This window comes from Acinetobacter sp. 251-1 (assembly GCF_030329305.1).
Lineage (GTDB): Bacteria > Pseudomonadota > Gammaproteobacteria > Pseudomonadales > Moraxellaceae > Acinetobacter > Acinetobacter piscicola_A.
Window position 1 is genome coordinate 1 of sequence record NZ_JACANS010000022.1, and the last position, 46,945, is coordinate 46,945.

Annotated in this window: 37 protein-coding genes; 15 read left to right on the plus strand and 22 right to left on the minus strand. The window is 38.6% G+C overall.

All coding sequences use genetic code 11. From position 1 onward, the window contains the following. Positions 1 to 504: 504 nt before the first annotated feature. The gene (locus HX129_RS15455; RefSeq protein WP_286435201.1) at positions 505 to 1,857 is read left to right on the plus strand and encodes an MFS transporter; all 1,353 of its coding nucleotides are present in this window, start codon (positions 505 to 507) and stop codon (positions 1,855 to 1,857) included. A 56-nt stretch (positions 1,858 to 1,913) separates the two neighbouring features. On the opposite strand, the gene HX129_RS15460 is transcribed toward HX129_RS15455, so the two are convergent. The 6 genes from HX129_RS15460 to ribF all read right to left on the minus strand — a co-directional run bounded on the left by HX129_RS15460 (position 1,914) and on the right by ribF (position 8,423). Continuing rightward, the gene (locus HX129_RS15460; protein WP_130075246.1) at positions 1,914 to 2,414 is read right to left on the minus strand and encodes a lytic transglycosylase domain-containing protein; all 501 of its coding nucleotides are present in this window, start codon (positions 2,412 to 2,414) and stop codon (positions 1,914 to 1,916) included. 416 nt (positions 2,415 to 2,830) lie between these two features. Continuing rightward, positions 2,831 to 3,373 carry an NADPH-dependent FMN reductase gene (locus HX129_RS15465; protein WP_180047363.1) on the minus strand — a complete coding sequence of 181 codons (543 nt, stop codon included), beginning with the start codon at positions 3,371 to 3,373 and terminating at the stop codon, positions 2,831 to 2,833. Positions 3,374 to 3,503: 130 nt separating this feature from the next. Then, positions 3,504 to 3,989 (minus strand): FKBP-type peptidyl-prolyl cis-trans isomerase, encoded by a 486-nt coding sequence (locus tag HX129_RS15470; RefSeq protein ID WP_130075244.1) that lies wholly within the window; start codon positions 3,987 to 3,989, stop codon positions 3,504 to 3,506. After that, complete coding sequence (gene lspA, locus HX129_RS15475; RefSeq protein WP_130075243.1) at positions 3,986 to 4,522, minus strand: signal peptidase II; 537 nt, start codon at positions 4,520 to 4,522, stop codon at positions 3,986 to 3,988. Before lspA ends, HX129_RS15470 begins: the two co-directional genes overlap by 4 nt. Next, the gene (ileS, locus tag HX129_RS15480; RefSeq protein ID WP_286435200.1) at positions 4,515 to 7,358 is read right to left on the minus strand and encodes an isoleucine--tRNA ligase; all 2,844 of its coding nucleotides are present in this window, start codon (positions 7,356 to 7,358) and stop codon (positions 4,515 to 4,517) included. The genes lspA and ileS overlap by 8 nt, the downstream gene beginning before the upstream one ends. A 63-nt stretch (positions 7,359 to 7,421) precedes the next feature. Next, positions 7,422 to 8,423 (minus strand): riboflavin biosynthesis protein RibF, encoded by a 1,002-nt coding sequence (gene ribF / locus HX129_RS15485; protein ID WP_286435198.1) that lies wholly within the window; start codon positions 8,421 to 8,423, stop codon positions 7,422 to 7,424. Positions 8,424 to 8,630: 207 nt separating this feature from the next. Between ribF and HX129_RS15490 the strand changes: the two genes are divergently transcribed. Together HX129_RS15490 and HX129_RS15495 are read left to right on the plus strand one after the other, a co-directional pair. Next, positions 8,631 to 9,767, plus strand: coding sequence for a TDT family transporter (locus HX129_RS15490; RefSeq protein ID WP_286435197.1), 1,137 nt, complete (start codon positions 8,631 to 8,633; stop codon positions 9,765 to 9,767). 210 nt (positions 9,768 to 9,977) lie between these two features. Further along, positions 9,978 to 10,628: a hypothetical protein gene (locus HX129_RS15495; protein ID WP_286435196.1), complete on the plus strand. Its 651-nt coding sequence runs from the start codon at positions 9,978 to 9,980 to the stop codon at positions 10,626 to 10,628. A gap of 207 nt (positions 10,629 to 10,835) precedes the next feature. Here the strand turns inward: HX129_RS15495 and HX129_RS15500 are convergent, their stop codons facing one another. The 3 genes from HX129_RS15500 to HX129_RS15510 all read right to left on the minus strand — a co-directional run bounded on the left by HX129_RS15500 (position 10,836) and on the right by HX129_RS15510 (position 15,942). After that, positions 10,836 to 12,140 (minus strand): solute carrier family 23 protein, encoded by a 1,305-nt coding sequence (locus HX129_RS15500; RefSeq protein ID WP_174494036.1) that lies wholly within the window; start codon positions 12,138 to 12,140, stop codon positions 10,836 to 10,838. Positions 12,141 to 12,464: 324 nt separating this feature from the next. Beyond that, positions 12,465 to 15,155: a phosphoenolpyruvate carboxylase gene (gene ppc / locus HX129_RS15505; protein ID WP_286435195.1), complete on the minus strand. Its 2,691-nt coding sequence runs from the start codon at positions 15,153 to 15,155 to the stop codon at positions 12,465 to 12,467. 166 nt (positions 15,156 to 15,321) lie between these two features. Next, positions 15,322 to 15,942 (minus strand): TetR/AcrR family transcriptional regulator, encoded by a 621-nt coding sequence (locus tag HX129_RS15510; protein WP_174494034.1) that lies wholly within the window; start codon positions 15,940 to 15,942, stop codon positions 15,322 to 15,324. A 207-nt stretch (positions 15,943 to 16,149) separates the two neighbouring features. On the opposite strand from HX129_RS15510, the gene HX129_RS15515 reads away from it, so the two are divergent. From HX129_RS15515 to HX129_RS15535, 5 genes are all read left to right on the plus strand, one after another. Continuing rightward, entirely contained in the window at positions 16,150 to 17,250 is a 1,101-nt protein-coding gene (locus HX129_RS15515; RefSeq protein WP_286436330.1) for an efflux RND transporter periplasmic adaptor subunit, read from the plus strand. A gap of 2 nt (positions 17,251 to 17,252) precedes the next feature. Then, the gene (locus HX129_RS15520) at positions 17,253 to 20,399 is read left to right on the plus strand and encodes an efflux RND transporter permease subunit (RefSeq protein WP_286435193.1); all 3,147 of its coding nucleotides are present in this window, start codon (positions 17,253 to 17,255) and stop codon (positions 20,397 to 20,399) included. Positions 20,400 to 20,536: 137 nt separating this feature from the next. Further along, complete coding sequence (locus HX129_RS15525) at positions 20,537 to 20,914, plus strand: hypothetical protein (protein WP_286435192.1); 378 nt, start codon at positions 20,537 to 20,539, stop codon at positions 20,912 to 20,914. A gap of 91 nt (positions 20,915 to 21,005) precedes the next feature. Beyond that, positions 21,006 to 22,121, plus strand: coding sequence for a molecular chaperone DnaJ (gene dnaJ / locus HX129_RS15530; protein ID WP_130075233.1), 1,116 nt, complete (start codon positions 21,006 to 21,008; stop codon positions 22,119 to 22,121). Positions 22,122 to 22,217: 96 nt separating this feature from the next. Then, entirely contained in the window at positions 22,218 to 22,781 is a 564-nt protein-coding gene (locus tag HX129_RS15535) for a 5'-methylthioadenosine/S-adenosylhomocysteine nucleosidase family protein (RefSeq protein ID WP_130075232.1), read from the plus strand. 70 nt (positions 22,782 to 22,851) lie between these two features. Here the strand turns inward: HX129_RS15535 and HX129_RS15540 are convergent, their stop codons facing one another. The 12 genes from HX129_RS15540 to dapA form a co-directional block, all read right to left on the minus strand. After that, positions 22,852 to 23,463, minus strand: coding sequence for a TetR/AcrR family transcriptional regulator (locus tag HX129_RS15540; protein ID WP_174494030.1), 612 nt, complete (start codon positions 23,461 to 23,463; stop codon positions 22,852 to 22,854). Between the two features lie 331 nt (positions 23,464 to 23,794). Beyond that, positions 23,795 to 24,589, minus strand: a complete 795-nt coding sequence (locus HX129_RS15545; protein WP_286436331.1) for an ATP-binding cassette domain-containing protein — start codon at positions 24,587 to 24,589, stop codon at positions 23,795 to 23,797. A gap of 11 nt (positions 24,590 to 24,600) precedes the next feature. Beyond that, complete coding sequence (gene ssuC / locus HX129_RS15550) at positions 24,601 to 25,410, minus strand: aliphatic sulfonate ABC transporter permease SsuC (RefSeq protein ID WP_286435190.1); 810 nt, start codon at positions 25,408 to 25,410, stop codon at positions 24,601 to 24,603. Beyond that, positions 25,407 to 26,582 carry an FMNH2-dependent alkanesulfonate monooxygenase gene (gene ssuD, locus HX129_RS15555; RefSeq protein ID WP_286435189.1) on the minus strand — a complete coding sequence of 392 codons (1,176 nt, stop codon included), beginning with the start codon at positions 26,580 to 26,582 and terminating at the stop codon, positions 25,407 to 25,409. Before ssuD ends, ssuC begins: the two co-directional genes overlap by 4 nt. A gap of 18 nt (positions 26,583 to 26,600) precedes the next feature. Then, positions 26,601 to 27,533, minus strand: a complete 933-nt coding sequence (locus tag HX129_RS15560; RefSeq protein WP_286435202.1) for a sulfonate ABC transporter substrate-binding protein — start codon at positions 27,531 to 27,533, stop codon at positions 26,601 to 26,603. Between the two features lie 95 nt (positions 27,534 to 27,628). Next, positions 27,629 to 28,588, minus strand: coding sequence for a sulfonate ABC transporter substrate-binding protein (locus tag HX129_RS15565; protein ID WP_286435188.1), 960 nt, complete (start codon positions 28,586 to 28,588; stop codon positions 27,629 to 27,631). Positions 28,589 to 28,920: 332 nt separating this feature from the next. Next, the gene (gene argA, locus HX129_RS15570; RefSeq protein WP_180047076.1) at positions 28,921 to 30,273 is read right to left on the minus strand and encodes an amino-acid N-acetyltransferase; all 1,353 of its coding nucleotides are present in this window, start codon (positions 30,271 to 30,273) and stop codon (positions 28,921 to 28,923) included. Between the two features lie 333 nt (positions 30,274 to 30,606). Beyond that, on the minus strand, positions 30,607 to 30,969 hold the full coding sequence (locus HX129_RS15575; RefSeq protein WP_130075225.1) for an RcnB family protein: 363 nt from the start codon (positions 30,967 to 30,969) through the stop codon (positions 30,607 to 30,609). 312 nt (positions 30,970 to 31,281) lie between these two features. After that, entirely contained in the window at positions 31,282 to 31,674 is a 393-nt protein-coding gene (locus HX129_RS15580; protein WP_180047074.1) for an RcnB family protein, read from the minus strand. Positions 31,675 to 32,093: 419 nt separating this feature from the next. After that, a complete protein-coding gene (gene purC / locus HX129_RS15585; protein WP_130075223.1) occupies positions 32,094 to 32,813 on the minus strand; it encodes a phosphoribosylaminoimidazolesuccinocarboxamide synthase in 720 nt (239 codons plus the stop codon). A gap of 37 nt (positions 32,814 to 32,850) precedes the next feature. Then, a complete protein-coding gene (locus tag HX129_RS15590) occupies positions 32,851 to 33,459 on the minus strand; it encodes a lipoprotein-34 precursor (NlpB) (RefSeq protein ID WP_286435187.1) in 609 nt (202 codons plus the stop codon). 12 nt (positions 33,460 to 33,471) lie between these two features. Then, complete coding sequence (gene dapA / locus HX129_RS15595) at positions 33,472 to 34,368, minus strand: 4-hydroxy-tetrahydrodipicolinate synthase (protein WP_130075221.1); 897 nt, start codon at positions 34,366 to 34,368, stop codon at positions 33,472 to 33,474. Positions 34,369 to 35,061: 693 nt separating this feature from the next. On the opposite strand from dapA, the gene mhpT reads away from it, so the two are divergent. The 3 genes from mhpT (at position 35,062) to HX129_RS15610 (ending at position 38,151) form a co-directional block, all read left to right on the plus strand. Further along, positions 35,062 to 36,273 carry a 3-(3-hydroxy-phenyl)propionate transporter MhpT gene (gene mhpT, locus HX129_RS15600; RefSeq protein ID WP_130075220.1) on the plus strand — a complete coding sequence of 404 codons (1,212 nt, stop codon included), beginning with the start codon at positions 35,062 to 35,064 and terminating at the stop codon, positions 36,271 to 36,273. A 154-nt stretch (positions 36,274 to 36,427) separates the two neighbouring features. Further along, positions 36,428 to 37,063 carry a bifunctional nicotinamidase/pyrazinamidase gene (gene pncA, locus HX129_RS15605; protein ID WP_286435186.1) on the plus strand — a complete coding sequence of 212 codons (636 nt, stop codon included), beginning with the start codon at positions 36,428 to 36,430 and terminating at the stop codon, positions 37,061 to 37,063. A gap of 128 nt (positions 37,064 to 37,191) precedes the next feature. Beyond that, positions 37,192 to 38,151 carry a bile acid:sodium symporter family protein gene (locus HX129_RS15610; RefSeq protein ID WP_174494022.1) on the plus strand — a complete coding sequence of 320 codons (960 nt, stop codon included), beginning with the start codon at positions 37,192 to 37,194 and terminating at the stop codon, positions 38,149 to 38,151. A 65-nt stretch (positions 38,152 to 38,216) separates the two neighbouring features. Here HX129_RS15610 and HX129_RS15615 read toward each other — a convergent pair whose 3' ends face one another. Further along, positions 38,217 to 38,684 carry a 2-thiouracil desulfurase family protein gene (locus HX129_RS15615; RefSeq protein ID WP_130075217.1) on the minus strand — a complete coding sequence of 156 codons (468 nt, stop codon included), beginning with the start codon at positions 38,682 to 38,684 and terminating at the stop codon, positions 38,217 to 38,219. Positions 38,685 to 39,290: 606 nt separating this feature from the next. Here HX129_RS15615 and HX129_RS15620 point away from each other — a divergent pair. The 4 genes from HX129_RS15620 to HX129_RS15635 all read left to right on the plus strand — a co-directional run. Then, positions 39,291 to 40,817 carry a TolC family protein gene (locus HX129_RS15620; protein ID WP_286435185.1) on the plus strand — a complete coding sequence of 509 codons (1,527 nt, stop codon included), beginning with the start codon at positions 39,291 to 39,293 and terminating at the stop codon, positions 40,815 to 40,817. Beyond that, a complete protein-coding gene (locus HX129_RS15625; RefSeq protein ID WP_174494019.1) occupies positions 40,814 to 42,943 on the plus strand; it encodes a type I secretion system permease/ATPase in 2,130 nt (709 codons plus the stop codon). The genes HX129_RS15620 and HX129_RS15625 overlap by 4 nt, the downstream gene beginning before the upstream one ends. Further along, positions 42,940 to 44,175, plus strand: coding sequence for an HlyD family type I secretion periplasmic adaptor subunit (locus HX129_RS15630; protein ID WP_130075214.1), 1,236 nt, complete (start codon positions 42,940 to 42,942; stop codon positions 44,173 to 44,175). Before HX129_RS15625 ends, HX129_RS15630 begins: the two co-directional genes overlap by 4 nt. Positions 44,176 to 44,680: 505 nt before the next feature. Next, on the plus strand, positions 44,681 to 46,945 hold a 2,265-nt coding region (locus tag HX129_RS15635), incomplete at its 3' end, for an Ig-like domain-containing protein (protein WP_286435183.1).

Sequence of the window (46,945 nt, forward strand, 5' to 3'; positions counted from 1 at the left end):
TTAGCGCTGATGGTAGTGTGGGATTACCCATGTGAGAGTAAGTCATCGCCAGCTTTTAAATTTAAACACCCCCAACCTTATGGTTGGGGGTGTTTTTTATGGCGGGTGGGAAAATAGTATTTATAAATAAGGAATAATTGGGAAATTTTTACACCATTATTGTGATAAGTTCAAATAAATAAGACATAGTATTTGTCACATTAGACTAAAGATTAATCAATTATTTCTCTGTTGTTATGTTTGCAAGCTAACTAAAGTCTAATATCTGTAGTGTTTTTAATTAAGTTTTTGTTTATTCAGGATTTAATTTTTTTCTTTGTTACACTTTTTATATAATTTATCCATTTTATTGATCTTTTGTGTCAGCTGTAGGTGGCATTTTATACCAAAAAATAATTTTTATACTGAGAAGGTATAATTTTATGCTTATAAGGTTTTAGACAAAAAATGAACAGCCATTCATTGTAGTTTGAAATATAAGTCTCACAATTGGAGGTGAGTAAAATGACAGCGCAAACAATGAATGTAAATGCTGTAGTGGACCATGCGAAGTTTAAATCATTCCATGTCAATATTATTCTTTGGTGTTTATTTATCGTCTTATTTGATGGTTATGATTTAGCAATCAATGGCGTAGTTTTGCCATTATTGATGAAAGAGTGGGGGATGACTGCTGTACAAGCAGGTATGCTCGCCAGTACTGCATTGGCAGGCATGATGTTTGGTGCGATGTCCTTTGGTATGCTTGCAGATAAAATTGGTCGTAAAAAAGTCATTTTAATCTGTGTTTCTTTATTTAGTTTTTTTACTTTTTTGGGTGGCTTTGCTTCAAATCCAACTGAATTTGCAATTTTACGTTTTATTGCAGGTCTAGGAATTGGGGGCGTTTTACCTAATCTTGTTGCTTTAACAGCAGAATATGCACCACAACGCTTAAAAAGTACTTTAGTAACCACAATGTTTAGTGGTTATGCTGTTGGCGGTATTATGGCAGCATTATGTGGTACATGGTTTGCAGCTGATTTTGGTTGGCAAATCATGTTTTATATCGCAGGAATCCCACTATTATTTGTTCCATTCTTTTGGAAGTTTTTACCTGAGTCTTTAACCTTTTTGGTAAAAGCACAGAAAATGGATGAAGCACGTTATTTTTTAAAGAAAATAGAACCTACGGCGCAAGTGTCATCTGAAACTCAATTAGTTTTATCATCAGATGATCAAACACAAACAGCTTCAGTCAAAGCATTATTTTCTGAAAATCGTGCAGTCGGGACATTATTATTTTGGATTGCATTTTTCATGTGTTTATTAATGCTTTATGCATTGGGAAGTTGGTTACCAAAATTAATGATGGCAGCAGGCTATTCATTAGGTAGTAGTTTAATGTTCTTAATGGCACTGAATATTGGTGCTGTGATTGGTACGATTGGTGGTGGTGTTTTAGCAGATCGTTTTAACTTTAAACCTGTATTAATTGGTATGCTCATAGTAGGTGTTTGCTCACTGGTCGGACTAGGCTTTAACTCACCACAACCAGTGATTTATTTATTGGTTAGTTTGGCAGGTGCATCTTCGATTGGTTGTAGTATCTTACTTTATAGCTATGTTGCACACTTTTATCCTGTTGCAGTACGTTCTACAGGAATTGGTTGGGCTTCTGCAATTGGACGTACAGGTGCGATTGTAGGGCCGATTTTGATTGGTTATTTATTAGGGTTAGAGCTGCCTCATAAATGGAATTTTATTGCGGTAGCGATTCCCGGTATTATTGGTGCGATCGCAATCTCATGTATTCGAATTAAAAAAGCTGAGAGTAAAATAGAAGTGAAAGCAAACGCTGCAATTTCTGCAAACTAAGCAAGATAGAATGATAAAAAAACCTTGGTTTGTGCCAAGGTTTTTTTATCAAAGCGTTATAAGGCATCTTTTAAAAGATGTTGGTGTTGTTTCACTTCTCGTGCATATTTTTTACCTTGGCGTTTCATTTTCCAACTAGATTGATAGCCTGTAGGCCCAACATTATAATATGCTAATGCTTTTTTCCAGCTCCCTGCAGATTGGTTATATTTGGCTAAAATATAAGTACCACATTGGATATTGATCTGCTCATTAAATAAGTCACCTTGACAAGTTTGTTGCCAATAACGTGGAATCACTTGGGTAAGTCCAACAGCACCTGCAGGTGAAACAATATCACTTCGATAACTTGATTCTTGGCGAATCATTGCAGCGATCAATACGGGATCTACTTCATATTGTTCAGCATTTTGTATAATTATTGGTGCAATGCGTGCAGCAGTATTAGGTTCTACTGAATATGCTTTTTGAATGCCTTGTGCTAATTTAGCTGAGCGTTTTTCAATAGAACCTCCACCTAGCGTAGAGCAACCTGTAATCACAAGCGTAGTAGACAAAAGTGCCAAATTTATAAAATTTGAATGTACTTTTAAAAAGTGTTTATAGCATTTAGAAAAATAGGTAGAAATCAACAAAATATAACCAACACTCACAATCTTTAGGCAAAATCTTAAGTAGCGTTGTTCGGAGAGTCAAGGCTGAATGCTTTAACATTTGCAAAGGAATGTGAGTAGAATTTGAATAGAAAAAAGCCCAATCATCCTGATTGGGCTTTTTCGTATCGGTTACTTAGGTATAACTCCTGTCGTACCTCACATCCTGATGCTAAAACTTATGATTATTGTTTTTCGTTTTGGAAACTTCCTGTTCCCTATAACAATAGAATATAAAATTTTAAGATCACTGCATAGCTGCAAATGACCGCAGTGTATGTAAGCTTAAACTTACATTACTTTTGATCATCTTTAAAATTTTATATATTACTATACTGAATTAGTTTATTGATCACTGATGCAACGGCTTTGTTATCAAATTCGTTACCTTCAAAATGCTCAGTTTTGTTACGATTGAAAATATCTCGCAGCTGAATGACGGCATTTGAGTCGATCATATCGAGGGCAGTGCACACTTGTTTGAGTTGCTCGACCGATGAAGTACCATTGTTACCACCATAACTGACAATACCAAAAGGTTTGCTTTTCCATTCTTTGCCAAGGTAATCAATGGCATTTTTAAGCACTGCACTGTAGCCGTGATTGTATTCTGGTGAAATAAAAATAAAAGCATCCGCTTGGGCAATATGATCTGCCCATTCTTGTTGTCGAGGTTGGTCGTAAATACCTGAGGCTGGAGGATGTGCACCGGCAAAAAGAGGTAAGTTCCATTCTTTCAAATCAACTATGCGTGTATTTAATGTATGAAAGTCGAGTTGGTTAATTTCTTTAGATAACCATTCTGCAACTTTAATGGCAGTACGTCCTTGACGAATGCTGCCCACAATAATAAATATATTCATGTATTTCCTGCGTTTATCGTATTGTGGTTTTAAATTAGTCTGAAAAATTTATTTTTGATAGTCATAAATTGTATTTATTGAGTTTTATATGTAAAAAAAGCTCCCGAAAGAGCTTTTTATATTTTGATGCTTACATCAATTTCACACCTTGTTGACCTGCAGGTGTGACCTTGAAAATTTCTACTTCAAAAGTAATGTTTTTCCCTGCTAAAGGATGGTTAAAATCGACTTCGGTAATATCTTCACCAACTGTTTTAACTACACCAAATAGGCTTTGTTTAGCTTTGTCTTCAAACTCGATCATGTGACCTTCAACAGGACGTTGTTCAAACTTCACGGTATCGAATTTTTGTACATTTTCAGGGTTCCAAGGACCGAAAGCATCTTCAGGAAGAAGGCTAACCGTACGACGGTCACCTGCACGTAGACCAAATAATGCTTTTTCAAAACCCGGTAATAAACTACCATCGCCCATCACTAGACTGACAGGTTGTTCACGGCTACGGGTATTGTCAATTTCCACACCATTTTCAATGGCAACAGAAAAATGCAGCTCTACTTTCGAGCCATCCGCAATGCGGGTTTCTTCATTGGGATTAATAATTTCTTCAGTCATTTTGCGCTTTCCGCATTTTGAATACGTTTCTTTTCTAAAAAGAAGGTATCAATTAACAATAAAATAGTGCCCAAAGTAATGGCGCTGTCTGCTAGATTAAAAATTGGGAAATGGCTATTGTTATAATATACATGTATAAAATCGACAACATAACCTAATGAAACTCGGTCAATTAGATTGCCAACCGCCCCACCTAAAATGAGAGCAATAGCCGCAGGCAGGATGATCATTTTTTTGGGCATACGCATCAGCCAAAAAATAAAGATAATCGAAACAACGCCTGCTAAGCCTGTAAAGAAATATTTTTGCCATCCACCAGCATCGGACAAGAAACTAAAGGCTGCGCCATAGTTATGTGCCAATGTCCAATTTAAAAAGGGCAGTACAGGATTTTGTTCACCATATTTTAAATGGCTAACTGCAATCCATTTGGTCCATTGATCCAATACAATGGCAAGGACTGAAAGTCCAAGCCAAAGTAAATTGTGAGGATAAAACTGCAATAAGCCCTTTTTATTTTGTGGATTAGGCATATTTTCTCTCTTCGCCTTGACCTGTAGGAAGGTTAATAATACAACGAGAACAAAGACCTGGATGTTCGTGGTGTGTATTTACATCAGGAAGCACATGCCAGCAACGCGCACATTTTTCACCTTCAGCCGCAGACACTTTAACACGTAGACCTTCTAGATCCGTGACTTCACCTTGTGTTTCATCAAATGTATGAACAATCACTTGAGAGGTGATCAAGACAAAACGAAGCTCATCACCCAATTGGTCTAAAACATTTTTGAGTTCTGCATTTGCCCAAAGTTCAACTTTTGCTGATAAGTTTGAACCAATCAGTTTGGCATTACGTGCCGCTTCAATTTGCTTGTTCACCGCAGATTTTACAGTGATTAATGTTTGCCAATCTGCTTCTGAAATCAAGTTTGCAGTTGATGCAACTGGAATGTCATACCATTCAGCTGTAAAGACATATTTTTCAGACTGTTCAGGAATCAGCGGCCAAGCCTCTTGTGCTGTAAAACTCAAGATAGGTGACATCCAACGTACGAATGCTTGTACCAAGTGATACAAAGCAGTTTGCGCAGAATGACGTGCTGCTGAATCCGCTTTAGTCGTATATTGACGGTCTTTGATGATGTCTAAATAGAAACCACCCAAGTCATTAATACAGAAGTTAGTCAAAGCATTGGTGACGATATGGAAGTTCATATCTTCATAAGCTTGTTGAATGGTTTTTTGTACATCTGCGGCACGTTGTAAGATGTATTGATCAAGCGCGATCAATTGATCGATAGGCAGTGCATCAGTTGAAGGTTTGAAACCATTCAAGTTCGCCAACAAGAAACGTAAAGTATTACGGATACGACGATAACCATCAGACGCACGACTGAAGATCTCTTTACCTGCTGTCATTTCATAACGGTAGTCGGCAGATGCAATCCAGAAACGTAAACCATCTGCACCCATATCTTTAATGATGTCTTGAGGGGTAATGATATTCCCAATTGACTTCGACATCTTACGACCTTTCTCATCCACGACAAAACCGTGAGTAAGCAAGCCTTTATATGGCGCACGTTTGTTGATGGCAATTGAGGTCAACAATGAAGATTGGAACCAACCACGATGTTGGTCTGAACCTTCAAGATACAAGTCAGCAGGGTCTTGTAGTTCTTCACGTTGGCGAAGCACTGCATAATGGGTTGTACCAGAGTCGAACCAAACATCCAAAGTGTCACGAACTGCATTGTATTGCTCTGCATCTGCACCGATAAACTCAGACGCATCACGGTTGTACCAACCATCAATGCCTTCTTTTTCGATCAGTTTCGCAACTTCTTCAATGAGTTCAGGTGTGCGAGGGTGTAATTCGTTGGTGTCTTTATGTACGAAGAATGGAATTGGCACACCCCATGTACGTTGACGTGAGATACACCAGTCTGGACGACCTTCGATCATGGATTGGATACGGTTTTTACCCCAATCAGGGACAAAGCCAATGTCATTTTCAATGGCATTTAAGGCATCTTGACGTAAGCCTTTATTGTCCATGCTGATGAACCATTGTGGTGTAGCACGGAAAATAATTGGAGTTTTATGACGCCAGCAATGTGGATAGCTATGTACGATTGGTACATGTGCCCAAAGCTTGCCTGCTTCGGTTAAAGCAGCAATGATTTGCGGATTGGCTTTATAAATGTGCTCACCTGCAAAAATCGGTGCAGTAGGTAAGTACACCCCATTACCGCCAACAGGATTGTCCACTTTTAGATTGTACTGTAAGCCAACTTTATAATCGTCCACACCATGACCAGGTGCAGTATGTACAGCACCCGTACCACTGGTTGCAATGACGTGTTCACCTAAGATCACAGGAACTTGACGTTCTGTAATTAAAGGATGTTGTAATTTTAAACCTTCAAGTTTTGCACCAACAAAGTCAGCCAATACTTTCGGGTCTTCGAGTTTATAACGTTCACATGCAGACTCAACCAAATCTTTCGCCAAGATTAAGTTTTGTGTACCACGCTCAGATTGTACTTCAACCAATTGATATTCAATTTCAGCATGTAGCGCAACAGCTTGGTTAGCAGGTAGCGTCCAAGGCGTGGTTGTCCAGATTACGATATCTGTAGGATTTGCAACAGTCACACCGATTTTTGCTGAAAGATCAGCAAGGTCAACCACGCCAAAACCAACATCAATCGCGTCAGATTTTTTATCTTTATAGTCAACTTCAGCTTCAGCAAGTGAAGAACCACAATCCAGACACCAATTGACTGGTTTAAGACCCGGTTCAATATGACCCGCTTTGGCAATTTCACCCAATGAACGTACGATGTCGGCTTCTTGTTTGAAGTTCATCGTTAAGTAAGGATTATCCCAATCGCCAAACACACCCATACGCACGAAATCTTTTTTCTGAAGTTCGATCTGGGTATATGCATATTCACGGCAGGCTTTACGGAAAGTTGGAGCATCAACTTTTTGACCTACTTTACCGACTTTTTCTTCAACTTTGAGTTCGATCGGCAGACCGTGACAGTCCCAACCAGGTACATAAGGCGCATCAAAACCGTCCATGACACGGCTTTTAATGATGATGTCTTTGAGAACTTTGTTTACAGCATGTCCTAAATGGATTTGACCATTGGCATATGGAGGTCCGTCATGAAGCACATATTTTTTCTTGCCAATACGCGATGCACGAATCTGCTGATAAATGTTGTCGGCATACCACTCTTCCAACCATTTCGCTTCACGTACTGCGAGATTTGCTTTCATTGCAAATTCAGTACCTGGTAGATTCAGCGTAGATTTATAATCCACAGCATTTTCAGGAGTTTGCTTATCGCTCATGCAAGTTGTCATCCAATATTATCAGCCTGATTGCTGACGCGTTTTACAATAAAAAATTTGGGTTTAGAACGGAAAATGGGGTGTATTTTTGCGAAATTCAAGTAATCGCTCAACATCATCGTCAATTCCTGCCTGAAGTGCTTCAAGCGAAGGATAATTTAACTCGCCATGTAAATAGTCGAGAAAAGTCACCCGCATTAACAAGCCATACAGATTAGCAGAAACATCAGGGAAATGTACTTCTAATCGCCATTCAGGATGATCCTGTTTGATGGCTGGGCGAGTACCGACATGACCCGCACCATATAAGGCATTCGTTTGGTAGCCTAAAATGCCTGTTTTATCTGGATTTTCATTTTTGACTTTTTCAGTTAAAGATGTGGTTTCACATACCACTTCAACCCCATAAATACCATTTAAACATGGTCGATGGCGCCCCATACGAACATTGATGGTCGGGAAATTGATGGTACGTCCAATCTGGTCGCCATATTGAACTCGTCCAATCATGCTATAAGGACGTCCCAATAATTTGGCCGCCAAAGCCAAATCGCCCGCTTGCAGCACCTGACGAATACGCGTTGAACTGACACGCTCACCATCAAATTCGATAGTGGTCAGATTGGTGACATCAAAACCATATTTTTTTAAAAATTCGCTGTTGCCCTGACGGTCTTTACCAAAGTGAAAGTCATCACCCAAAATCAGGCTTTGTGCATTGAGTTTATCTTTTAAAACATCAGCAAAATTTTCAGCGCTCAGACTACGGAATGCATTATCAAATTTCGCAATCGCAATGTAGTCCACACCCAATTCAGTCAAATATTCTACTTTTTCTCTGAGTGAGGTGATGCGTGGTGGTGCATCATAAGCTTTAAAAAATTCCAATGGTTGTGGCTCAAAAATCATCACCAATGTTTTCAGATTTTTGGCTTGAGCAACGTCTTGAAGCTGAGAAACCATGGCTTGATGTCCCAAATGGACACCATCAAAATTGCCAATCGTCACTGCGGTTTGGGGCAATTGTAAATTCGGTGCTAAGGCATTTAGACGTAACAGCTGCATGATTTCAAAATAAACTTAAAATTTGAAAGGATATATATTGCCATATTCTCACAGTTTCGTCTTTGTTGTTGTGTTTTTATCCAGAAATTTTTAATGTGAATATACATTTATATCAATAAAATTGATTTATTTTATAGAAACAAATCAATTTTATTTATTAATAAGGCCTTTTATAATCAATTTATCTGCTGAAATGAGGAAAAAGCCATGAAAAAGCCATTTTATCAACTGAAACAAAGCCGTGATGTGATTCGGCAGTTTACCCCGAACTGGTTCACCATGACCATGGGCACAGGTGTGGTGGCATTGATTTTACCCGAATTTCCATTTGCACAAGAGATTTTATGGCAAGGGGCAACAGCATTATGGCAATTCAACGCGTTTGTATTCATCGTATTTAGCTTAGTTTATGCATTACGTTGGTTGATTTATCCTCAGGAAGCAAAGCAGATTTTTTCCCACCCAAGCATGGCATTGTTTTTAGGTGCGATTCCGATGGGTTTAGCGACAGTACTCAATGGCTTTTTAAAATATGGCGTTGCATTGTATGGTGATGTCGCGATTCAGATCGCACAAGTCCTGTGGTTCGTGGATGCGATTTTAGCAGTGGGCATCGGGGTATTGGTTCCATTTTGTATGTTCTATAAGCAAGAGCATCAGTTACATAGCATGACTGCAATGTGGTTACTGCCAATCGTGGCGTGTGAAGTCACAGCAACTTCTGGTGGTTTATTGTTGGCGCATTTGGCAGCAGGGCAACAGGCAGTCGGTATTTTATTTGCAAGTTATATACTATGGGGTATGTCTGTATTGCCTGCTTTTGCAATCTTGACCATTTTAATGTTACGTCTGGCATTGCATAAACTGCCTGGCAAAGAATTGGCAATCAGTGGTTGGCTGGCTTTGGGACCGATTGGTACAGGGGCATTGGCATTGTTGGTTTTAGGTGCTCAAGCACCACAAGTCTTGGCTTATATTCAGTTAGAACAATTGAGTGTGTTCTTTAAAAATGCAGGCATCGTAGCGAGTTTTATCCTGCTTGGCTTTGGGGTGTGGTGGTTTGCCATAGCCGTGTTGACTACATTGAAACATGCAGCCACAGACTTACCGTTTAACCTCGGTTGGTGGGGACTGACATTTCCATTGGGTGTATTTACTTTGGCGGTATTAAATCTAGGGCATCAGTTGCATGTGAGTTTTATTGTGAATACAGGTTTGGCATTTGCAGCAATTTTGATGATGCTTTGGGTCATGGTGATGGCGAAAACTTTAAAAGGCATGTACCAAGGTCATTTATTCTTTTCTCCTTGCTTAAAGGCGTTATTAGACAGCCAACAACGTTAATGTTTCAACGATAGAAATAAAAAGCCCTTAACCGAGTTGAGTTAAGGGCTTTTTATTTCTATACATGGAGACAAGAGCATGAGATGAAAATAATCATTAGATGTTAGTTAATCTTTTCACTTCAGAGAGATCAAAAAAATATAATAGTTAATGCTATCATAGTGTTAAATTATACTAACTAATTGAATAATGAAGAAAATAAGGAATGATATGAAACCTCTAAAATTATTTGGATTAGCATTATCAATTATTTCTGCTAATTGTGTAGCAGATCAAAATATACAAACTAACATGAATTCACCTGATGATAGGCTTCTAGGTATCAAAATAGATGCTTCTAAGATAGATCAACTAACACCTGAAAAATTATTAATAGAATTAAATAGGAATGAAAAAATACAACTTAATAAAAATGATATGGATATAACTGTTTTTAAGGACAGTAAAGATGGAATTAATAAAATTAAAGCATTAATTGGATTTGATCTGTATTTTAAAAATGATCTTCGATCTAACCATAATTATTTATATGCACAATGTCCTATTACAGAGACAAAAAGTGTTGATGAGAGACCAACTACCTTTACACAAATTACGAATGGTAAACCATCTATTTTCACTGCTTACCCATCAAAAACTCTATCTAAAAAAGTTATTGATCGTGGTTTTTATTCCTTTAGCTTTGAACCCGATGTAAAGAATCCAATAGAAGTTAAGCCTAATACTATTCCAATTGAAAAAGAGTTGATTGCCTTAGATATTAGTATCTTATGTTCAATTATTGGCATTGGTGTGAATGAAAATTTATTAAAGCAGCAAGGTAAAGAGTTTTATATTAAACAGTTTGCAAAATATGAATGATTGAACATATTACATATTAGAACACTATTAATTTTTCAACGATAGAAATAAAAAGCCCTTAACCGAGTTGAGTTAAGGGGATTAAGAATCACCCTAAACTTTGATCAATATATTTTTTATGCTCGATATATGTTGCTTAGTATTGGTGAAAATATAAAAAGCAGCTTCTCAGCTGCTCTTAAAATATAAATTTATGCTTTTATTATTTTATTCAGATGGATCTTTTAGACTAAAGAACCAGTTTAAAATCAATGCTGCAAATGTTGCAGTACCAATTCCGCCTAAGTTAAAGTCACCAAACTGAAGGGCAAAATCACCAGTACCTAAAATAATGGTGACTGCTGCGACCATCAAGTTTTTATTTTTGGAAAAATCAACTTTATTTTCGATCCAAATTTTCGCACCTGCAATGGTAATTAAACCAAAAACCACAATCGAAGCACCTGTTAAAATTGCAGTCGGAATGGTGTGAATCACCGCACCAAACTTAGGTGAAAAACCTAAGAAAATAGCAAATACACCTGCGATGACAAAGACAATAGTCGAGTAAACTCGAGTGACTGCCATAACACCAATGTTTTCACCATAGGTGGTCATCCCCGGTGCGCCAACACCACCAGACAGTGTCGTTGCGATCCCATCTGCGACAAACGCTTTACCAATATGCGGATCAAGATTTTCACCTGTCATGGCACTAACCGCTTTGATATGACCTAAGTTTTCAGCCACTAAAATCAAAGCAATCGGAGCAATGATGAGCATAGCATTGACATCAAAAACAGGTGAATGAAAGCTTGGGATACCAAACCAAGCAGCCTCTTGGATGGGCGCAAAGTTAATCGGTGTACCATTGCCCATGACATTGGCAACGATAAAATAGATCAAATACGCTGACAATAAACCGACTAAAAGCAATAAGCGTTGTAATAAACCTTTGGTGAATACGGCAATTGAGCCCATGCACAGGACAGTGACCAATGCCATCCACATATTAAAGTTATTACCAGCAACACCTTTGACTGTGACAGGAGCAAGGTTTAGACCAATAATCATGACGACGGCGCCTGTAACGACAGGAGGCATAAGTTTTTCGATCCATTTCGTGCCTGTTGCCATGACAATAAAACCGAAAATAGCATATAAAATACCACATGCCATAATCCCGCCTGCTGCATGGGCAATGTTCACATTCGGCGCACCTGTACCTGATGCGGCATAACCTGTTGCTGCAATGACGACACCAATAAAGGCAAAGCTAGATCCTAAATAACTTGGAACTCGACCACCGGTGATGATAAAGAACAAGATCGTACAAATCCCTGACATTAAAATCGCAAGATTGGGATCGAAGCCCATTAAAAAGGGTGCGAGTACGGTTGCGCCAAACATCGCGAAAGCATGTTGGATGCCGAGAACAACACTTTGAGCAGGAGGGAGATATTCATTCGTTCCGACAGGTCGTGCATCGATACTGCCATGATAAGGACGCCATTTGGGAAACCAATTGGACATAAATTGAGCGCTCAAAAAACAAATTGCGCCCATCATACTCTTTCTGCTATTGAGTTTTAATCATTTTAGTCAAACTAAAGGGTTGCATTTATTAGGAATTATTGGTGACTTATACCATTTGGTAAAATTTTTTTAAAATCTAAATAAACAAAATCAAAGTATTAAAAATATATAAAATTAAAAAAATGCAGAATTAAATATTAATTTATGGATGAATTTTTTTATTTTTAATGAAGCGGCAAGAGACAAATTTATCTAAAAATAAAAATTTTGCCAAAAAGGGAGAGCATCTATTGTGCTCTCCTGTTTTGAGATGTCTGCTTTTTAGCCTGTGTTACGCAATCCAGCCGCAATTCCTGCAATACTCACCATCAGGGCATGATCTACAGGAGTATGTTCGGCTTGTTTTTCAACCAAATAGGCACGACGGCGTTTCATCAATTCCGCTTGTAGTAAATGCAAAGGCAATAGATACGGCTTACGTACTTTCATCGCTTGATCTAGAACATCATTTGAGCTTAAAAGTTGCGATTCACCTTTCATTGCCAACAATGTTTGTACTGCATCATGTAAGCGTTGACGTAATTCAGCCCCCAATACTTTGAGGTCTTCGTCATCGGTTAAATGTGATTCATAGTACAGTGCAATATTAGAATCCGCTTTTGACAAAACCATTTCGAGCATATCGATTAAGGTTTGGAAATATGGCCATTCTGCAAGCATTTCATCCAACAGATTTTTTTGTCCTTGATGAATCACTTGGTTAATTGCGGCACCTGTACCGAGCCATGCAGGCAGCATCAAACGGATTTGTGTCCATGCAAAGACCCATGGAATCGCACGCAATGACTCAATTCCCCCACTGACTTTACGTTTTGCAGGACGTGAACCGAGCGGCAGCATTTGTAATTCGAGTTCAGGTGTTACGGTGCGTAAGTATTTTACAAAGTGTGGGTTTTCACGTACCGTTTGACGATAGACCTGTACGGATAAATCCGTCATGGTGTGCATCAAATCACGCCATTCCTGTTTAGGTTCAGGTGGTGGTAGTAAGGTTGCTTCAAGTGTAGCAGCGGTATAAATTTCTAGATTTTGTAAGGCAATCTCTTCCAAACCAAATTTAAAGCGAATCATTTCGCCTTGTTCAGTGACGCGAATCGCACCTGAAATTGACCCTGGTGGTTGTGAGAATAATGCTTGTTGCGTTGGTGCACCACCACGACTGATTGAACCGCCACGACCATGGAACAGCGTCAATTGTACGCCGTGTTGTTTTGCCACAGCAGTTAACTCTTCTTGGGCACGATACTGTGCCCAGTTTGCTGACATGAAGCCTGCATCTTTAGCCGAGTCTGAGTAACCAATCATGACTTCGTGTTTGCCTTGAATATGCTGTTTATACCAATGCATATTGAACAAGGTGTTCATGGTATTTGCGGCACTGTCCAAATCTTTTAAAGTTTCAAATAACGGCACCACACGTAATGGATGCTCAATACCTGCTTCTTTTTGCAAGAGTAAAACAGCTAAAACATCACTTGGATATTCCGCCATAGAAATGATGTAAGCACCTAAACTTTCTTTGGGCTGTTCTGCCAACGTGCGCATTGTGGCAAACACTTCTTGTACATCAGGATGTTCAATCAGGCTATTGGCAGGTTCATTTAAATGCTTTGGCAAGAGTGGACGTTTGCTTTGTAACTCTTGAATGAGGAAATTTTGACGTGCTTGTTCTGTCCACGTTTCAAAATTGCCAAGTCCTAAATATTCGGTAATTGCTGAAATCGCTTGGCGATGACGACCTGATTCCTGACGAATATCGAGTTTGAGCAATTCAATACCGAAACAATTCACCCGATAAATAAAGTCGAGCAATTTGCCATTGGCAATTTCAGGTAAATTACTGTCAATCAATGAACGATAGCAGAGCAGCAGTGGTTGTAAGAGTTCATCTTTATGGCGAATGATCAGACTGCGGTCTACATCGGAATGTTGTCCTTGCAGCTTACTTGCTAACCATTGACGAGTAGCCTTTAAGCGGGTACGAGTTGCACGTAAATATTCACGATATGGTTCAGGATGTTCACTGCCTAAGGCTTGTTTGAGTTCATCTGAACATGCCGCGATGGACAGCTCCCAACGTAAGTCTTCAATATCACGTACATATAAGTCTGTCGCTTTCCAACGAGATAGCCACAAAACTTCTTGGGTGATGTTGTGGGTCACGTTTGGATTACCATCACGGTCACCCCCCATCCATGATGCAAAACGAATTGGCGAAATGTCTAAAGGTAAAGCTTTGTCGCAATTTTCCTGTACTAGGTCATCTAATTCACGGATGAATTTTGGCACAGCATTCCACAGGGTTTGCTCAATGGTGGTAAAGCCCCATTTTGCTTCATCTACAGGGGTTGGGCGGTGCTGACGAATTTCATCTGTTTGCCATGCGGAACAGATCAATTGTTTTAAATCTGCTAAAACCTCTGCACGTTGTTTAGGCGTAAGTTTTTGTTGGTCAAATTTGGATAGACAGTTATTAATACCATCATACTTTTGAATCAAGGTGCGGCGACTGACTTCAGTTGGATGTGCTGTAAGCACTAATTCGATGCTCAGTTCACAGACTTGTTGGTAAAGTTGAGTGGTCGTGATGTTCTTATTTTTAAATTGTTCAAAGAGCGGAACGAGTACGTTTGGAGAAGGTTCATTTTCATCAAACTCACTTTGGCGACGACTACGCACGACATGATATTGCTCAGCAATGTTTGAAAAATTCAAAAAATGTGAAAATGCACGAGTCAGGGGCAAAATCTCATCATCTTTTAAGTGAAGAAATAATTGTTCGAGTTGTTTTTCTGCTTCAACTTGACCATCACGTGCACCTTTGGCTAAGGCACGAATTTGCTCAATTTGATTAAACAAATCTTGTCCCGCTTGTTCCTTTAGGGTTTCACCTAAAAGATTCCCGAGTAAACGTACATCCTCACGCAGTGGAGCATTAATTTGTTGAATCATTGCTATTCTCCAATTCTTATCCTGATGACTATAACTTGCTATGCTGACATTCCAAGTAGACCCCTACAAAAGTAGAAAAGCAGTCGGCGATTTCAACAGCGATTTATATCCTTAAAAACAGTATGCCCTAAAAAAAACAGAAGTATTATTTAGAAATTCAATACATTCACATCGGGTTATAGCGTAAAAGGAATAAATCTATACTCTCTTGAATGATGAGATGTTTTTCTTGAGCATCGGGTATAGGGCGAATACCAAGTAAAACTTCATGATGACGTACTCCTAATAATAACGACAGAATCAGATTAGTCTGTTTTTCGATTTCATCAGGGCGAATAAACTTAAAGGTTGTGGCTTGTTGTAAAAACTCTTGCCAAACGTTCCACATACGTTGGTGTGAAGCATTATAAAATTTTAGAGCAAGTGGATTTTTTTGTGCAGCAAGTTCGAGCAGTAAATGATCAAGTTTAATGGCTTCAGGCAAATAAATGATATTCATTGCCAATTCACAGGCTTGATAAAAGCAAGTTTTAAAATCGCTATGTGCATTTAAACCTAATGGTCGAGCGTTAATGGATTCTTCACAAGTTTCCTCAATGGCACAGGTAAATAAATTTTCTTTGTCTTGAAAATGGTTATAGACCGTCAGTTTAGTCACACCTGCCGCTTTAGCAATTTGATTCATACTTGAGCCATGGTAACCATGTAATAAAAACAAAGCTTTGGCTGCTTCTAAAATCTGCTTTCGTTTTTCTAAGTCTTTTGGACGACCAACATGTGTGTGCACTAAATTTTCCAAAAAAAGTCAATTAGGTCATTTACTTTTGCATTCAAAAATAATTAATGTACCTTGCGGTATATTAATTAAAAATTGAAAATTTTCAAAAGGAATTGAATCATGATCAGTATGTGATTGATCACAAGATCGATAAAACATTCATTTACTTGATGTCTATTCTGCCCGAAAAAAAACGTTTCAATAAGAGCATTGCGTATGAGTATTTTTAAAGCAAGTATTATTAGCATGATGGTGATGTGTAGTGTGGTTTTAGCGGGGTGTCAAAAACCAGCGCCAGAAGCGGAAGAAATTCCTTTTGTGATGGTTGCACAGCCTATGACCTCGCATGAAGACCAAAAAAGTTATGCAGGTGATGTACAAGCTCGCCAAAGCACAGCATTGGCATTTCGTGTGGGGGGACAGATTACAGAACGTTATGTCGATGTTGGAGATCGGGTTAAAGTCGGGCAGATTCTGGCAAAACTTGATATTAAAGATGCTCAACTACAGCTCAACTCAGCCAAAGCGCAACTCGAAAATGCACAATCCTCAGTGAAAACTGCAGGTGATGAATTTAAACGTTTTCAACAATTGCTGCCGAGTAATGCAGTGAGCCGTTCACAATATGATGCGGTGAAAAATCAGTATGAGGCTGCGTTATCGACATTGAAACAAGCACAAGCCAATTATGAAGTGACGGCAAACCAAACGCGTTATAACCAATTGCTTGCCAATAAAAATGGGGTCATTACTGAGCGTAATATTGAAGTTGGACAAGTACTGGCCGCAGGACAAACTGCTTATCAATTGGCAATTGATGGTGAGCGTGATGTTGTTATTGGTGTACCTGAACAAGCCATTACACAGATCAAAGTTGGGCAAGATGCATGGGTGACATTGTGGTCAAAACCTCAAGATAAATTTGCTGCTTATGTCCGTGAAATTTCACCTGCGGCAGACCAATCGCGTACTTTTAGTGTCAAAGTAGCATTAAGAGAAGGGCAGTCTGTCATTCAGCTTGGGCAAAGTGCACGCGTCTTCTTTAATCAAAATGTGGATCAAGTCCTGAGCGTGCCGTTATCTAGTGTTTCGGCAAATAATGATCAGCCTTATGTTTGGGTGGTGAATAGCGATCAAACGATTCGTAAAGTACCTGTGCGCTTAGGCGCTTATGGACGTGACAGTGTACCTATTCTCGCAGGCTTAACTGTAAATGATTGGGTGGTGATCGGTGGTGTGCATTTACTGAGAGAAAAACAAAAAATTAAAGCGGTCGATCGTGAAAATCGTGTTGTTAGCCTGAATAAAGGAGTGTGATGATGAATGCATTTCAATCCTTTAACTTGTCTGAATGGGCGCTGAGAAATAAAGGTTTAGTCCTTTATTTTATGATTTTGCTCGGTATAGTCGGTATATTTTCTTATTCTAAACTTTCTCAAAGTGAAGACCCACCATTTACCTTTAAAGTGATGGTTGTACAGACCTATTGGCCGGGGGCAACGGCAGAAGAAGTGTCATTGCAAGTGACAGATCGTATTGAAAAACAGCTGATGAGTACAGGATTGTATGATCGGATCGCAGCATATTCACGCCCGGGTGAATCATTGGTTACATTTGTTGCCAAAGACTCGTTGAAATCTAGTGAGATTCCTGATGTGTGGTATCAAGTTCGTAAGAAAGTCGGTGACATTCAGCATCAATTGCCTAGTGGGGTGCAAGGTCCGTTTTTTAATGACGAATTTGGCGATACTTTCGGTAATATTTACGTTTTAACAGGCAAAGATTTTGACTATGCCACTTTGAAAGAATACGCAGACCGTTTACAGCTTCAGTTACAACGGGTGAAAGACGTGGGTAAAGTTGAGCTTGTGGGCTTACAAGACCAAAAAATTTGGATTGAACTGTCAAATACCAAAGCTACTCAACTGGGTATCCCTGTTACCGCCATTCAAGACGCATTACAAAAACAAAATAGCATGGCGAGTGCAGGTTTTTTTGAAACTGGTTCAGACCGTATTCAAGTCCGTGTAGGCGGTGCTTTAAAATCAGTTGATGATTTAAAACAAATGCCATTATTGGTGGGAGATAAAACCATTCAATTGGGCGATGTGGCTGAGGTTTATCGTGGTTTTAGCGAACCTGCACAGCCTCGTATGCGCTTTAATAGTGAAAATGGCATTGGGATCTCAGTGTCTATGCGCAAAGGGGGTGACATCATTGCCTTAGGCAAAAATTTAGAGACAGAATTTACCCATCTACAAAAAACCTTGCCGCTTGGGATGCAGTTGCAAAAAGTATCCGATCAACCTGTGGCGGTACAACGTAGTATTCATGAGTTTATTCAGGTTTTAGCAGAAGCCGTTATTATCGTGTTATTGGTGAGTTTTTTCTCACTGGGTTTCCGTACAGGTTTGGTGGTGGCTTTTTCCATTCCATTGGTTCTTGCAATGACTTTTGCAGGGATGAATTTATTCGATGTCGGATTGCATAAAATTTCTTTGGGGGCGTTGATTCTTGCCTTAGGTCTTTTGGTGGATGATGCCATTATTGCGGTTGAAATGATGGCAATTAAAATGGAACAAGGCTATAGCCGTATGAAAGCCGCGGGTTATGCATGGACAAGTACCGCTTTCCCGATGCTGACAGGGACTTTGATCACTGCCGCAGGTTTTTTGCCTATTGCAACAGCAGCGTCAAGTACAGGTGAATATACGCGTTCGATTTTCCAAGTGGTGACCATTGCATTGATTGTGTCATGGATTGCAGCTGTCGTTTTTGTCCCATATTTAGGCAACAAACTTTTACCTGATTTTAATCAAACAGTACAAAAAGCGCCATGGTATCAACGTTTATGGGCACGTCTACGCAAGCAACCTGAACCGCAGGCTATCGTGCATCATAGTAATGAACACTATGACCCTTACCAAACCAAGTTTTACCAACGTTTTAGAGCATTGGTCAATGCGTGTGTGATGTATCGTAAAACGGTTATTGTGGTCACGATGGCTATTTTTGCTTTGTCTGTTGTGATGTTTAAGTTTGTGCCGCAGCAGTTTTTCCCACCGTCAAATCGTGCTGAAATTTTGGTTGATTTAAAATTAGAAGAAGGGGCATCTTTGGCTGCGACTGAACAAGCGGTGAAAAAGGTTGAAGCATTTTTAGCAAAACAAAAGGGCATTGATAATTATGTGGCCTATGTCGGAACAGGTTCACCACGTTTTTATTTACCGCTTGATCAGCAGTTACCGCAAGCAAGTTTTGCACAGTTTGTCGTTTTGGCATCATCTTTAGATGACCGTGATGAAATTCGTCAATCCTTAGACACCCAAATTCGTCAACTGTTACCACAAGTACGTACTCGCGTGGCATTATTGGAAAATGGTCCACCTGTCGGTTATCCAATTCAATATCGTGTATCGGGTGAAGATTTAAATACCGTACGTCAGCTTGCACACAAAGTTTCAGGCATCGTAGGACAAAACACCAACACCACCAACGTGCATTTAGATTGGGGTGAGCCAAGTAAAATCATTTCATTGCAAATTGACCAAGACCGTGCACGTCAAATGGGCGTGAGCAGTGTAGATATTGCCAATTTTTTAAATAGTTCAATTTCAGGGGCAATGATTCATCAATATCGTGAAAAACGTGAGTTGATTGATATTCGCTTGCGTGGTGATCAGGCAGAACGCATCGAAGTGGGTTCACTTGCAAATTTAGCTATACCGACAACCCAAGGGGGGGCAGTGCCGTTATCGCAAATTGCCAATATTCACTATAAATTTGAGGATGGTTTGATTTGGCATCGCAATCGTTTACCGACGATTACGGTGCGTGCAGATATTCGGACCCATTTACAACCTGCCACTGTGGTGGGCGAGTTGTCTGAACAGATGGATCAACTGCGTACTGAATTGCCAAATGGTTATTTAGTTGAAGTGGGCGGAACAGTTGAAGAATCCGCTAAAGGACAAAGCTCAGTCAATGCAGGTATGCCGTTATTTCTTGCGGTTGTGTTTACCTTATTGATGATTCAGCTGAAGAGTATTTCACGTTCATTCATCGTATTTTTAACTGCGCCATTGGGTTTAATTGGCGTTGTGTTATTCTTGCTCTTGTTAAATAAGCCGTTTGGTTTTGTCGCCATGCTTGGCACGATTGCGTTATCGGGCATGATCATGCGTAACTCACTAATTTTGATTGATCAAATCGAGCAAGATATTTCATCTGGGCAGGACCCATGGAATGCTATTTTAGATGCTACAGTGCGGCGGTTTAGACCGATTATTCTAACAGCGCTCGCTGCGGTCTTGGCAATGATTCCATTATCGCGCAGTATTTTCTTTGGCCCTATGGCTGTCGCGATTATGGGCGGTTTGATCATTGCGACACTTTTAACATTATTTTTTCTACCCGCGCTTTATGCTGCATGGTTCAAAGTACAAAAATATGCAAAATCTGCCTAGAAATTTATGAAATTTAGGTGCGAACTTTTGAAAAATTCAATATAGTAGCACCTAAAATTTTTCTAGTAAGTCGTATTAGATGTTTCCACACAAAATATGTAAAATGATGTGATGGATTGAGGTATAAAAAATCACCTATGGGGCAAGACAATCTCAAACAGCATCGTCGCTATATGACGATCTCTTACGTCTTTATGTTTCTCGCATTATTCACAATAATTAGCGCCGTTATTTCGTATTTTCTTGCACGTAAAGTTGCTGTAGCTGAAAACCCAGAGGTTTGGATTCAAGCCCAAGCTTTATGGGTCATGCGAAGTATCATTATTTTTCTTCTTTTAGCTGCTTTTGCTGCTTTGTGGTTCATTCCTCTGATTTTCTTTTATTGGGATTCGATGCTTTGGGTTAAAGCATGTACTGTGATTGGGGTGATTTTTAGTGCAATTTCATGGCTATACTTACTCAACGCATGGTTGAAAGGTTTCAATAAATATCTAAAAAGTAAAGCTGTATTCTAAATTTTTTATGAATGAACTTGTAAAAGTGGAGCAGTGTCCCCATTTTACTTGGCAGTGAAGATTGATCAAATTTTGTGGAGCATCGCCAATCATGGCTAAACGTGATTATTATGAGGTTTTAAGCGTTTCTAAAACCGCTAGTGATGATGAAATTAAAAAAGCCTACCGTAAGATGGCGATGAAATATCATCCAGACCGTAATCCAGACAACGCTGAAGCTGAAGAAAAGTTTAAAGAATGCGCTGAAGCTTATGAAGTTTTATCCGACAGCGAAAAACGTAGCATGTACGACCGCATGGGGCATCAAGCCTTTGAAGGCGGTATGGGCGGCGGTGGTTTCGGCGGTGGCGGATTCAGCGCAGAAGATATTTTCAGCCAGTTCGGCGATATTTTCGGTGGTGCTTTTGGTGGCGGTGGTCGTCAGCAACAGCGTGCACGCCGTGGGTCTGACTTACGCTATGTGATGGAACTGACTTTGGAAGAAGCTGTAAAAGGGGTGAAAAAAACCGTTACCTTTACAGCACCTGCACCATGTGATGTATGTGATGGTAAAGGGTCTAAAAATCCAAATGATGTTGAAACGTGTAAAACCTGTCATGGTGCGGGTCAAGTGCGTATGCAACAAGGTTTCTTCTCTGTTCAGCAAACCTGTAGTACATGTCGTGGACAAGGGAAAATCATTAAAAACCCATGTAATACCTGTCATGGTTCAGGGGTAAAAGATCGTCAACAAACGCTTGAAGTGACGATTCCTGCAGGTGTAGATAATGGTGATCGTGTACGTTTGACAGGTAAAGGCGAAGCCATTCGTGATGGTCAAGCCGGTGATTTGTACGTTGAAGTGGTTGTGCGTGAGCATGAAATTTTCCAACGTGATGGCGCTGACTTATATATGGATGTGCCTGTAACGATTGCAGATGCAGCTTTGGGTAAAGAAATCGAGATTCCGACTTTAGAAGGTCGTGTGAGCTTGAAAATACCTGAAGGTACACAAACTGGTAAAATGTTCCGTTTACGTGGTAAAGGTGTTAAACCTGTGCGTAGCAGTATGCAAGGTGATTTACTCTGCCGCATCGTGGTGGAAACGCCTGTTAACCTAACTGCACGACAACGTGAGTTATTGAAAGAATTACAAGCAACTATGGATGGTGATGACAATAAATCATCACCAAAGAAAAAATCATTCTTTGACCGTTTATTTGACTAAAATAGTGTTCAAAGTAAAAAAGCCAGCTTGATTTTAAGTTGGCTTTTTTATTTTCCCATTTTTATTTTATTAGATTTTGAGTATTGAAGTATTGTTATGAAACAAGATTTAGCCTTAGTGATGGCACTCGCAAGTGAGTCGAAAGGTTTATTCGAACAAGAGAATATCGCGGTACATTACAGTGGGATTGGTAAAGTGAATGCTGCATTTAAAGCATTTGAAATTATCCAAAACACTCAATGTAAAACTTTATTAAATTTAGGTACAGCAGGGAGCTCTGTATTTAATGCACATGAGTTGGTGGAAGTCACCACTTTTGTACAACGTGATATGGATGTATCACCTTTAGGTTTTGAGGTGGGTGTCACCCCTATGGATGAGCATTTTCCAAGTGCGATTCATTTAGAACCATACTTTAAGGATTTGGCCAAAGGTGTGTGTGGCACAGGGGATAATTTTGAAATCAGTTTACCGAAAGTATCGTGTAATTTAGTTGATATGGAAGGCTATGCCTTAGCCAAAGTCTGTAAAAAATTAGGTGTACGTTTAATTTCAGTAAAATATATTACCGATGGTGCTAACGACACAGCACATTTAGATTGGGAAGAAAATTTATTATTTGGTGCACAAAAGTTATTAGAATTATATAAAAGTATTTGAGCCCAAATAAAAAATTTGGCGACCATAGTGTTCTATGGTCGTATGCCATACAAGAATTTGCCTGTGCAAATTATCTTGGGATGACACCGTATAAAATCATATGAATCGTGTGTTGAATAGAGCGTTGGAACATCACTTTATTTTTTAAAGTTTTACCTGTCACCATCTCGATCTGGGTACTGAAATCAGCATAATTTTGAGTTAAACCCCAAATATTAATAATCAGTAGCTCAGGATCAATTTGATCGGAAATTTTACCTTGCTCTTGCCATGTCGCAATCACTTTTGCTTTACGTTTAAAAAGCTTTTTAAGTGGTCCTTTAAGGATCTGTAAAATATGGGGTGCACCTTGAATAATTTCTAAAGCGAATAATTTAGAAGCTTTAGGCTGTGTACGAGAAACCTCTATTTTAGTCGTTAAATAATGACTAAGCGCTTCAACAGGTTCTAAATCTGCTTCTAGCATTTGTAAAGGAGCAAGCCATTTTTGCATCACAGTCGTTAAGACTTCAACATATAGCGCTTCTTTATTTTCATAATAATAGAAAATATTGGATTTGTGCATTTCGGCAAGTTGGGCAATTTCCTCAAGACTTGCGCCATTGAATCCGTAAATAGAAAATACGTCTAAAGCAGCATTAAGCAACTGCTGTCGTTTCTGAGCACTCTTTTTTTGTTCCATCGCATTACTGAATTAAAAAAATAATCACTAAATTGTACGGTAAAATGTCTGATTTGTGCACAGGTCTAAGTGACTATTTTTAAATATTCTTCACATTTATTATGAAGTTTTATTATTTAATCCCAAAAAGGTATTTATTTAATTTATATGCACAAAAATAATGCATACAGTAGGAAATATGGAAGAAAATAAATCTTTTTTTTTAAGCTGATTTTAATTTTAAATAGAGAAAAATTTTTAGGTTGTTAAGAATTTTTAATCAATTTAATAAAACATGTTTTCTAATTTAAAAAATAATAACTTTAAGAGATTTAAAGTTATTATTATAAAATTAAGTCGACAATACCGCATTTAAAATTTGTTGTTCCAATTCTGCAAATTTAGCACCTTTTTGTCGTGGACGGGGAAGGTCTATTTTAAATTGCTGTGCAATATGACCTTGATCAAGCAAAATAATGCGATCTGCCAATTGGACAGCTTCACTGACATCATGGGTGACTAAGATTGTGGTAAAACCTTGTTCTAACCATAATTTTTCGATCAAATTCTGCATGTCCAAGCGTGTGAGTGCATCCAATGCACCTAAAGGTTCATCAAGCAATAAGACACGTGGCGTATGTGATAATGCGCGTGCGAGTGCCGTACGTTGGCGTTGTCCACCTGAAAGTTGAGATGGCCACAGTTTGGCTTTTTCTTTTAAGCCTACTTTTTCTAATAATTGTTCGGCTTTGTCATGCTGTGATTGAGCTAATCCGAGTTTGACATTATCAACAATACTTTTCCATGGTAAAAGGCGTGGGTCTTGGAACATGACACGAATATCATCTGAGGTAATGCCTTCACGAAAATTCTGCACAGATTTGAATTTGATCTCACCATAGCTGGGTTGTTCTAAATCGGCAATGAGACGTAAGAGGGTACTTTTACCACAACCACTACGTCCCACGATGGCAACGAATTCACCTGCTTCAATGTTGAGATCAAGGTCGTCTAGCACTTTGACGTCATCATAAAATTTATGCAATTGTTCGATGTGAATTTCTGCACCTGACTTGGTTGGTGTGCCTTGTGCATGGTCTGAAATATCGAAATGATTGACATATTGGCTGATGCTTAAATCGGTCATGAGCGTATTCCTTATTTTTGATAACCTGAATGCCAACGCAATAAATAGCGTTCTAATCCTTGTGCTAAGACATCGGCTAATTTTCCTAAAAGTGCGTAGAGTAAAATACCGACTAATACGATATCGGTTTGTAAAAACTCACGGGCATTCATGGTCATATAACCAATACCAGATTGTGCAGAAATGGTCTCAGCGACAATTAGCAGAACCCACACTAAACCTAATGCAAAACGTAAACCGACTAAAATAGAGGGCATCGCGCCAGGCAAAATAATGTCTTTATACAGTTGCCAACGTGTTAAGCCATAGCTTTTCCCCATTTCAATCAATTGAGGGTCGACCGAGCGAATACCATGATAGGTATTGATATAAATTGGGAAAAATACACCTACAGCCACTAAAAATAGTTTTGCTGATTCATCAATACCAAACCAAAGAATCACGAGTGGAATCAATGCGAGTGCAGGAATGTTACGGATCATTTGCAAAGTGGTATCCAGCAAATTTGATGCAATTTTGGATGAACCATTGAGCAGACCAAGCAATAAACCTAAACCGCCACCGACCAATAAGCCAAGTAGGGCACGACCTGCACTGACTTTGACATGTTGCCAAAGTTCACCACTGACCAATAGCGTCCAGAAGGCGCTCACCACAGCACTTGGCGCAGGAAGAACACGGCTTTCAAGCATTCCTGTTTTTGAAGCAATTTGCCATACAATGATCAGTAAAATGGGCACAATCCAAGGCAGCAATCGCTGCCAAAATTGTGGTGTTTCACGTGAAACTGTGGTGCTTTTATTTTTGAGCTGGGTCGTCATGCAAGCTCCTTTTCAGGTGCTTTTTGCTTGTTTTCCTCAGGTGTATAGTTGTTGGCAACGATTTCACCAAAAGGACCTGTTAAGTTGGGTTGAGTGAGCTTTTGACGTGTTTGCAAAGGCAACAATGGGAATACCAATTCTGCAAAACGAATCGATTCCTCTAAGTGTGGATAGCCTGAGAAAATAAAAGTACTAATACCCAAATCAGCATATTCTTGGATACGATCTGCCACTGTTTGTGGGTCACCAACCAATGCGGTACCTGCACCGCCACGGACTAAGCCCACACCTGCCCAAAGGTTAGGTGAAACTTCGAGTTTGGTACGATCGCCATTATGTAACTCAGCCATGCGGCGCTGACCGACAGAATCCATTTGTTGGAATTTTTTCTGTGCCGCAGCAATGGTGGCATCATCGACATATTGAATCAGCTCTTCTGCGGCTTGCCATGCTTGTTGATTGGTTTCACGCACAATCACATGCAAGCGAATACCGTAATTGAGTTGGCGACCTTTGGCTTCAGCACGTGCTCTGACCACGGCAATTTTTTCTTTGACTGCAGCTGGTGGTTCTCCCCATGTAAGATAGGTATCGACCTGATCTGCTGCAAGTTCAATGGCATCTTCAGAAGAACCGCCGAACCACAGTGGGGGATAGGGTGTTTGAATCGGTGGATAAAGCAATTTAGCATCATCGACATGGAGGCGTTCGCCGTGAAAACTAAAAGATTCTCCGGTATGTGAACGTTTTAAAATTTCACGCCAAATGGTGGTGTATTCTGCTGCAGTTTTATAGCGTGTGGCATGGTCTTCATATAAACCATCACCTTTGAGTTCTTCTTCATCACCACCTGTAACAAGGTTAAGCAAGACACGACCATTCGATAAGCGGTCAAAAGTTGCTGCCATACGTGCAGCCAATGCAGGCGTTGTGACCCCTGGACGTAATGCAACTAAGAATTTTAAATTTTTTGTTGCATCAATCAGGCTTGCGGCCGTGATCCATGGGTCTTCACAAGAACGTCCTGTTGGAATCAAGACCCCTTCATAGCCTAAGTTGTCTACGGCAACCGCAATCTGTTTCATATAAGCATGATCTACTTGGCGAGCGCCTTTGCTTGTACCTAAATAGCGACTATCACCATGTGTTGGAATAAACCAAAAAATTTTCATTGCTCAGGTCCTTGTTGATTATTTACCAGTCCAAACGGCTAGCTTAATGTTGATCGGTTTTGGAATAATTTTGAGTTCAGCAAAACGATTTGCGAGTTGTTGCTGATCTGCGATGACTTGGGCAGTTAATGGCGCAGCACGAGAGGGTTTTGGACGTCGTTCAATAAAAACTTGGCTGACTTGAGGTTTTAAACCTGTACTTTGTCCAATGCTTTGTGCTGTTGCTGCGCGGTTGCCTTGTACCCATTTATCTGCAATATTGATTTGTTGAATAATGCTATTCACTGCTTGGGGATTTTTCTTTACAAACTCAGGCGAAGCCAAATAGAACGTATAATTTGGACTTAAGCCTTGACCTGAAGCCAATACTTTAGCTTTGTCTTCGAATTGTGCAGAGGCAAAATAAGGATCCCAAATTGCCCATGCGTCGACTGCCCCTTTTTGGAATGCCGCTCGTGCATCAGCAGGGCTGAGCCAAATCGGTTGAATATCTGTCCACTGTAAGCCTGCTTTACGTACAGCTTGTACCAAGAGATAATGCGCACTAGAGCCTTTTTGAACAGCAATACGTTTGCCTTTTAATTGACTGAGTTGAGTCAGCTTCGAGGTTTTGGGGACTAAAATGGCCGATGCCAAAGGCTTTGCAGCTTCATAAGCAATGTAATACAACGGTTTATTGGCAGCTTGTGCATAGACAGGTGGTGTATCGCCTGTCACACCTACATCGATAGAACCTACTGCCAATGCTTCTAAAATTTGTGGTCCTGCAGGAAATTCATTCCAAGAAATTCTGGCATTTGGAAACTCTTTTTCATATAACTTTTGTTGCTTGGCAATGGCGAAGTTAATCGCACTTTTTTGAAAGCCGATGCGTAACTCTTTGACGCTCGGATCTAATGCCCAAACTGCAGTTGTGCCCAACATCGCACAAGCAAGTAACATGGCGGTCATGCCATGACCTGAAGCGTGTAACCATGATGTTGCGTGTGTATCATTTTGATGTTGAGTCATGTATGTGTCCTCAGTTAGTGTGATGTTATTGGGTTCTAATTCGCCAAAATAGCTGCTTGGATATTGATTTTGTTTGGGATAAGTTTTTGTTGATAAAAGGCATCGGCAACATATTGCTGTTCTTTTGCCACTTCATTGGAAATTGGTTTTACACCAAAGCCCATACGAGAAATTGAGGTAGAGAGAATCTCAGCAGATAATCCAGTTTGTTTTTCTAACAGTTTTGCCGCATCAGTTTGATGCTGAGATACCCATTGTGTGGTGGTATTGAGCTCATTCACCACTGCTTTTAAAATTTCAGGATGCTGTTCAGCAAATTTACGATCTGCCAAATAAAATTGATGATTACTTACGAGGTTTTCACCTGTTGCTAAAACTTTTGCACCCAGTTGTTGTTCAGCAGAAGCAAAGAATGGATCCCAAATTACCCAAGCATCGACAGCACCTTTTTCAAATGCGGCACGTGCATCAGCAGGTGGTAAATACACCACATCAATGTCCTCAAGCTTTAAGTTGTTGGCTTCTAAGACTTTTAACAGTAAGTAATGCACGTTAGAGCCTTTATTTAAAACAACTCGTTTGCCTTTCAAGTCTTGTATAGTTTTAAGCGCTGAATCTTTGGGTACGATCAAAGCTTCTGCTTTGGGTGCAGCAGGTTGGTTTGCTACATAAACTAAATTTGAGTTCGCTGCTTGAGCAAAGATGGGCGGTGCTTCACCCGCTTCTCCAAAAGACACACTGCCGACATTTAGACCTTCAAGCAGTTGTGGGCCAGCAGGAAATTCGACCCATTTCACATTGACGCCTTTTTCTTTTAAAGCTTTGTCTAAGTCGCCACGGGCTTTGATAATGGGCAATAGACCATATTTTTGATAACCAATATTTAAAGTGGTCGTTTCTGTTGGTTTAGAACATGCAGTAAGCATCATGATCGCAGCAAGACTGGCACTCAGTAGTGTGATTTTTTTCCAAGAAGGTTGAAAAAGATGTGCCATGAACAGGATGCTCCTAAACTTTCAATGTTGAACAAAGTGAATGAGCATCAGCTTAGAGATAATTCTATTTTCCAAAAAATAAGATTTTGATGATTAGACATAAAAAAAAAAGATAAAAATAAAAGTGGCAAACTTATCTAAAATTGTGCAAATAAAATACAGTGCTAAAATGCACATTGTTTTTCTAATTGATTGAGAATTATGAAATAAATCTTTTTATAAAATAAATACCTATATAAAGCAGAAGATTGACTAAGGATAAATTCAGTATTTTTCAGTATCTGAAAGAATATCCTTAGCAAAAATGAAGATAAAAGCGCTTTTGTATGGGGTTAAATACGTTTATTAAATACCATGGAATTGCGTTGATAATTATATAACGCTTGTCGTGCTTCAGGTAAATCATCAACACTCGCAGCTGCAAAACCATGTTCTAAGAACCAATGTGCGGTGCGTGTCGTCAGCACAAAGAGTTGTTGAATTTGCATGTGTTTGGCTTTTTCCTCTAAGAAATGCAAAATTTGACTGCCACGATTAGATTTTCTATAACTTGGATGAACGGCAACACAGGCAATTTCGGCAGATCGAATTTCATTGGCTGCGGCAGGAATAGGGTAGAGTGCGGCACAAGCGAGAATCGTACCATCACGTTCAATCACTGCAAATTGCTCAATTTCATTTTCTAAACGTTCGCGAGAACGGTAAACCAAAATACCTTCTTCTTCGAGTGGTCTTAATAAATTAATTAAACCGCCGACATCCCCAATATTTGCCATACGGACTTCTTCATAATGGGCATCGGTGATCATGGTGCCATGTCCATCACGGGTAAAGAGTTCTTCAATCAATGCGCCATCATAAGCATATGACAGTAAATGCACACGATGCACACCTTTGAGTGAAGCTTCTTTTGCATTGTGCAAATGTAATGCAATTTCAAAATTTGAATCTTGGTATTTTAAAATATGTTGATCGAGCTGATGCGGCGTAATTTCACGTAATAGTTGCCCAAATTCATCCATCAAACCTTGCTGATTACCCAAAAAAATCAACTTATCTGCTTTGAGATGAATCGCCGTTTTAGTGGCAACTTCTTCTGCCAATAAGTTAAAGACTTCCCCCGTAGTGGAGTAACCTGTTGGACCGAGAACGACGATATTGTGATTGTCCAAATGACGTTGTATGGCTTCCGTATCAATGGTACGTACTTCACCTGTCAGTTGAAAATCTACGCCATCGCGGATGCCATAGGGTTTAGCGGTGACAAAATTACCTGAAACGACATCGATGCGCGCGCCAAACATAGGAGAGTTGGCAAGTCCCATAGACAATAATGCTTCGATTTGTAGACGAATTGAACCTACAGCATTCATCACACAGCTTAAAGCTTCGCGTGTGGTGACACGACGGTTGATATGAATTGGGCTTTGAATGCCTTTTTCTTTTAAGTTTTCATTGATTTGTGGGCGTGCACCATGCACTAAAATCAGACGAATACCTAAGGAGTGTAGGAGGGCAATATCATGAATAATATGTTGAAAATTTTCATGTTCAACCGCTTCACCACCAAACATCAGCACAAATGTTTTAGCACGATGGGCATTGATATAGGGTGCTGAATGGCGAAACCAATGCACATATTGCTGTGTTGTGCTGTGGGTGATTTCAGTATGTTCAGATTGCATATTGCCCATCTCAATGTGTGGTATTCAATAGGTAATTCTAAACAAAAAATACTGCTTCGGCATAGTGCAGAGAAAAAAACACCTGAGGTCTTTTACATAGACCCCAGGTGTTAGGAAAAAGCTTTATACCTTGTTGAGAAGATATAAAGCGTTGGGAGAGAATCTTACATTAACCGATCACTTTGACAATTTTATGATTTGTCTTATTGATCAAGACATAGTTACCGTACAACTTTGTACCATTGTTGAGTTTTGCTTGGTTTACTTAAGCTTTTATACATGTAAAAAGCCCAACAAAGTTGGGCTAATTGAAGTTTCAAGAAAAATATTGCATTAACCAATGATACGAATAATACGATTATTACGTTCATTGACTAAAATATAATCACCATTTACTTGATACCATTGTTGATATTTACCTGGCTTAGGTAAATGACGATGGTTTTTATAATTGACTTGATAACGTGAAGCACTAAATTGGCTCGGTAAATATTGTCCAGAACGCCATTCACGGCTTGGATTCACACGATGATTACGTTCATAACGATTATTGTCCCAACGGTGATCATGTCTTTGATCCCATTTTGCTTGTTGTGCATAACGGTAATTATTTTGATGATCTTGTGGAGCAGCCATTGCAGAAGTTGCTATGAATGCGCTGAGAGATAAAGCAATGCCGGTGATGACCTTGTTCATAAGATACTCCATTATGTTTTAAATTTCTTTCGATAAAGTCAATTTACGCAACAATTGGAGATAAACGGTGAGGGAGATTTAGTTGAATTGTGAAATATATGAAGATTTGATGAAGACAAAAATAAACCTATTTAGCTTGTCTTCCTCAAAATAGGATATGTTAAAAGAATGATCAACTTAGATGAGTTGTAATGGGACTTATTATTCTTTATTGTCGAGACCCTTGCAGCTCATTGCACGTAAATGGTATATGGCATTACATAAAAAATAAAAAACCCAAGCAGATGCTTGGGTAAATGATGACATAGCGGGTTACATACCACGAATACTGACAATATTATTATTGTCTGAATCGACTAAAATGTAATCATTATTAATTTTGTACCATTGTTGATTACGAGACGGCTTTGGTAAATTACTGTCTTTATAGTCTACTTTATAACGATTACCACGATAATGCTGTGGCATCACATAGCCTGTTTGCCATTTATGTTGTTGCAAACGGCGGAAACCACGCTCTTCACGTTCACGGCGTTGTTCTTTGATTTGGTCATCATCCTGTTGAAAATCACGAAATCCTTTTTTATTCCCATGACCACGCTGTTCATAGCCATCACGATCGTAATGGGGACCTGCATGCGTCATTGTGCTGACTGTAGCCAAAACACTGAAAGAAATTGCTAATGCAGTCAACATCTTTTTCATGATAAGCCCTCTTAAGTATCGTTATTCTTACACTGATCACTCTACAAGAAAATTGCAGAGAAACTGTGAAGAAAAATTGACTATTCCTTTAAAAATACAGAGATAATAAGAATACATCGTGTCATACCTTTGCATCATATAATAAAATGACAGCGTTCACCTAGGCATGAATCTGTAGATTTTATATTTCATAGACTCAAAAACGAAGTGTAACAAGGAATATCAAAAGAAATATGTTGGTTATTTTTTGGGAGTTTTCTGCTGTTTTAACAGAGATATTTGTGTTTAGACTGCTCTTCACTTTTTATTTTCAAATTATAAAAATGAAATCAAATATAGACATTTCAAATAAACAATGAGTTCTGTTCCAATAAAAAAACCGAGCTAAAAAGCTCGGTTTTTTGAAGTATGATCCAATATTAGATATCAGATAAATCTACACCAATACGTGCAGCAACTTCTTCATAAGCTTCAACAACACCGCCTAAACCTTGACGGAAACGGTCTTTGTCGAGTTTTTTCTTAGTGTCTTTGTCCCATAAACGGCAACCATCTGGAGAAAATTCATCACCAAGAACAATACGGTCGTGGAACACACCAAATTCAAGTTTGAAGTCAACAAGAAGCATGTTGCCTTGAGCGAACAAGTCTTTAAGTACAACATTCACTTTTTGAGTGAGTTCTTTCATTTGAGCCAATTGTTCAGCAGTTGCCCAACCTAAAGCGATTGCTTGAGATTCGTTCACCATTGGGTCGCCTAAAGCGTCATCTTTGAAGAACAATTCGAAAGTAGGTGGTGTAAGTTCGATACCTTCTTCAACACCTAAACGACGGCATAATGAACCTGCAGCGTAGTTACGCATTACGCATTCTACAGGGATCATTTTTAATTTTTTCACTAAAACTTCAGTTGGAGAAAGCAGTTTTTCAAAGTGAGTTTCGATACCAGCCGCAGCCAATTTTTCCATGATAAAGGCGTTAAAACGGTTATTCACCTTACCTTTACGATCTAGTTGCTCTATTTTTTCACCATTAAATGCTGAAGCATCATCACGGAAAACTAGAATTAGATGATCTGCGCTATCTGTTTCATAAACGGATTTCGCTTTACCAGTATAGAGCAAGGTTTGTTTTAACATGGGGGAACCTTTTGCAAAAAAAAATTGCCTAGAACGACTAGGCTGGCCAGTTTTGGTATATCTGGGTCAATACTTCTGCAGCGATCTCTTTATCTGCAAAAGTATTGTCTGCATTGAACAAAGCAATGGTATTGCTTGAACCTACAGAGCTTAATTTTAAAATATAAGTTTTGTCATTTAGTTTAAATGTGACCTCAGTCGCATTTTTACTTTCACCAACAACCTTATAATTTAAGCTACTGAGGGTGGCTAATGCATAATGCCAAATTATAGCAGAATCTCCGTCAACTTTAAGCAGTGGATTAGCATTTCCATCGGTTAAAAGTTGTGGATGACCTGTAGTTACAGATGCATCAGTTTGGCTTTGTTGTAATGTAGTAGTTTGTGTCACTTCAGGGCGAGGTACATCGTAGCGATTACCACGCTTGTTCTCAAACTTTGGTGCGTGTTGAAGAGCAAGCGGGTCAATCACTGGCGCTGGGTACAATGGCGTTGCTGGTCTAACAGTTGTACCTTCAGGGTATTTAAGCGTTTCAACACTGGTTGTATCTTTATAATCCAAAGAACCATTTTTGATTCCAAGTGAACTACAACCCGCTAAGCTTAAAGCTGATAGGGCAAGGGTTAAACCAAAACGTAATTGCATAATACTAAGCTCTTATTTAATGATACCCGCTGCTTTGAGTTCTTCACGCAGAGGGGTACGGTATTGTTCTGCAAGTGGAGTTAATGGCAGGCGAATACCTGTACCAATTAATTCCATTTCATGGAGTGCCCATTTCACTGGAATTGGGTTAGATTCACAAAATAGAATATTGTTTAATTTTGCAACTTGTGCATCTTTGGCTTTCGCTTCAACAGTTTGACCTGCTAATGCAGCTGCACAAAGTTCGCTCATGATTTTTGGTGCGATATTGGCAGTTACTGAGATATTTCCTTTTGCACCAACAGCGATGAGATCACATGCAGTTGCATCATCACCTGAATACACCACCATGTCTTTACCTTGTAGACCTTCGATGAGTGCTTTACCACGAGGTACATCACCCGTTGCATCTTTGATGGCAACAATGTGTGGAATATCTGCTAAACGAATGACGGTTTCATTGTGCATATCGACACCAGTACGTCCTGGTACGTTATACAGAATAATGGGTAAATCGACTGCTTCTGCTACAGCTTTATAATGTTGAAATAAGCCTTCTTGTGTTGGTTTATTATAGTAAGGAGTCACTAGAAGTGCTGCATCAGCACCGAGTTCTTTCGCTTCTTTGGTGAGCTCAATCGCTTCATGTGTTGAGTTTGCACCAGTACCGGCAATAATGGGGATACGTTTATTGGCTACACGAATAATTTCTTTAATTACTTCCGTGTGTTCTGCCATGCTAAGAGTAGAAGCTTCGCCAGTTGTACCGACTGCAACAATACTATTAGTGCCTTGTTCTATGTGCCACTCAACGAGCTTCTCGAGACCCTTCCAATCTACGCTGCCATCTTCTAACATGGGGGTGACGATTGCGACAATTGAGCCTTGAATCTGTGCTTGCTGAGTCATTTTGAAAAAATATCCTATTTATCCATTCGCAGGGTATGACATATACGATAAGAATGGTTGCGTATTTTGATTTGAGCAAAAAACAATCAATTGTTAAAAAATTGCATAATGCTTATGCAAATTATGACTGATTCAGTGAGTGAGAACAATATGCTTTAGTCAAAGCAATGAAAAACTTTATAAAAAGCAACAAATACAACACATTTTTAATGCTTTAAAATGACTTTCAGGTTTTAAAAGCAAATTTTTATAACGTGGTATGAGCGCATAAATTTAAGCCCAAATGCTAAGTTTTACTCTATTTTTGAAGTTTTAAGTATGAAATTTTTCATCTTTAAGATGAAATAGTGATTATACAAGATGATTTTCAAATTAAAGCCTACTGTTCTTTCAGGCTAAAAAATACATTTAAAGCATTTAAGCTATCGTTTTTTTATATATGGGATTTAGCATTGAGTTATTGCTGGATGAGAATTAAGCGAAAAAATATTTAGATTGTTGAGCTTTTTAATCAACTTTATTCAGCGCTTATTGTTTTTATGACTATATACATGACAGATTCAAATCAGACAATTTTTGTTTAGAAGTAGAAACTGATTATTTTTATAACACTTATTGATAGTTATTTCATCGACGTTTGTACCGGATGATGCCACAGGTATTCCCTAGTAACATCAACAAGGATTTTCAATCATGGCGCAATCCCATATTTTAGATAAAAAGCATGCCACGATTACCGTACTGATCTGTTTTTTGATTGCGGTAATTGAAGGTTTGGATATTCAAGCCGCAGGTATTGCCGCAGCAGGGATTCGTGAACATTTCGCCTTAGATAGTTCACAACTGGGGGTGTTTTTTAGTGCTGGTATTTTGGGATTACTCCCTGGTGCTTTGATTGGTGGGCGTTTCGCTGATCGTATTGGGCGTAAAAAAGTTCTGATTTGGTCGACTGCAATTTTTGCAATCTTTACTTTATGTACCGTATGGGTCAATAGTTTTAATAGTTTATTAGCCGTGCGTTTTCTTGCAGGAGCGGGTCTTGGTGCTGCAATGCCGATTTTGATTACTTTGGCATCAGAAGCGGTCACACCTGAAAATCGTGGTCGTGCGGTGGGCTTGATGTATTGTGGTATGCCTGTGGGCGCTGCAATTTTATCTTTGGTGGCGAGTACGAATTTTGGTGCTGAGTGGAAAAATATTTTCTATTTGGGTGGTTTGTTGCCGATCATTGTTATTCCAATCATGATTTTATTTTTGCCTGAGTCTAAGGAATATTTAAAAGCACAAGAAAAAGTAGGGACAGCAGTGGCTGAACCACAAGCATCATTTAAAGATTTATTTAATGCACAGAATTTGGCGCGTACAGTGCTGATTTGGGTGAGTTACTTCTTTACCTTAATGGTGGTTTACATCATGTTGAGTTGGTTACCATCATTGTTTACTGAACTTGGTTTTACCCGTAAAGAAGGCGCAACAGCACAGTTCTATTTCATGGTGAGTGCAACGATTGGCACCGTGATTTTAGGCATGTTAACTGACCGTTGGAAAAAAGCCTATGTGATTACTTTGATGTATGGCGGTATTTTGGCAGGATTGTTCGCTTTAAATGCAGCAGGTTCACTCACACAAATGTATCTAGCTTCCGCATTAGTCGGTGCATTTGTGATTGGTTGTCAGGGTGTCTTGTATGCTTTTGGCAGTATTGTTTATCCAACAGAAGTACGTGGCACAGGTGTCGGTATGGCTTCTGCCGTAGGGCGTATTGGGGCAATGCTGGGTCCGACGATTGCAGGTCAGTTACTTGCCGCAGGTTTTGGGGCAGCAGGCGTGATTTCCGCTGCAATTCCATGTATTGTGATTTCTGCAATTTTTATGTTGATTTTGACCCGTCGTTTAAATGCTTAAACACATGATTTAAGCTGTGTTTGTTTAAAATAAAACTCGCAGTAATGCGAGTTTTTTATTGTCTAAATTTATTGAAAATGTGGCGATGTTGCAATTCACGCTGATTTTTACGATATGTTAAAGTGAGCTGAAACAGGATTTTAAGATAGATACTATGCCAAAGAATTCAGCACTGATCGTCGTTGATGTACAAAATGGATTTACGTCAGGTGGAAATTTAGCTGTTGTTCATGCAGAGCAAATTATTCCACTGGTGAATCAACTGATTGAGAAATTTGACCATGTTATTTTGACACAGGATTGGCATCCCGAAAATCATATTTCTTTTGCTGAAAATCATCCTGATCAACAAGCCTATGATACCATTCAGGTTGATTATGGCACACAAGTTTTATGGCCAAGTCATTGTGTGCAAGGTACACAAGATGCTGATTTTCATCCTGATTTAAATACCAATACGGCGCAATTGATTGTACGTAAAGGGATGAATGTTCAGATTGATAGTTATTCAGCTTTTATGGAAGCGGATCGAAAAACCACCACAGGTTTGGCCGGTTATTTAAAAGAAAGAAAAATAGAAACAGTGTATCTCGTGGGCATTGCAACAGATTTTTGCGTGGCGTGGTCAGCAATGGATGCTGCTCAACTTGGTTTTGAAACCTATGTGATTTCAGATGCAACCAAAGCGATTGATTTACAGGGTTCATTGCAACATGCATGGCAAGAAATGCTTGCGAAGGGTGTAAAGCGTACGGTCTCTAAGCATATTTTACAGTCTGAAGATCATTGAACTGAAAAATTCTACATTTCATTTTAATCAGAAAGTGCAATGCTGTATTTTGTTGCAGTTTTCAATATATTTATACTGAATATGTTGGTTAATTTTGGTTGAAAAACGATAAATTAGGGATGATTTTGATGACAGCATTTTTGCGTTTTACCCAATTTATTCAAAAAACTTTTGCGCTATGGGTGGTTCTTTTTGCAGGCATTGCCATGCTTGCACCAGATGCTTTTGTCTGGCTAAAAGCTTATATCACATGGATGTTGGGCATCATCATGTTTGGTATGGGCATGACCATGACCTTAAATGATTTTAAAGGCGTTTTGCAAAGTCCGAAAGCAGTCTGTATCGGTGTATTGGCTCAATTTATTGTGATGCCAAGTTTGGCTTATCTGCTGTGTAAGTTATTCCAATTACCGCCAGAGATTGCGGTAGGGGTCATTTTGGTGGGCTGTTGTCCTGGGGGAACGGCATCGAATGTGATTACTTATATGGCAAAGGGCAATACCGCATTGTCTGTGGCATGTACATCAGTTTCTACGTTGCTTGCGCCTGTTTTAACACCTGCGATTTTTTATCTTTTGGCGAGCCAATGGTTACAGATTGATGCTGCATCTATGTTTAGCTCTATTTTACAAGTGGTCTTATTGCCAATTGTTTTAGGGCTTGTCGCTCGCTCAATTTTAAAACAAAAAGTCGAGCACTATATTCAAGTGATGCCTTTGATTTCGGTCTTCGCAATTGTGGCGATCGTGGCAGCCATTATTGCAGGCAGTAAAGCTGCGATTTTACAGTCTGGCGCTTTGATTTTAGCTGTGGTGGTTTTACATAATGGTTTGGGCTATTTATTGGGTTTTTGGGCAGGTCGTTTCTTTCAATTGTCTTATGCTGACTGTAAAGCCGTTGCTGTTGAAGTCGGAATGCAAAATTCAGGTTTAGGGGTAGCACTGGCTGCGGTACACTTTGCAGCATCTCCTGTGACGGCTGTGCCAAGTGCTATTTTCAGCTTGTGGCATAATATTTCAGGCCCTGCATTGGCAACGTATTGGGCGAGTAAAAAAATGCCAGATGTAGCGAGTGAAGAATCAGTTTAGTCGCTAGATATTCGTGGTTGATGGAGCGCATTGTGCGCTCTTTTTTATGAGTAGAATAAACGCTTTTATGATGACAGGAGTTGACTGAGAAATTCATTTTCAGTCATGACCACAAAACCATGCTGTTGCAATAAGGCTGTTGTGACACCCACGCCTTGAATTTTTTGTCCTGTAAATGAACCATCATAAATCAGCGTTGATCCGCATGATGGACTGTTAGATTTTAAAATCACATGGGTGACTTGATGTTGCTGTGCCAAGGCTAAAGTTGCTTTTGCACCTTGTATAAATTCAGCGCTCACATCTTGTCCTGCTAAAGTGATGACTTTTGCTTTTCCTGTCCAGACGTCCACACCATCGCCACCTTGAATTTCTGCTGCTAAACGAGGGATGGATAAACCTCCTGTCACTTCAGGACAAATATACACAGCTTTTTGTTGTTCAATCAGTTGTTTGAGTTGTTGTTGGAGGCAATTTTTTGCATCGTAACGGACATTTTCACCTATGAGACATGCACTGATTAAATATTTCATAAATGATCTATTTTATTGAACCTTTAATATAAAATGAATGATGGGTAAATATATAATAATGTTTGTTTTTATTATGACAAGGTATTATATATATTTAAATAAAAATGTATTTAGAATAAATAATTATTATTAACCTATTAATGCTTTTTAAAGGTCGTTAAATTATAAGTTTTTCAGCATGTCAAATCCTTGATATAAATAATATTGATGTACAATTTTTAATCTATTTAAACTTTTAAATAACATTAAAACATCTTATTATAAAAATAATAAACATTTATTTATAATGATTTTCGTCACAATTTTTAATAAAAATGAATATTAGTTTGAGAAAATATTTTAAAGTCTAATAAATATTCAAACTTTGAGTTTTATTTTAAGCCATTTATGATTTAATCGGTGAGATTTTGCTGAATTGATTTTTAAATTGATAATCATGATATTGATTTCGATGTTAGTGCTTCTTGGCTAAACTGTTTGCAAAATTGAACTGTGATCAGAAAAGTCTTTTATTGTTTTTAGATGCGTGCGTAATATTACATCAAAAAATATCGAAGATTTAAGCATTACGGAGAATTCAATATTATCTCTAGGTACAGTTTACACATGTGTAAAGCGAAATATTTCACATTTTCTCTTAAAAAAATGAATGCTTGTATTGGGCTGAGTTTGTGTTTAAACAGTGTTGTTTATGCGGAAACTCAATCTAGTTATTTGCAAGATATGCAAAAAAATATTGCCAATTTTATTCGTCCTAAAACAGATGATTCTTTTAGTACGGTACAATTGAGTCAGTTGTCTAATTTTCAAGTTCAGCCTGATCCAATCTATCAGCAATTACCTGTAGTGGGAGTCAGTTCTGACATGGATACTACGGCATTTGAGCATACGGCTGAAGTACAGAGTCATTTAAATTTACAAGAAGCAGTGCAGATTGCGGTGAAACGTAATCCTGTAATTTCTCAAGCATTAGCTAGTTTAGCGGCACAAAATGCCAATATTGATGTAGCCAAAGCGCAATATTATCCACAGTTAAAGGCAGGTTTGAATACAGGTGATTTTACCTCAAGTGATCGGGGAAGTCAGTTATATACGATTGAAGCCAACCAATTGCTTTATGACTTTGGTAAAGTGAAATCGAGTGTCGATACGCAAAAAAATAAATTAGAAGCTGAACAAGCCAATGTTTTGTTAAATATTGATGAGATTGCTACGGAAACAGCCCGTTCGATCATCGCAGTATTACGTTATCGGGTATTGTTGAATATCGCACAAGATCAAGTGAAGGGCGTGAGCCGTTTGCATGAAATAGCCCGTTTGCGTTCAGAAGCAGGAATTAGTAGCTATGCCGATCCTGTGCAAGCACAAAGTTATGTCGAATATGCAAAAACCTATTTATTAACACAGCAAAATAAATTGCGCCAAGAAGAACAAAAATTAAAAACTTTATTAGGTTTTGATGTCAGTCGTACAGATTTTATTATTCATGATGAATTTTTAAAGAAATCAGATCTTTATAATGCTCCACAGTTAAATACTATTCCTAGTATGATTGCAGCACAAGCTGAAATTGAAATTGCCAAAAGTCAGAAAAAACAAACAGAACTCAGTCGTTATCCAACGGTTTCATTAACTGCCTCTTTAAATCAGGCATTGAATGGTAAAAATCCAAGTACAGGAAAACAAGACGATACCGATAGTTCGATTGGTATCTCGATGACGAGTAATTTTTATCAAGGAGGGGCTGTCAGCTCTCAGATTCGTTCTGCTGCTTATGCAGAGCAAGCTGCTCGTTCTAAGCTGAATGCAACTTATTTAAATATTATGGATTCAAGCCAAATTGCGCGTGAAAATATTGAAAATATGGACAAGCAAATTTGGGTGTTAATTGACCGTGAACGTTCAACAGCAAAAACTCGTGAGCTATATGAAGAACAATACAAATTGGGCAAACGTTCGATTTTAGATTTGTTGAGTTCTGAACAGTCTTTCCATAGTTCTCGGGCTGAACGTGAATCTGCTCGCTACGACATTTATGACACACTTGCAATGTATATCAATGTGATGGGTAAGAGTCGAGATATTTATCAACTTAATAATACGAAAATTCAAGGGTTTGAAGTACAGCAATGAACCAGACACTCAATTATCAACCTTGGCTACAAGCCCTATTAACGGTTGCCCAACATTATCGTATTCAGCCCTCAGAAGAGCAGATACGCCTACAATTGGATTGGAATAAGTATCAGAATATTGATGATTTATTGCAAATCGTCACCAAACAATTGGGTTTAAATTATCGCCGTGCTGATTTTTCAAAAGATGTACTGAATCCTTGGCGTTTACCTGTGGTCATTGAGTTTAAAGATGGTCAAGTCGCTGTGATTGAAAAGGTCGATCAGCAAGGTAATGCTAGTTTACAACTCAGTGGTGATCAAGGTTTATCTCAGACATTTACGTTAAAAGCACTACAGGAAAATGCGAAACAGATTTTTATTTTTCGTCCTGAAAGTTCCATTCCTGATGCTCGTGTAGATGAGTACATTAAACCTTATGAGCAAAGTTGGTTTTGGAACATCGTATTAAAAGATTGGAAGCGTTATACCGATATTATGGTGGCTTCCATGGTCGCAAATATTTTGGCGTTAGCGACTATTGTCTTTTCGATGCAAGTATATGACCGTGTAGTGCCTTCGCAGTCGATTCCAACTTTATGGGTATTGGCAGGTGGTGTACTGATTGCGGCTATTTTCGAATTTACCTTGCGTGTTGCACGTGTGTATTTATCGGACATTATTGGTAAACGTGCTGATTTAAAAATTTCAGATCGGGTTTTTGGGCATGCCTTACGTATTCGGAATAAAGATCGTTCTAAATCTACGGGTTCTTTTATTTCACAGATTCGTGAATTAGAAGGTGTGCGTGAGTTAGTGACTTCGACCACCATCAGTGCAATGGCAGATTTACCTTTCTTCTTATTGTTCCTTGCAATTTTTTGGATTATCGGCGGTAACCTATTTTGGGTTATGTTATTTGTCGTTCCTCTCATGATTATTCCAGGTTTTATGGCGCAGAAAAAGCTTGCACAACTTGCACAAGAAGGTATGCGTGAAGGTGCTATTCGAAATGCAATTTTAGTTGAAGCGGTACAAGGGATTGAAGATATTAAATTATTACGTGCCGAAGCAAGATTTCAAAATCAGTGGAATCACATGAATGAAGTGTCTGCTGACATTAGTATGCGTCAACGTAAAATCACAGGTTGGCTCAATGCGTGGACGCAGAAAATTCAAGGTTTAGCCTATGCGATTGTAGTATTGGTTGGCTGTTTTGCAGTGATGAAAGGGGATATGACCACTGGTGCATTGGTGGCATGTTCAATTTTATCATCACGCATGCTTGCACCGATTGCGCAAATTACAGGGGTATTAGGGCGTTGGCAGCAAGCCAAAGTGGCAAAACAGGGTTTGGATGAATTAATGAAAAAACCTGTGGATCGCCCTGATCGTGCACAACTGATTCATCGTAAAGTGATTTTAGGTGATTATGAGTTTAAAGGGGTGATGTTTAAGTATACTGAAGATGATTCTCGTCCATCTTTGTTAATCCCTCAGCTCAAAATTAATGCTGGTGAGAAAATCGCAATTTTAGGTCGAAATGGGGCAGGCAAATCAACCCTATTGCAATTATTGTCAGGTATGCAAAGTCCAGAGCAAGGTAAAATTAGCCTTGATGGGGTAGATCAATCTTTGATTGACCCTGATGATATTCGTCGTGATATGACTTTATTGAATCAAAATGCACAACTTTTTTACGGGACGATTCGCGAGAATTTAACCTTGGGTGCTCCATTAGCTACCGATCAAGATATTCTCAATGCCTTAAAAATTACTAATGCACTCGATATTGTAGAACAGAAAAAGGAAGGTTTAGATCATATTATATTAGAAGGTGGCGCTGGTTTTTCAGGTGGTCAACGACAGTCTTTGTTATTAACCCGCTCTATTTTACGTAATCCAAATATTTTATTACTCGATGAGCCTACAGCAGCATTGGATGATGTATCTGAACGTAGTTTGATTGAACATTTAAAACAATGGTCAGGACATCGTACCTTGATCGTGGCAACCCATCGTCCTGCTGTATTACAGTTGGTCGATCGTATTATTGTGATTCATGATGGAAAAATTGTGAAAGATGGTCCTCGTGATGAAATTTTGAATCCGCATCAAAATAATGCAGGAGGCACTTCAGTATGAGTTCAGCACAATTACCTGAAAATAATACAAAACAAGACAATGGCTTCGATACATTAAAGCGTCCAAGTAATCCTTCTGCACTCAAATTTTCTGAGCCTCCTCTACCCAAAGCTAGTTTAGTCATTTGGATTGTGGCGCTTGGTTTGGCTGCTTTTATTGTTTGGGCATGTATGTTCAAGCTAGAAGAGGTCTCGACTGGTACTGGCAAGGTGATTCCATCATCGAAAGAGCAAACTATTCAATCTTTAGATGGTGGTGTGGTGACCAAACTTGAAGTGAAAGAAGGTGATATTGTTGAAAAAGGGCAGATTCTTGCACAAATTGACCCGACGCGCTTTGAATCACAAGTCGGTGAAAGTTTGAGTAAATTACGTGCGATGCAAGCAACAGCGGCACGTTTAGAAGCTGAAGTAAATGGAACACGTCTGAGCTTTCCAAAAGAGGTGCGTGATATTCCAAACTTAGTCAATGAAGAAACAGCGCTCTACAGCTCTAGACGCTCAAATTTAGAGGAGTCGATTGCAGGTTTAAGACATGCTTTGTCTTTAGTTCAAAATGAATTACAAATGACTGAACCTTTGGTTGCAAAAGGTGCTGCATCTGAAGTTGAAGTATTACGCTTAAAGCGTGATATTAATAATTTTGAAAACCAAATCAATGACAAGCGTAATGATTATTACGTAAAAGCGCGTGAAGAACTTGCCAAAGCCAATGCGGATATTAAGTCTTTACAGCAAGTGGTGACAGGACGAAATGACTCAGTTAAACGTTCTGTTTTCTATGCGCCTGTGCGTGCTGTAGTCAAAGAGTTAGCAATTACGACGATTGGTGGGGTGATTCCACAAAATGGCAAACTCATGACTTTGGTTCCTTTGGATGAAAAGTTACTGATCGAAGCCCGTATTTCACCAAGAGATATTGCATTTATTCATCCTGGACAAGCAGCCCTCGTGAAAATTACAGCCTATGATTACTCAATTTATGGCGGTTTAGCGGGTAAAGTTGTGGTGATTTCTCCTGATACCATTCGAGATGAAGTAAAGCAAGATCAATTTTATTATCGTGTTTATATTCGTACAGATGTTGATAAATTAGTGAACAAAGCGGGGCAATCATTTGCGATTACACCGGGTATGGTGGCAACAGTCGATATCCGTACAGGACAAAAAACAATTATGGAATATTTACTTAAACCATTTAATAAAGCACAAGAAGCATTAAGAGAAAGATAAGTACTTAATGGATGAGAAAGCCAGTATTAAATACTGGCTTTTTTTGATTAAAATTATATAAAAATATTTCTCTAACTTTTACTTTAAATGCAATTTTTGCATTACAAATAAAATTTACATTTATTTTAATTAATGTGCTCTATGGTATTATAATATTTTTTATTGTGATATTTTTCACATTATTGTTTTAATAAAATTTAACATAAAATTTTTAAAAAATAATATAAATAAATATTTAATAATAATTTTAGATAAATTAAATAAAATCATTTTTATATGAATATTTTTTCCAATTAATTGATTTTAAAAAATAAAAATAAAAATATATTTAATATATATTTTAGTTTTTTATTAATTTGATGTAGAAGTTTTAAATATTTAATTAAATTTTACATAATATTTATTAATTTTAAATCATAAAATTATTATGTGATTTCAAAATCATAGTTGCATGGTAGGATTTCAATAATTTTTAAAATCAGTATTTTCTGATAACGGTGGAAGAATGGAAAATATATCAATAGTATCTAAGGATACTGGAAATTTATCGCTAGTAACCAGCTCAAGTTTTTCAGTTCAAGCTCCTTCTGTTGTAGTACTAAAATATAGCAAAGAGCAAATTAAAAATATGATGAGAGAGGGTGATCATTTAATTATCACACTTGATACTGGAGAAGTGATTCAAATCGAAAACTTCTTTACCTTAGATAATAGTTTAGTTTTAGAAAATAATAATGAGTTACTTTGGGTTCAATTTAATGACTTAAATAATGTTTCGTTAGAAACGATTAATTATGCAGGCTTAGATAATGTTGAACCCTTATTATATGATTCTGTAGAAGGGACTTTGCCATTTATCGCAGGTATTGCGGGTGCAATAGGAACGGTTGCTTATATCGCGAATACAGATATCAGTCATAATTCTGGTAAAGATATAACAGCGCCAAATGCACCAAGTGATGTTGTGATCAGCGCAGATGGCACAACGGTTACAGGTAAAGCAGAACCAGGTTCTACGGTTGAAATCAAAGATAAAGAGGGCAACCTCTTAGGTTCAGGTACAGCAGACGCAAATGGTGACTTCACGGTTGGTTTGGATAATCCATTAACCAATGGTGAAACTGTTGATGTAACTGCCAAAGATGAAGCAGGCAACGTTTCAGACAAAACCGAAGTGACTGCAGCAGACAGTACAGCACCAGATGCACCAAGTGATGTTGTGATCAGCGCAGATGGCACAACGGTTACAGGTAAAGCAGAACCTGGTTCTACGGTTGAAATCAAAGATAAAGAGGGCAACCTCTTAGGTTCAGGTACAGCAGACGCAAATGGTGACTTCACGGTTGGTTTGGATAATCCATTAACCAATGGTGAAACTGTTGATGTAACTGCCAAAGATGAAGCAGGCAACGTTTCAGACAAAACCGAAGTGACTGCAGCAGACAGTACAGCACCAGATGCACCAAGTGATGTTGTGATCAGCGCAGATGGCACAACGGTTACAGGTAAAGCAGAAGCAGGTGCTACGGTTGAAATCAAAGATAAAGAGGGCAACCTCTTAGGTTCAGGTACAGCAGACGCAAATGGTAACTTTACGGTTGGTTTGGATAATCCATTAACCAATGGTGAAACTGTTGATGTGACTGCGAAAGATGAAGCAGGCAACGTTTCAGATAAAACGGAAGTCACTGCACCAATCATCTCAACTAGTGAAAAAGATGATATTGTTGGTGATATTCATCTGATTGGTGCCGGCGAAGATGGTATTTTTAATGCTGATGAATTAGGTACAGATGGAAAAGTTGATGTCGTTATTCAATTGGGTAAAGATGCTCAAGTTGGTGATGTTATCCGAATTAATGGTAAAGAACATACCATTACACAAGCTGAAAAAGATGTTGGTCAACTAAAAACAGAAGTTGTTGTACAAGAAGGTAATAATCAAGTTGTTGTTGAAGCAACAGATAAAAATGGCAATATTGATCAAGAAATTAAAGATTTTATTGTAGATACCATTCCTGCGGACATTGTTGGTGCAATTATTTATCCGAGTGATAGCTATGATGAGTTAATCTCAACACATACAATTAAAGTTCATATAGAACTGGGTAAAGATGCTGAAGTTGGTCAAGTCGTTACAGTCAATAATACTAATCATGTATTAACGCAAAGTGATCTCGATCAAGGTTATGTTGTTGCCAAAGTACATGTAGTTAATGGTGACAATCTAATTGCTGTTGAAGCAAAAGATCATGAAGGCAATTTAGATAAAACATCAGATACAGTAAATATTCAAATCATTGAAACTGGCGGTGAGATGAGCAATATTATTGACGATGCTTTCTTCCCTGAAGCTGGTGTTGATAATATTTTTAATAAAGCAGAATTTGGTACAGATGGGACTGCAAAGTTAGAAATTATTTTAGGTGCAGATACTCAAGTTGGAGATGTAATTAATGCTGGTGGTGTAAAACATACCATCACTCAAGAAGATTTGGATAATAAAAAAATACAACTAGAAGTTCCTTTAGATGAAGGTGACAATTTTGTTTTTATTTTTGCTTTAGGTCATTTCGGTACATTTGACCAGTCAAATGTTCATGTATTTGTTGATACTGTAGCCCCAGCTATTCCAAGTGATGTTGTGATCAGTGCAGATGGCACAACGGTTACAGGTAAAGCAGAAGCAGGTTCTACGGTTGAAATCAAAGATAAAGAGGGCAACCTCTTAGGTTCAGGTACAGCAGACGCAAATGGTAACTTTACGGTT

Bases quoted from the DNA above. Each gene is read 5' to 3' on its own strand.
- ileS (WP_286435200.1), bottom strand. From the start codon at position 7,358: ATGAGCGATAAGCAAACTCCTGAAAATGCTGTGGATTATAAATCTACG.
- mhpT (WP_130075220.1), top strand. From the start codon at position 35,062: ATGGCGCAATCCCATATTTTAGATAAAAAGCATGCCACGATTACCGTA.
- pncA (WP_286435186.1), top strand. From the start codon at position 36,428: ATGCCAAAGAATTCAGCACTGATCGTCGTTGATGTACAAAATGGATTT.
- HX129_RS15525 (WP_286435192.1), top strand. From the start codon at position 20,537: ATGGGGCAAGACAATCTCAAACAGCATCGTCGCTATATGACGATCTCT.
- dnaJ (WP_130075233.1), top strand. From the start codon at position 21,006: ATGGCTAAACGTGATTATTATGAGGTTTTAAGCGTTTCTAAAACCGCT.
- dapA (WP_130075221.1), bottom strand. From the start codon at position 34,368: ATGACTCAGCAAGCACAGATTCAAGGCTCAATTGTCGCAATCGTCACC.
- HX129_RS15610 (WP_174494022.1), top strand. From the start codon at position 37,192: ATGACAGCATTTTTGCGTTTTACCCAATTTATTCAAAAAACTTTTGCG.
- HX129_RS15565 (WP_286435188.1), bottom strand. From the start codon at position 28,588: ATGGCACATCTTTTTCAACCTTCTTGGAAAAAAATCACACTACTGAGT.
- ppc (WP_286435195.1), bottom strand. From the start codon at position 15,155: ATGATTCAACAAATTAATGCTCCACTGCGTGAGGATGTACGTTTACTC.
- HX129_RS15615 (WP_130075217.1), bottom strand. From the start codon at position 38,684: ATGAAATATTTAATCAGTGCATGTCTCATAGGTGAAAATGTCCGTTAC.
- HX129_RS15575 (WP_130075225.1), bottom strand. From the start codon at position 30,969: ATGAACAAGGTCATCACCGGCATTGCTTTATCTCTCAGCGCATTCATA.
- HX129_RS15515 (WP_286436330.1), top strand. From the start codon at position 16,150: ATGAGTATTTTTAAAGCAAGTATTATTAGCATGATGGTGATGTGTAGT.
- HX129_RS15490 (WP_286435197.1), top strand. From the start codon at position 8,631: ATGAAAAAGCCATTTTATCAACTGAAACAAAGCCGTGATGTGATTCGG.
- HX129_RS15455 (WP_286435201.1), top strand. From the start codon at position 505: ATGACAGCGCAAACAATGAATGTAAATGCTGTAGTGGACCATGCGAAG.
- argA (WP_180047076.1), bottom strand. From the start codon at position 30,273: ATGCAATCTGAACATACTGAAATCACCCACAGCACAACACAGCAATAT.
- ribF (WP_286435198.1), bottom strand. From the start codon at position 8,423: ATGCAGCTGTTACGTCTAAATGCCTTAGCACCGAATTTACAATTGCCC.
- HX129_RS15535 (WP_130075232.1), top strand. From the start codon at position 22,218: ATGAAACAAGATTTAGCCTTAGTGATGGCACTCGCAAGTGAGTCGAAA.
- HX129_RS15620 (WP_286435185.1), top strand. From the start codon at position 39,291: ATGTGTAAAGCGAAATATTTCACATTTTCTCTTAAAAAAATGAATGCT.
- HX129_RS15560 (WP_286435202.1), bottom strand. From the start codon at position 27,533: ATGACCGCCATGTTACTTGCTTGTGCGATGTTGGGCACAACTGCAGTT.
- HX129_RS15540 (WP_174494030.1), bottom strand. From the start codon at position 23,463: ATGGAACAAAAAAAGAGTGCTCAGAAACGACAGCAGTTGCTTAATGCT.
- HX129_RS15500 (WP_174494036.1), bottom strand. From the start codon at position 12,140: ATGTCCAATTGGTTTCCCAAATGGCGTCCTTATCATGGCAGTATCGAT.
- HX129_RS15465 (WP_180047363.1), bottom strand. From the start codon at position 3,373: ATGAATATATTTATTATTGTGGGCAGCATTCGTCAAGGACGTACTGCC.
- lspA (WP_130075243.1), bottom strand. From the start codon at position 4,522: ATGCCTAATCCACAAAATAAAAAGGGCTTATTGCAGTTTTATCCTCAC.
- HX129_RS15520 (WP_286435193.1), top strand. From the start codon at position 17,253: ATGAATGCATTTCAATCCTTTAACTTGTCTGAATGGGCGCTGAGAAAT.
- HX129_RS15630 (WP_130075214.1), top strand. From the start codon at position 42,940: ATGAGTTCAGCACAATTACCTGAAAATAATACAAAACAAGACAATGGC.
- purC (WP_130075223.1), bottom strand. From the start codon at position 32,813: ATGTTAAAACAAACCTTGCTCTATACTGGTAAAGCGAAATCCGTTTAT.
- ssuD (WP_286435189.1), bottom strand. From the start codon at position 26,582: ATGAAAATTTTTTGGTTTATTCCAACACATGGTGATAGTCGCTATTTA.
- HX129_RS15625 (WP_174494019.1), top strand. From the start codon at position 40,814: ATGAACCAGACACTCAATTATCAACCTTGGCTACAAGCCCTATTAACG.
- ssuC (WP_286435190.1), bottom strand. From the start codon at position 25,410: ATGACGACCCAGCTCAAAAATAAAAGCACCACAGTTTCACGTGAAACA.
- HX129_RS15470 (WP_130075244.1), bottom strand. From the start codon at position 3,989: ATGACTGAAGAAATTATTAATCCCAATGAAGAAACCCGCATTGCGGAT.
- HX129_RS15580 (WP_180047074.1), bottom strand. From the start codon at position 31,674: ATGAAAAAGATGTTGACTGCATTAGCAATTTCTTTCAGTGTTTTGGCT.
- HX129_RS15495 (WP_286435196.1), top strand. From the start codon at position 9,978: ATGAAACCTCTAAAATTATTTGGATTAGCATTATCAATTATTTCTGCT.
- HX129_RS15590 (WP_286435187.1), bottom strand. From the start codon at position 33,459: ATGCAATTACGTTTTGGTTTAACCCTTGCCCTATCAGCTTTAAGCTTA.
- HX129_RS15545 (WP_286436331.1), bottom strand. From the start codon at position 24,589: ATGACCGATTTAAGCATCAGCCAATATGTCAATCATTTCGATATTTCA.